We start from the raw sequence: 56,359 nt of genomic DNA, 5'->3' as shown, positions 1-56,359 counted from the left end.
CGGTGTCAAGGCGCATCTTGCCCCTTACCTGCCCGGCCATCCAGAAACCGATGGCGGCGAAGGTGCAGTATCGGCAGCGCCGTTCGGTTCGGCTTCCATTCTGCCGATCTCCTGGAGCTACTGCCTGATGATGGGCGGCGAAGGGCTAACGCAGGCAACCAAGGTGGCGATCCTCAACGCCAACTATATCGCGGCACGGCTGAAGGGCGCCTATGACGTGCTCTACAAATCGGCCAAGGGACGCGTGGCGCACGAATGCATCGTCGATACCCGTCCGCTGGTCGAAAGCGCCGGGGTGACCGTCGATGATGTGGCGAAACGCCTGATCGACTGCGGTTTCCACGCGCCGACCATGAGCTGGCCGGTTGCCGGCACGCTGATGATCGAGCCGACGGAATCGGAAACGAAGGCCGAACTCGACCGCTTCTGCGACGCCATGCTCGCCATCCGCGCCGAGGCGCAGGCGATCGAGGACGGCAAGATGGACCGGGTGAACAACCCGCTGAAGAATGCACCGCACACGGTCGAAGACCTGGTCGGCGAGTGGGATCGCCCCTATTCGCGCGAACAGGCCTGCTACCCGCCGGGCGCTTTCCGTGTCGACAAATACTGGTCCCCGGTCAACCGCGTCGACAACGTCTTCGGCGACCGCAACCTGGTCTGCACCTGCCCGCCCCTGGAAGACTATGCCGAAGCGGCAGAGTAAGGATTGAGAGGGGCGCCCCCGGGCGCCCCTTCTGTTGCACACACTGAATAAGATTATCTGGTGGGAGCGATACCCCACTCTCCGTCATCCTCGTCCCTGTGGCGCAGATCCAGCGACCCGACGTCTGGAGGGTAAAAAGACTCTTTCAGATCAAAGGCTTGAGATTTGTGGATTCCTGTGGCAAGCACAGGAACGACGGGGGATTGGGGTTCGCGTAGTGTCCCAAATGACATACAAAATGCCGGCAACTGATTTTGTCAGCCTCCTAATGGGCGCTCGACGCGCGCCAATCGGGCATGTGCCGTTCAAACGCCCTCAGACTGGTCCGGAAGCAGCAGAACGAAGCGCGCCCCTTGCGTGAATGACGTGTCGAGCGCGATGGAGCCGCCATGGCTCTCGGCGATCCGTTTGGCCAGCGCCAGTCCGATGCCTGTCCCCGGATAGACGGTTTCATCCCGGTGCAGGCGCTGGAAGACATCGAAAATTTTCGTTGCGAAGCGTGGATCGACGCCGATGCCGTTGTCCTCGAAGATCACCCGGATCGTGCCGCTTTCCGTTTCCGCATAAATCCGGATCACCGGTTTCACGTCCTTGCGGCGGTACTTGATGGCATTGCCGATCAGGTTCTGGCAAAGACGCTTCAGCAGTTCCGTATCGCCTTTCAGCTGCGGCAATGCCTGAACATCGATCGTGGCGTCGGCCTCGCGAATGAAACTGTCGAGATTGAGGATGGTCTCTGAAATCACCTCGGTCATCGAGACCACCTGCCAGCTGCCGATTTCGTCGGCGATCTGGGCGTAGTCGAGCAGGCTGTCAATCAACTGGTACATCCGCCGCGCACCCTGGCGCAGATGGCCGGCATAGACCGGAATTTCCTCCAGATTGCCGCTGGCCACATCCTCGCTGATCATCTCGGAAAACATCGACATATGCCGCAGCGGCGCCTTCAGGTCGTGCGACACCGTACCGGTGAAACGGTTGAGGGCCGCGTTCTTGCGCTCGAGTTCAGCGCTCTGCCGGGCGATTCGCTGCTGCTGCAATTTCAGTTCGGTGATGTCACGGCCGACAGTGACATATTCGATCAGCTCACCGCGCTCGTACAGCGCGATATTCGACCAGAACAGCCAGAGATCGGACCCATCGGGCAATTTCCGGTGCTGTTCGCGCGTGGACAGCGGCTCGTCTACCGAAAGGTTTTGAAGCAGCGCGGCCAGGTTTGCCCGGTCCTCTTCCGGAACGAAATCGAGCAGCTGCCGTCCAATCAGCGCATCGGCGGCCATGCCGGCGAGCTTGGCGTAGCGGTCGTTGACGAACGTATAGGTAAGATCGGGAGCGACACGGCTGATGACATCGGGAATATTCTGCACCAGCGAATAATATTCGAGCCTTTGCCGCTCCAGTGCGATTTCAGCCCGTTTCAGATCGGTGACGTCGATGCGAAGCGCAACGGTGTAGCCGTCTTCCGTCTTGAAGTCCTCCACCCGCAGCCAGCGGCCGTCGCCATAGGGAAAGATCTGGTGATCGCCGCCCGGGTTGCGAAAAGCCCGCATCCGGTTCTCAAGCCAGGCTTTTGCCTTTGGCGACCCGACGGGCGCGCTGGGATAATATCCCACCTCGTAGACGGCGAGCACGATCTCTTCGGCCGTCATGCCGATTTTGAGCCTTGGCCCCGCTGCGCCGCAAATCTGTCGATAGGCATCGTTATAGATGATGATCCGCTCATCCCGGTCGAAGATCGCAAACCCCTCCGGAATAGCCTGCAGCGCGGTCTCGAGAATATCGCCGGCGGTGCGGTGCGCGCGGTGAGGTTCCAGATTGGCTGGGAGATCGCGGATGTCGTGGATAATAGCGGCAGACCCACGCCTGACGCCATCCGCATCGATGATGGGTGCGACACGCAGCCGGGCTTCGAACACCGTGCCGTCGCGGCGGCTGAAGCGATGGACCGCTTCGGAAAACCGCGCCTTTTGAAGACCCTCCACGCTCTGGCAAAGGCTGGCTTCAACCTCATGTCCGCTCGCAAAGAGATGACGCACGGGACCACCGGTCAGTTCATGGGCGGCATAACCGAACTGCTCGATCGCCGCCGCATTGACCGACAGGATGGCACCATCGGCATCAACAAGGATGACGGGGGACGGAAAGATATCATAGATCGCTTGCAGGAAATCTGTCTGCGCCGCCGTCATCGGGTCATGCTCCGCCCAACACTGGGAGAAGCATAAAACAGAAAAAGAGACTGGCGCAAACCAGTCTCTTCCTGAATTCGAATCAAGCGCCACAGGAGCGCAGCGACAGGCCTCAGCTGGCGCGAACCACCGCGTCACCCTTGGCCGCCAGCGCAGCAAGATCGGCGGGCTTCAGTTCGACGGATTCGCCGCAACCGCAGGCCGATGTCTGGTTCGGGTTGTTGAAGGTGAAGCCGGAGCGCAGCGTCGTGACTTCGAAGTCCATCCGCGTTCCGAGCAGGTAAAGCACGGCTTCGGGGGCGACCCAGACCTTGGCGCCCTGATGTTCGACCAGATCGTCTTTCGGGTTCGCTGAGGTCACCATGTCGATGGCATATTCCATGCCGGCGCAGCCGCCCTTCTTGATCCCGACACGAATACCCTGGGCATCACCGCCGGCATTTTCGACGATCGCCTTGACGCGGCCTGCCGCCGCATCGGTCAAACTCATGATTGCAAAGCCCATCGGCCGTTCTCCTTGTAGCCACCAGGTTCAAGGCCTGATGCTTTCCGAGTCCAGAATGTAATGCGCACCGGTTAAGGGATCAATACGCGATCAGTACCAGCCGACCGCAACCTGCGCCTCTTCCGACATGCGGTCCGGCGTCCACGGCGGATCGAAGGTCATCGACACTTCGACGCCCGATACGCCTTCGACGGAACTGACTGCATTTTCCACCCATCCCGGCATTTCGCCGGCAACGGGGCAGCCGGGGGCCGTCAACGTCATGGCGATCTTGACCATGCGGTCATCTTCGATATCGATCTTGTAGATCAGCCCCAGTTCGAAAATATCGGCGGGGATTTCCGGGTCATAGACGGTCTTCAGCGCGGAAATCACGTCATCGCTCAGGCGCGCCAGTTCGTCTGCGGGAATAGCGGAGTGAACGAGGCCTTCACGGACATCGATCTTGTCTTCGGTCGTATCAAGGCTCATCGGCTTCATGTCCTTACGCAAAGAATTTGCGCGCTTGATCCAGCGCATCCACCAGAATGTCGACTTCGGCCCGCGTATTGTAGAGGCCAAAGGATGCACGGCATGTGGAGGTCACGCCGAAGCGTTTCAAGAGCGGCTGGGCACAATGCGTTCCCGCCCGCACCGCCACGCCGGCGCGGTCGATCACCATCGACACGTCATGGGCGTGGATGCCTTCGAGTTCGAAAGAGAAGATACCACCTTTGCCCGGTGCCGTCCCGATCACCCGCAGCGAATTGACCGACGACAGGCGCTGATGCGCATAGGCGGCAAGATCGGCTTCGTGGGCCGCGATTGCCGCCCGCCCGATCGTGTCCATGTAATCCAGCGCATAGCCAAGGCCGATCGCCTGGACGATCGGCGGCGTACCGGCCTCGAACCGGTGCGGTGGCTCGTTATACGTGACCGCGTCTTCGGTCACCTCGACGATCATCTCGCCGCCACCCATGAAGGGACGCATTTCCTTTAGCCGGTCCATCTTGCCGTAGAGCACGCCGATGCCCGAGGGACCATAGAGCTTGTGCCCGGTCATCACGTACCAGTCGCAATCGATATCCTGCACATCCACGGGCATATGAACGGCGGCCTGGCTGCCGTCCACCAGCACCGGAATGCCGCGCTCGCGCGCGATCCGGCAGATTTCCTTGACGGGAACGACGGTGCCGAGTGCGTTCGACATATGGGTGATGGCGATCAGCTTGGTCTTGTCGGTCAGGCATTTGACGAAGTCGTCGATATGAAACGCACCCTGATCATCGACCGGCGCCCAGACCAGCTTGGCGCCCTGGCGTTCCCGGATGAAATGCCAGGGAACGATGTTGGAATGATGCTCCATGATCGAAATGACGATCTCGTCACCATCACCGATCTTCGGCATGCCGTAACCGTAAGCGACCGTGTTGATCGCCTCGGTGGAGGATTTGGTGAAGATGATGTTGTCGACCGACGGCGCGTTCAGGAAGCGGCGCACCTTTTCGCGCGCACCCTCATAGGCGTCGGTTGCCGCGTTCGACAGGAAATGCAGGCCGCGATGGACATTGGCATATTCATTGGAATAGGCATTGGAGATGGCGTCGATGACCACCTGCGGCTTCTGTGCCGAGGCGCCGTTGTCGAGATAGACAAGCGGCTTGCCGTACACGGTCCGCGAGAGGATCGGAAAATCCCTGCGGATCGCTTCGACGTCATAGGCCGGCACCGGCACCGTGTGTTCCATGTCCATGATCCAATCAGGCGTGCTTTTCCAGCCAGGCGGCGATGATCGTTTCCAGTGTCTCGATCAGTCCCTCGTCCTCGAGCTCCTCGACGATCTCATCGACAAACGCATTGACCAGCATGGCGCGGGCCTTGTTTTCCGGGATGCCGCGCGCACGCAGGTAATAGAGATGCGTCGGGTTGATATCGATGACGGTGGCGCCATGGCCGCACTGAACGTCGTCAGCAAAGATTTCCAGCTCCGGCTTGGCCGAGAAATCGGCGTCGTCGGACAGGAGCAGCGTGTTGCACGCCATCTTCGCGTCGGTCTTCTGCGCATCCGGAGCAACCCGGATCTGGCCCTGGAAAACGCCCTTGGCACGATCAAACAGCACGTTGCGCAGGATTTCCGTTGATGTCGTGTTCGGCACGTCATGGCCGAGCGTGAACGTCACATCGGTATGGGTATCGCCGCCGAGCAGGTTGATGCCGCGCAGCTTGAAATCGGCCCCTTCGCCCGTGGTGACGCCATGCACTTCCTGACGCACCAGCTTGCCGCCGGCATTGATGATGAACAGGCGCAGTTTGGAATTGGTGCCGAGATCGAAGTTCACCTGAGCCAGATGGCTGTCGTTGGCGCCCTGCTGCTGCAGGATGATCCAGGTGATCTCGGCGCCTTCATCGAGGATCAGGTCGCTGACGACGGTCACCAGGCTTGCGGCATCATTGACCGAAAGATGGCGCTCGATGATCGTGGCCTTGGAATTGGCGCCGAACGTCACCGGAAAGCGGGAATGGCTCTGGCCGGAACTTTGAACCAGCTGGAACTCGATCGGCTGTTCAAGCTCGGTACCCTCAGGCACTTCGATCTCGAACCCGTCGCGCACGAAGCTGCCATTGATGCGCCCAACGGCGTCGTCCTCATCGCGTTCCACCAGATCGGCGGCGGCAACGCCATCGATCAGGCTTTCGGCATAGGAGCGCACGTTGATGCCGGCAGGCAGGTTCTTGGTATCCGCCTTGCCGTTCAAAACGGCAAGCACCGAAGAACCGGGAACCAGCGGATCGACCCTTTGCGCAAACGCCGTCGGATCGTAGGCCGGAACGGCGCGCAGGAGCGCGCGCAGGTCCGTATAATGCCAAGATTCGACCCGGCGCGTCGGCAGGCCCTGCTGGCGCAGATTGGCCAGGAGCGTATCGCGCGCAGACAGCACGGCGCCCTCGCCGGGCAGTTCACCGATCTGGGCAGTATAGGCATCGACGAGGGCCGTTTCGGCGGCTGTCATCGTGATGGCCGTTTGCATGTTCATGCCGTTACTCCTCAAGCCGCCGCATCGATGATGTCGGCATACCCATTGGCTTCGAGATCAAGCGCCAGCGACTTGTCGCCCGACTTGATGATCTGGCCCTTGTAGAGAACATGGACGCTATCGGGCACGATATATTCCAGGAGGCGCTGGTAATGGGTGATGACGATGACAGCGCGGTCCGGCGAACGCAGCGCGTTGACGCCGTCCGAAACGATCTTCAGCGCGTCGATGTCAAGGCCGCTGTCGGTCTCGTCGAGCACGCAAAGCTTCGGCTCCAGCAGCGCCATCTGCAGGATTTCCGCACGCTTCTTCTCGCCGCCGGAGAAACCGACATTGAGCGGGCGCTTCAGCATATCCGGGTTGATCTGCAGCTTGGCGGCGGCCTCCTTGACGCGGCGGATGAAATCCGGCGTCGAAAGCTCGTCTTCGCCGCGATACTTGCGCTGCTCGTTGAGCGCGACCTTGAGGAACTGCATGGTCGCAACACCCGGGATTTCGACCGGATACTGGAAGGCAAGGAAGATGCCCTTGGCGGCGCGCTCGGACGGATCGAGCTCAAGGATGCTCTCGCCATTATAGAGGATATCGCCTTCGGTGACTTCATAATCGCTGCGGCCCGACAGGATGTAGGACAGCGTCGACTTGCCGGAGCCGTTCGGCCCCATGATGGCAGCAACTTCACCGGCCTTCACGGTCAGGTTCAGACCACGAATGATCTCGGTACCGTCTTCGGCGATGCGGGCATGGAGGTTTCTGATTTCAAGCATTGCAGTCTCTCTCAATCTTGTCTTTTTCTTCCGGTCAGGAAGCGATCCAATGTCTTATTCTTGACCTCCGCGCTCAGCCAGAAAATGGCGGCGAGAGCAGCGGCCGATATGATCCCGATAGTCTTGGCAAGCTGCCAATCAAAACTTAAGCCAGCAAAACCGAGAAACAGACCGCAAATCGAAACGAAAATGGCCAGTGCCATGACTTTCATTCCCGCTGTCATTCCCCTTTGCCCGGTCAATCACGTCTCCAAAATCGGCTCCATCAGATCCTCGGGACAAGCCCGAGGATGACGGTCAGTTCGTCAACCCACGCTACCTTCCAGCGAAATCCCGATCAGCTTCTGCGCTTCAACCGCAAATTCCATCGGCAGTTCCTGGATGACTTCCTTGACGAAGCCGTTGACGATCAGTGCGATTGCCGCTTCCGTGGGAATGCCGCGCTGCAGGCAGTAGAACAGCTGGTCTTCGGAAATCTTCGAGGTCGTCGCCTCATGCTCGAACTGCGCCGAGGAATTGCGGGCCTCGATATAGGGCACCGTATGGGCGCCGCACTTGTCGCCGATCAGCAGGCTGTCGCACTGGGTGAAGTTGCGTGCGTTTTCTGCCTTGCGGTGGGTCGAGACCTGGCCGCGATAGGTGTTCTGGCTGACGCCTGCGGCAATGCCCTTGGAAACGATGCGGCTCGACGTGTTCTTGCCGAGATGGATCATCTTGGTGCCCGAGTCGATCTGCTGGTGACCGTTGGAAACGGCGATCGAGTAGAACTCGCCGCGCGAGCCATCGCCACGCAGGATGCAGGACGGGTATTTCCAGGTGATCGCCGAGCCGGTTTCGACCTGCGTCCACGAAATCTTGGAATTCTTGCCACGGCAATCGCCACGCTTGGTGACGAAATTGTAGATGCCGCCCTTGCCGTCCTTGTCGCCCGGATACCAGTTCTGGACGGTGGAATATTTGATTTCGGCATCGTCGAGCGCAACCAGTTCGACAACCGCCGCATGCAGCTGGTTTTCGTCGCGCTGGGGTGCGGTGCAGCCCTCCAGATAGGAAACGTAGGCGCCCTCTTCCGCAATGATCAGCGTGCGCTCGAACTGGCCGGTGCCCTTCTCGTTGATGCGGAAATAGGTCGACAGTTCCATCGGGCAGCGAACGCCCTTGGGGACATAGACGAAGGATCCATCCGTAAAGACGGCGCAGTTCAGCGTCGCATAATAATTGTCGGTCGTCGGAACGACGGTGCCGAGATATTTCTTCACCAGATCCGGATGTTCGCGGATGGCTTCCGAGATCGACATGAAGATCACGCCGGCCTTCTTCAGTTCTTCCTTGAACGTGGTCACGACCGAAACGGAATCGAACACGGCATCGACGGCGATGCGCGGCGTTTTCACGCCCGCCAGGATTTCCTGCTCGCGAAGCGGAATGCCGAGCTTTTCATAGACCCGCAAAAGCTCCGGATCGACGTCGTCGATCGAGGTCGGGCCGGGCGTGCTCTTTGGGGCTGCGTAGAAATAGATGTCGCTGAAATCGATCTTCGGATAGTTGACGCGCGCCCATGTCGGCTCTTCCAGCGTTAGCCAGCGCTGATACGCCTCCAGACGCCATTCGAGCATCCAGTCCGGTTCGTTCTTCTTTGCCGAAATGAAGCGGATGATGTCTTCGGACAGGCCCTTGGGCGCCTTGTCCATTTCGATCGTCGTCTCAAACCCGTATTTGTACTGGTCCACATCGATCAGGGCGACCTGATCGATTGTTTCCTGCACAGCAGCCATGTCGTTCTCCAATCTCGCCGGATACAAGGTCCGGCAGCTTGTCAGTACGATACAATGTTCGTGTATCGCCTATGTAGTGGGCTTAAGGGGCATTTTCACCCCGTTTGCCAAGCGGAAAATTCAATTTCCGCAATTTAATTCAGAGTCAAGCCGCAGCCCCCGCGAGCCTGCGGCGCGCCGCAACTTTGGCAAAGACCGCAGCGCATCTGTCAATTTCATCCTCAGTCGTCGCCGGCCCGATCGAAATCCGCAGCGCACCATGCCGAGGATCATGGCCCATGGCCGACAGAACATAGCTCTGGCCGACCTTGCCGGACGAGCAGGCGGAACCGGCCGAAAGCGCGACACCCTCCAGGTCGAAGGCGATCTGGCCGGTTTCCGATTTGAGCCCCGGCAGCGTGAAAAAGCATGTATTGCCAATGCGCGCGCCAGCAAGGCCATGAATGATGACATCCGGTGCAGCCTCGATCATCGCAACCTCCAGCCGGTCGCGCCGTGCAGACACGCCGCGCATGCGCCCTTCCAGGCCCTCGGCCGCACACCGCGCGGCCGCGCCAAATCCGGCAATAGCCGCCGGATTTTCAGTTCCGGAGCGATGCCCCTTCTCCTGGCCGCCGCCACGGATCAGCGCCGAAGGCATCAGGATTTCGCCACGCGCGATCAGCGCGCCAACACCCTTCGGACCGCCGATCTTGTGCGACGAGAGGATCAGGAAATCCGCTCCTAGCGCCTCGATCGACACAGGCAGCCGTCCGGCAGCCTGAACCGCATCGACAACCAGAATGCCGCCCACCGCCTTGATCAGGCGGGACACGTCCTCGATGGGCTGGACGATGCCTGTCTCGTTATTGACCAGCATCACCGCAACCATCGGCAGGCCGGATTGCCGGTCATGCGCGGCAAGCGCAGCTTCCAGTGCTGCAAGATCGATCGTGCCCTCAGGCGTCACGGCGATTTCGCTGATCGCATTGGCCGCAAACCGCCCGCCTTCGCGGACAGCCGGATGCTCGATGGCAGAAATATAGAGATGGCCGATGGTCAGCGGCGTCTTGCCCATGCGGAAATCGGGTGTCAGCACCCAATTGGCCGCCTCCGTCGCGCCGCTGGTAAAGGTAACATTGGCGGAGGCCGCATCGCAAAGGGCTGCGACCTCACGGCGGGCATTTTCGATCAGGGTGCGGATTTTGCGGCCCTCGCCATGCACCGAGGATGGGTTGCCGTTAAGATCAAGCGCGCAATGGCATGCCTCGCGCGCAGCCGGCAAGAGCGGCGCGGTGGCATTCCAGTCCATGTAGATGCGCTCTTGTCCCATATTCCCTTGCCAAAGATGGACCGGCTGCCATGTAAAGGCATGCGGCCAGTGCATTTTCCTTGAATTTTTTGCTTCGCTTGCCGTAAGAGACAGCACTCGCCACGGAAAGTCCGTGTCAAAGTTTTGAATGGTTCTAAACTGGTTTTAGAAAAGCTGACTGCTTTCGTCAAGACTGCATCGGCGCTGAAACGGTTTTTAGTCCCAGAATCAAGCCCGGAGAGCCAATGCCCGAAATCATCTTCAACGGACCGGCCGGTCGCCTCGAAGGCCGTTACCAGCCGTCCAAGCAGAAGAATGCCCCGATCGCCATCGTTTTGCACCCGCATCCGCAGTTTGGCGGCACGATGAACAACCAGATCGTCTACCAGCTGTTCTACATGTTCCAGAAGCGCGGCTTTACCACGCTCCGGTTCAATTTCCGCTCCATCGGCCGCAGCCAGGGCGAATTCGACCACGGCGCCGGCGAACTGTCGGATGCCGCTTCCGCGCTCGACTGGGTGCAGAGCATGCATCCTGATTCGAAGAGCTGCTGGGTCGCCGGCTATTCCTTCGGCGCCTGGATCGGCATGCAGCTCCTGATGCGCCGTCCGGAAATCGAAGGCTTCATGTCGATCGCGCCGCAGCCGAATACCTACGACTTCTCGTTCCTGGCGCCCTGCCCGTCCTCCGGCCTGATCATCAACGGCGATCTCGACAAGGTTGCGCCTGAAAAAGACGTCAACAACCTCGTCGACAAGCTGAAGGCCCAGAAGGGCATCCTGATCACCCACAAGACCGTGCCGGGAGCCAACCACTTCTTCAACGGCCAGGTCGATACGCTGATGGCCGAATGCGAGGATTATCTCGACCGGCGGCTGAACGGCGAACTGACGCCGGAACCGGCAGCAAAGCGCATCCGCTGACGATTGGGGCGGTCTTCCGCCCCGTCATCACGACACGGGCACTCCGGGCATTGCCTGGCTTTCCATAGGTCCAAATGGCACTCCGCGTCTCAATCGTCGCCGGGTGCCATTTTTTGTTGAGACCTGATCACTTGTCCCAGCAGCCGGGTCATCCAAGAACTGAAACGTGGATTTCAGGCCTGCGCCTGCCAGCCGTCCGGCTTTGCGGGTATCGTCTGACCCGCGCGGTTGACCCGGTTGCGGCCGCTCTTCTTGGCGTCATAGAGTGCTGCGTCGGCACCCTTGATCGTATCGGAGATCTTGTCGCCGGGTGCCGCCAGCGCGCACACGCCAAAACTGGCCGACAGGCGCACCGTGTCCGGCAGACCGGCGATGGTGAGGGACGAAAAGCTGTTTCGCAGTCCCTGCGCGAAGAGATAGCCGGTTGTTTCGCCGGTCGATGGCAGGAAGATCGCAAATTCCTCGCCGCCAAACCGCGCGCAGATTGCGTCAGGCGGCGCATGTCCGGCAATCATGCGGCCAAAGGCCAGGATCACCTGGTCGCCGGCGGCATGGCCATAGGTATCGTTCACGACCTTGAAATGATCGAGATCGCACACGATCACGCAGTGCGGATAGGCAGACAAAGGGCGTGACAGGATCTGGCTTACTCGGGCGTCAAAACCGCGCCGGTTGAAAAGCCCCGACAAGGGATCGATTTCCGAGTTTGCCTTCGCATCGTCCATGATCTCCACAACGATCACCGCCAGAAGCGTGAGCCCCGTGGAGACCACCAGCACCGCGCTAAGGCTTTGGGAAACCAGCGCATAGGTGCTGCCGAGATAGGATTGCGCGGTACCGCCACTGCCGAATTTCACGGCGAAATAGACCTTGCCGGCAAAATTCGCCGCCGTGACCAAAAACAGCGTCATGAGGAGGCGGTCGGCGATCTCGCGCCGCCCCGAGCGGTAGATCGCCAGCGCGCAGAGCAGCTCCGCGATCGCAAACGGCGTCTGATAGCCGAAGGAATGGGCAAATGTGCTGCGCGGCAGATCAAAGATCATCAGGTTGAGCGGCAGAGCCGCTGCCAGAAGCGCCGTGATGGTCCAGATATTGGCAGGCACCGAATAAAGCCGGCCGATCCCGACGCGGATCATCAAAAGCGCAGTCAGCACGGCGGTGAAAGCACCAAAGCTCGCAAGCCTGTCGAAATCGCCATAGCGGATCGCGACCTCGAATACCGCAGACAGGGACGCGACCGCAAAGGCAGCCGCAAACCAGCGTCCGGCAGAGGGAATGCGGCTGCGCCTGGAGATCACAAGGAAGAAGACGCAAAAAAGCTGCGCTATCAGGAAGTTGACCGTCAAAAGAAAAAGCGCGCCGTTCATCTCAGTGTCCGTTTCGAGAACCCACACGCCGTGTGCTCTCCTGCGCCCATGCCAAAGGCCGGCGCAGATTCGCGGGAATGGTAACGATGTCCGGCAAAAGAAACGTTAATCTGCGAATGGTGATTGCGCGGGAAATACCGGATTGAAGACGCCGCCGGTGACCGGTTTCGTGACGCCCGTGGTGCCCGGAAAAGTCAGCGGCAATCCTTCCATCGACCGGACGGCGAGATAAGCCCACGCCTCCGCCTCCATGGCATCGCCGTCAAGACCCGCCTCTTCCGCCACGATGACTGCGATATCCTCCTTTGCCCCAAGCCTGCGAAGATCGTCCATGATGACCGGATTGAGCCGCCCGCCCCCGCATATGACCAGGGTCTGCGGCCGCTCGGGCAGATGCCTGGCCGATTTGAGAATGGCGGCAGCGGTCACATAGGCAAGCGTGCGCGCCCCGTCCGCCAAGGCGGCATCGGCAATGGCTGGCGGTGAAAAGTCGTTGCGGTCAAGCGAGCGGCGCAGGTTGGATGAGAAAAACGCGTGATCGAGATACCGGTCCGCAAGCGTGGGAATGATGCGGCCAGCGCTGGCGATCGCGCCATCCTTATCGAATGTGCCGCCCGTATGGGTCTCCACCCATTGGTCGATCAGCGTATTTCCCGGCCCGCTGTCATAGGCGACGATATCACCCTGAGTGCCGATAAACGTCAGATTGGAAATGCCGCCGATATTGACGAATACCAGCGGGGCTGTTTGGCCGGCACTTTGGGCAAGCGCGGCATGATAGACCGGAATGAGCGGCGCGCCCTGCCCGCCAAATGTCATGTCATGAGCACGCATATCATGCACGACGGCAATGCCGGTCGATTGCGCCAGAAGCGCGCCATCGCCCAGTTGCACGGTCAGCGCCGCATCGGGGCGGTGAAGAACGGTCTGCCCGTGAAATCCGATCACGTCTATGTCTGTTGGCGACAGCCCGTTGCTGGCTAGAAAATCATTGACCGCAACGGCATGCCGTAACGTGAGGTTTCGTTCGATCGCCGAAAGGTCCCCCGGGCGCTGCGTTCTGTCCGTCAGCGCGCGCGCCTCATTCAATGCCGATTTCAGCCTGTTCCGGAAAGCCGGCTCATAGCCGACGCCCATGGACGGACCACGCTCGACACGGTCGCGGCCATCGGTTCGAATGAGCGCGATGTCGATGCCATCCATGCTGGTCCCGCTCATCAGCCCGATCGCCGTCTTCATCTGCGCCATTGAGCACTCACCCCCAAACAAACATTTGCGATGCAAACAGGTGCACTTTCTACCAAACAGTGCTAAACGCCGCGCAAATATCCAGCAAGCGCCTATTCCTTTAAAACAGCCTCCCGAAAGAGACAGGTCATGTCCGAATTCAAGTCCGATTTCCTTCACACCCTCCACGAACGCGGCTTCATCCACCAGACATCAGACAATGCCGGACTGGATGCGCTGTTCAACAAGGAAACCGTGACGGCCTATATCGGCTTTGATCCGACCGCGCCGAGCCTGCATGCCGGCGGCCTGATCCAGATCATGATGCTGCATTGGATGCAGGCGACCGGTCACCGGCCGATCTCGCTGATGGGCGGCGGCACCGGCATGGTCGGAGACCCGTCCTTCAAGGACGAGGCGCGCCAGTTGATGACGCCGGACACGATCGCGTCCAACATCGCCAGCATCAAATCGGTCTTCTCCAACTACCTGACCTATGGCGAGGGGCCGAAAGACGCCCTGATGATCAACAATGCCGATTGGCTGCTCGGCATCAACTACCTTGAATTCCTGCGCGATGTCGGCCGCCATTTCTCGGTCAATCGCATGCTCGCCTTCGACAGCGTCAAGACGCGGCTCGACCGCGAGCAGTCGCTGTCATTCCTCGAATTCAACTATATGATCCTTCAGGCCTACGATTTCGTCGAACTCTACAAGCGCACCGGCTGCCGCTTGCAGATGGGCGGCTCCGATCAATGGGGCAACATCATCAACGGCATCGATCTCGGTCACCGCATGGGAACGCCGCAGCTCTACGCGCTGACCTCTCCGCTCCTGACCACATCTTCGGGCGCCAAGATGGGCAAGTCCGTCAATGGTGCGATCTGGCTCAACCCCGACATGATGTCGGCCTACGATTTCTGGCAATATTGGCGCAACACGGAAGACGCCGACGTGTCGCGCTTCCTCAAGCTCTACACGACGCTGCCGATGGGCGAGATCGCCCGTCTCTCGCAGCTTGCCGGCACCGAGATCAACGAGGTCAAGAAGATCCTGGCGACCGAGATCACGGCAACCCTGCATGGCCGCGCCGCAGCCGAAGAAGCGGCCGAAACCGCCCGCAAGACCTTTGAAGAAGGCGCACTTGCCGCCAACCTGCCGTCCATCGACGTGCCCAAAGCAGAGCTTGAGGCTGGCGTCGGCGTTCTTGCGCTGTTCGTGCGCGCCGGTCTTGCCGAATCGAACGGCAAAGTACGGCAGTTTCTCAAAGATGGTGCCGTGCGCCTCAACGATGCCGTGGTCAACGACGATCGTCAGTTGATCGGCACCGGTGACGTCACAGGCGACGGCGTGATCAAGCTGTCGCTTGGCAAGAAGAAGCACATTCTCGTCCGCCCGTCCTGAGCGTCGGAGTCCATGGAATGACATGAAACCGGCGGCGATCCCGCCGGTTTTTTACTGGAATTCGAAGATGCTGCGGAATACGCCGGGCGCGATGATCGACAAGGGGTTGATCGTCAGGTTCGGCTTGGTGAATGGCCCAACCAGCTTGAAGGTGATCCCGAGCAGGCCACGGTCGCGGCCATTGCCGAGAATGGCGCCGATGATCGGCAGTTCGCCGAACAGCCGGTTGAGCCCATAGGCCGGCATGAAGGTTCCGGTCATGTCCATATTGCCGTTCTGGTCACGCACCGTTCCCTGGAACGTCGCGCCGATATCGACGCCCCGCACCACGCCGCCGTCAATGGCGATCGATCCATTGTCCAGCGCCACATTGGCCGATCCGCGCTCGAACCGGGCCGAGCTGACATCGATGTCCTTCTTCACGGCCTGGTTCAGGCTTCGGCCGTCAGCACCTGTCGGGGTCGAGACGATCGATTGCAGCCGTGTCTCGTTGACCAGCGAAAACTTGCGGATATCGATATTGCCGCGCCACGAACTGCCGCCGCGATCACGCAGCTTAAGGTTCAAAAGACCACCGCGCATGTTGTTGTAGATATTGGCAAACCGGACCAGCGAACCGGCATCGCCAGTCGTCAGTTCCAAAAAATTGTCGGCGCCGTTTTTCGTCAGTTTCGCGACAACGGCCTGGCCGCTGTCCGTCACCGCCGACAGATCGACGGCATCGATCTGCTTGCCTCTGGCGGCGTAGTCCAGATTGACGTTGGAAAGGGTCTCGGAATGGAACCCGGTGACCTGCTGGAGATTGGCATTGATGGCGATGCGTTTGCCATCACCACCGTCATCGCCGCTAGAAGGGTTGCGCAGGCTTTCGATGATCGGGCGTATATCGGCCGAACTGCCGTTGACGCTCACCCCGAAACCGCTCTTTTGACGCTTGATGCTGACGGCGTAATTGTCGCCCCGCGACAGCTGGACCGACGAAAATGCGCCCGAACTCAGGCCTGCCTTGTCGAGCACCAGTGCACCGCTCGCGCCAAAACCGTCACCGGTGAGCTTAAGATCGTCGATATGCGTCATGTCATCGACGTTGGAGACCGAAAACGCGGCTTTGGCGCCAATCCCGGCTCCTTTCGACCAGCCGATCCATGGAAGCGAGATCGCCGCCCGGCCGAGATCGGCCGAGACGGTCTGCCGGTCGGTATCGTCGATCAGGATATCCAGCGCCACCGGCCCATTGACGATACCGGCAAGGCCCGGAGCAAGCTTGGCAAGCGCCTTGTCATCCAGCGTTCCGGACACCTCACGCTTTCTCTTGACGGTGCTGTTGGCCCCGACCGGTTCGACAAGCGAGATATCCATCGGTCCGCCGTCGATATCGGCTTTCGCGTCAAGCACCGCCTGCTGCGGATCGATCCGAAGGCTTCCCTTGATGTCGGAAATCGCGCGCCCGGCAATCGGTTTGTTAAGCGTCACGCCGTTGAGCAGCATTTCGGCCTGCCATTGCGGTGGCGGCGGTTGCTGGGCAACGACCAGACCGAAACGGGCGCCGACGCGCGCCGTCATGTCGCCGGAAAAATCCTCCGGCTTGAAAGGGGTCCGCTGCAGGGCGAGAATGGGCCGGTAGGTGACAAGCTCGGCAATCGCGTCCGCCTGCCCCGCCACATCGAGCTTCATTTCGGCAATCAACGGCTTTTGGTAAGTGCTCGGAATGATAAAGTTACCGCCGGTCAACGTGGCGGACCGTCCGGAGGGGAAATACGCGGTTCCGCGCTCGATCTCCACGTCCATGCGCTCGCCCTTCAGCGTGAACGCGCCGGCCGCATCCCGCAGCGGCGGGATATCGCCGGCCAGATTGATCCGTGCGTCGGTGATGTTGAATTGAACATTCAATTCCTCGGCATTCAGGTCGATCGGCCCGACGGTGCGGGTAATACGTCCCATCGGCAGGAAGACCTCGATCTTGCCATCAGTGACCGTGCCGCCGAAAATATTGTTGACCACCCAGCGGCGTGCGTTCTTGCCGACCCACCAGGGCCAGAGCTGTTTGACGGCGGCCGACTGCAACCTGCTGGTCAACAGCGCGAAGCTGATCTGCGGCGAGGTTTCCCCAAACGTCATCGACAGCGAACCGGCAGCTGTGCCAAGGCCGCTGGCAACCGTCAGTTCGTCAAAGACCAGCTGGTGGCTTCCCGACAGATAGCGGCCTTGCGCCTTGGCGTCGAAGATCAGCGGCGCCTCGGAGACATCGATGGGCGAGGAGCTGGCAGCCTGCAGCAGAAGATCGATCGAAAAGCCCTTCTGTCCAGCAAACGCCGCCGGATCAAGATCGGCAATCGCACCGGTAAACGGAAAAATCGAGCGGCCGACGCGCGCCATCGACGGCAGGATTTCGATCCGGTTGCGCGCAAAGTCATAGCTGACATTCAGCTCGGAAGGTTTGAGTTCCGATGTGAACCCGCCGGCATCGAAAGCACCGTTATTGGAACGGCCGTTCAATTGCAGCGCCGGAGGCGCGTTTTCTGACGCCCGTGTCGCCTTGATCGTCAGATCCGCGCTGCTTGTGACCCCGAAGGCGAGCTCCGTCGGGGTTTCGTTGCGATGCAGGAAGGCAGACAGCGGTAACCCCACGGCTGAGCCATTGAGCGTGGTGATACGGCCGCTCTCACGATCGGCGCGCAGATGCAGTTGCGAGGATTGACCATCGATGGAAAACACACCGTCGATCTGCATGGAGCCGTCAGCCGTGCGCTGGAAATCCAGCGTCTCCACCACGACGGGAACGATGCGCTGGCGCAGACCGGAAAACGACAGGCGCAGGTCGGCAATGCGCACCGTCTGCGTATTGCTGCGGCCAATCAGTTGCGAGAGACGGTCGATCTGGTTGAAGACGACCTCCAGACCCGCGCCGACATCGGCGATTCGGATCGTCGTCAGATCGATCGGTTTTCCCTGTGGAAGCAGCGCCGGATCCAGCGTCGCTCCCTCGGCCTCAAGCCGCGAAACGGCGATCCGCCCGGTCATCAGGGCCAAGGGGTTGAGTTCGATGAACACGCTGTTGGTACCGACAAGCCGCTTGTTGGAGACGTTCTCCACCAGCGTCACGTTCTGGGCCTTCAGCGCCAGCGCCCCGTCAGACGTGACCCGCAGCACCGTGCTGCCCACTTCGGCATGATAGCCGCTGCCGAGCGCCGTATTCAGGGCCGCCTGTGCCCTTGCATTGAGCGGCCCGTCAAGCACCCCGCCTTCAATGGCCGCAATCAGTGCTGCGCCCAGCAAAAGCACGATCGAGGCAACGACGACCGTTGTGGTGAAGATCAGACGGGTGATGCCGCGCTTGTTCGGCGCGTGAACGATGCAGGGGTCATGGGCCTGCGCGGACGGCAGGGAATGCAGAGCGACAATGTCTTCCTTGCGAAACGATACTTTTTCACCGCGGATTTCATTCATCAGCGCCGGCAGCCTCCGGATGTGTGAAAAAGAATCATGCGGTCAGTTCCAATCTGCTGCGATGCCAATCGCGGCATCAACGGCTGCGTTCCGCAATGCCGAATCACGGATTACGTGGTTGATTCAAATCATTTTATCGCCCTGGCATATCAACGGCACACACACGCACCGCCTGACATTCGCATGCGTCACACAGTAGTTAAAGAACGACCCCGGAGCAAACGATGTCTGCCCTACAGCCCGTCTTCCTGTGCGCGAAAAAACCTCCACCATGACCGGCGGCGCTGGACGGGCCGGGTCACGATTGGATATGCCTGATGCGACAAACGTTTGGCGCACATGCCCCAAAATAAAGGAATAACCATGGCGAACCTGACCGAAGGCGCAATTGCACCGGATTTTACCCTGCCCCGCGACGGCGGCGGAACCGTTTCCCTCGGTGATTTCAACGGAAAATCGGTCGTTCTCTTCTTCTACCCCAAGGATGACACCAGCGGCTGCACCACCGAATCAATCGCGTTCAGCGGACTTCTGAGCGAATTTTCGCAAGCCGGCACCGTGGTCATCGGCATGTCGCCCGATTCGGTGAAGAAGCACGACAAGTTCGTCAAGAAGTATGATCTGTCGGTGATTCTTGCTTCGGACGAGGATTTGTCCGTCCTCAACAGCTATGGCGTCTGGATGGAAAAGAGCATGTATGGCCGCAAATATATGGGTGTTGAGCGTACGACCTTGCTGATCGGTCCCGATGGCGTCATCCGGCGTATCTGGCCGAAGGTGAAGGTCGCCGGTCATGCCGAAGAGGTGCTGGCAGCCGCCAAAAACCTTGCCGGGGGAACCCTTTGACGATGACGGACCTGCCGGAAATCCGCAGCCTTCGCGATGGCGCGGTCCGCGCTATCCGCGCTGATGATCTCGATATCAAGACGCTGCTGACCCAGGAGACGGCACGCCGCTGGAACGAGCGCACCCTGTCGCTGCGTTCGCCGCTGGATATGGCCGTGCCTGAGTGTCCCGGAAGGCCGCAAAAGCCGGACCTGATACCGCCCCGGCAGATGCCGAAGCGGGCGCTTACGACCGACAAAGGCCGGATCGCCCTCCTGCATGCCATCGCCCATATCGAGCTGAATGCCGTCGATCTGGCGCTCGATATCGTCGCTCGGTTCGCAACGGAGCCGGTGCCGAACTCGTTCTTCGACGGCTGGATGAAGGTGGCCTTCGAGGAGGCCAAGCATTTCCGCATGGTGCGCGACCGGCTGCGTGAGCTGGGTGCCGAGTATGGCGACCTGCCGGCCCATGACGGACTGTGGCAGGCAGCCCATGACACGCGCAACGACCTGACGGCCCGGTTGGCGGTGGTACCGCTGATTCTTGAAGCGCGCGGCCTCGACGTGACGCCTGCGCTGCAAGCAAAGATGCGCGAGGCCGGCGATCTGGAAAGTGCTGCGGTGCTCGACGTGATCTACGAGGACGAAAAGGGCCATGTGGCTGTAGGTGCCAAATGGTTCCGGTTTCTCTGCGCGCGCCAGAAGAAGGACCCGGCCGCCGCATTTCAGGCCCTGGTCCGGGCCAATTTTCGCGGTCCGCTCAAAGCCCCGTTCAACGATATCGCCCGCGCCGAAGCCGGGCTGACACCGTCGTTCTACCGCTCGATGACGGCCTCGGTAAACACCTGACAAACCGTCCAAAAGCCTGGGCTCAAGGCTTTATTAACCTTAACAGTGTCTAATCGATCCCATCATGACGGGCAGGTAAGCGCGCATTGGGGGTGAGTTGGTGTCTACGGAAAGCCAGGTTTTCGGCAAGCGCACACAAAAGCACATCATCATTCTGGCCAGCGGCGACAAGGTTCGCCACATGACCATCCGCCCCTGGATGGCCGCAGTTTCCGTCTGTTTCGTCTCCGTATTTTCGATCGGCTACCTCGCCGCCACCTCCTATCTTGTACTGCGCGACGACCTGATCGGCGGTACGATGGCCCGCCAGGCGCGTATGCAGCATGAATATGAAGACCGGATCGCCGCCTTGCGCGCGCAGGTCGATCGCGTCACCAGCCGCCAGCTTCTCGATCAGCAGGTGGTGGAAGACAAGGTCGAAAAACTGCTGCAGCAGCAGATGGCGCTCTCCTCCCGCCACGGCCGTCTTGGTACATTGCTCGACCGCGCCGAAGAATCAGGCATTGCCGAAAAGGATGTGCAGCCGCAGGCAGCGCCGGTTGAAAGCCAGAAGCGCGCCGATGCCAGCGGTGGCCTGAAGGCGATCGAGCGGTTGATGGGCATGAGCGGCAACACGCCGCAGCAGAAGATGGCGCTGGCCTATGCGCCCCAAGCCGCGTCAAACGGCCAGGAAGCGATGTCGGACCGCGCCGACCGGCTGTTTTCGAAAGTGACGTTGTCGCTGAAGGATATCGAACAGCAGCAGAAAACCCGTATCGACAACCTGACGGCCGGCGCCTCGGAAGCTACGGATGCCATCATGACCATCCTTGCCCGCACCGGCGTCAAGCTCGATGCAGACGAGGTGGCCGTCACGCCAGCCGTGACCGCAGACGACGATGCCATTGGCGGGCCGTTCGTGGAGCCAGAAACGACCGAGGCCTTCGACAACTCGCTGATCGGGCTCGATACAGCGCTTGGCCGCCTGGAGAGCGTCCGCAGCCAGGCGAAAAAGCTGCCGTTCAACAATCCATCGCCGGCCAGCGACATCACCTCCACCTTCGGAAACCGGCTCGACCCCTTTCTGGGACGGCTGGCGCTGCATGCCGGCATCGATTTCCGGGCACCGACGGGAACGCGGATTCTTGCGACCGCACCCGGCACGGTGATCACCGCCGGCAAGAATGGCGGTTACGGCAACATGGTCGAAATCGACCATGGCAATGGGATCACCACCCGCTACGCGCATCTCTCGACGATCCTGGTGAATGCCGGCGACAAGATCAGAACCGGCGAGCCCATCGCCCGCTCCGGCAGCACCGGCCGCTCCACGGGCCCGCACCTGCATTATGAAGTCCGTTTGAATGGCGAAGCGGTCGATCCCATGCGGTTCCTGACTGCTGGCATCAAGCTTAGCCACTACATCAACTGAGCTTGACGGCCTTGGCGCCGCTCTTGACGTAACAGCAGGCGTTTTTCAGCTATCCTGTTGTTGGCAGTCCATTCTTGGTTCTTTTCCCGATCAAACCACCGGTTTTCTTGACTTTGCTTGGCTATGGGACTAAGAGCCCCAGCGACGGCAGTTTACGCATGCGCCGATTGACCAGAGTTCGACCGAACCGGAACGGAAACAGATTTCCCTTTGACCACTTTTTCAGACCTTGGCCTGAGCCAAAAAGTTCTTACCGCAGTCACAGACGCGGGCTACACCATCCCCACACCGATCCAGGCAGGCGCCATTCCGCCAGCCCTGCAGCGGCGTGATATTCTGGGCATCGCCCAGACGGGCACGGGTAAGACGGCATCCTTCGTGCTGCCGATGCTGACGCTTCTGGAAAAGGGCCGCGCCCGCGCACGCATGCCGCGCACGCTCATTCTCGAGCCGACGCGCGAACTGGCGGCCCAGGTTGCTGAAAACTTTGAGAAATACGGCAAGAACCACAAGCTCAATGTCGCCCTCCTGATCGGCGGCGTGTCCTTCGATGAGCAGGACCGCAAGCTCGAACGTGGCGCCGACGTGCTGATCTGCACGCCCGGCCGCCTGCTTGACCATTGCGAACGCGGCAAGCTGTTGATGACCGGCGTCGAAATCCTCGTCATCGACGAAGCTGACCGCATGCTCGACATGGGCTTCATTCCCGATATCGAGCGAATCGCCAAGCTGATCCCGTTCACGCGCCAGACCCTGTTCTTCTCGGCTACGATGCCGCCGGAAATCCAGAAGCTGGCCGACCGGTTCCTGCAGAACCCGGAACGTGTCGAAGTGTCCACGCGGTCTTCGACGGCCACCACGGTGACGCAGCGTCTGGTCGCTTCCCACGGCAAGGATTATGAAAAACGCGCAGTTCTGCGCGATCTGATCCAGAAGCAGGAAGAACTGAAGAACGCCATCATCTTCTGCAATCGCAAGCTCGATGTTGCCGAACTCTACCGTTCGCTGTCGCGTCACGGTTTCTCGGTCGGCGCGCTGCATGGCGACATGGACCAGAGCTCGCGCACGAAAATGCTGGCGGGCTTCAAGGACAACGCGATTACATTGCTGGTTGCCTCCGACGTCGCCGCGCGCGGCCTGGATATTCCGGATGTCAGCCATGTCTTCAATTTCGACGTGCCGATCCATGCGGAAGACTATGTCCACCGCATCGGACGCACCGGCCGTGCCGGCCGTTCGGGTGCCGCGTTCACGCTGGTATCCAAGCGCGATACGAAATTCGTCGATGCCATCGAAAAGCTGATCGATAAGAAGATCGAATGGCTGAACGGTGACCTCTCTGCCCTGCCCGCTCCGATGGAAAGCCATGAGAGCAGCAAGCCCGAGCGCGGCGGCCGTGACGGCAAGCGCGGTGGCCGGCGCAACGACCGGGATCGCGAACACGCGCCCCGGCCCATCGCCAGTCACAAATCGGACATCAAATCAGACGAAAGTCCGGCAGTCATAGCAGCCCCTCTCGAACCGGTAGTAACAAAGGCAGAACCTGTGAGATCAGAACGCAAGGCAGAAACGAAACCGCAGAATGCCGGCCGTAACAGCAACCGTCCTGCTCCCCAGCCGTATCCTGCCAATGACGACAACCGTGATCGCCGCAACCGTTACCGCCGCGACCATGATGACGGCCCGACACCGGTCGGCTTCGGCGACGATATCCCGGCATTCATGCTGATTGCCGGCAAGGCCTGAGCCTTACCGTTTCGCATGGCAGTTCCAGGCATCGATTTTCCCGGCGTGGGATCAGGGCTTGCCGTCTTAAATGACGGCAAGCTTTTGCTTTGCAGGCGTTTGAAAGCACCGGAAGCCGGCCATTGGAGCATCGTCGGCGGCAAGGTCGATCATATGGAAGCCGTCGCTGACGCCGCGCGCCGCGAGGCCGAAGAAGAAAGCGGTCTGACGATCCACTCCGCCCGTTTTCTCTGCCTCAGCGAACAGCGGATCGAGGCCGACCGGCAGCACTGGATCTCGCTGATCTACGTGACCGATGATTTCTCCGGCGCGCCACAGCTGATGGAACCCGACAAACTCTCAGATATCGGCTGGTATGCGCTCGACGCCCTGCCGCAGCCGCTCTCCGTTTTCGCGCAGGATGCGGTGAAGGCCTTGCGGGAACAAGCTATTTCTTAGCCCGCAACGCCGCCTCGTAGGCAAGCCGCACCCAGCGCGCCATGTCGTCGGGATCATCGAAGGCCTCTTCCGGAACGGACCAGTAGGGCATCTTCACCAGCTTTCCCTTGCCGTCGTAGGTCCATTGCGAACTGCCGGCCTCTTCGAACGCCCCGGCACTTTCGGCATCTGCCTTCAACAGGATATCGCCGCCGACTTCCAGCGCCAGGATCCGGCCCTCGAAATAGATCCCCTTGCCACCAAACATGCGTTTGACCGTCACCGGGCCGAGCGCCGAAAACATCTCTTCGATTGCCACATTGTCCATGTCCCTCACCCTTTCAATGGGATGCCACCGCGACGCCGCATTCGGGCGTGTCAAAACCAAATGTCAGATAGCCGTCGCCGAGACATTGCGTGTCCGGAGCGAAAGGATGATATCGGCGAGAATGGAAACGGCAATTTCAGCGGGATTGGCCGCGCGGATATCAAGGCCGATCGGGCCATGAATGCGCGCAATCGCGGCATCGTCTACGCCAAGCCCGGCCAGCCGCTCGATCCGCTTGGCATGGCTCTTCTTGCCGCCGAGCGCGCCGACATAGAAACATTGCGCCGCAAGCGCCTTCGTCAAAGGCAGGTCGTCGAGGGACGGATCATGCGCGACCGCGGCCAGCGCCGTGAAGGCATCAAGAGGCCGCCGCTGGAACACGTCTTCGGGCTGTTCTGCAAAAAGTGCAGCCGTGCCGAATGTTGCGGGTGAGATCATGGAGCCGCGCGGATCGATGATCACCATGTCGAACCCTGCAATCGCGGCCATCCCGGCCAGAGCCTGCGCGATGTGACCTGCGCCTATGGCAACAATACGCGGCGGCGGCAAGTGGACATTGATGAAGACGGACCGGCCGCCAATCCCAGCAAGACCTGCTTTTCCCGTGCGCAACGCCGATTCGACTGCCGACGCAGAGACGGGATCGGACAACTCCTCCGCGCGCAACAGCCGGGTCTCCCCGGTGTCGAGGTCGGACACCACAACCATTGCCCGCCGTGCATCGCGCGCCGCATTGATCTCGTGCAAATGGGCTGGCAACATCGGCGCTATCTCAGTTTTTCGATAAGGACGCGAATATGCCCGCCGCAGAACAGGCCGGCATTTTGGGCGGTATTGTCGGTAACAGTGAATTCTGCAATCCGCGCTTTGCCGGAAGCGATCACATCAGACGCCTCAGCAACCAGAGCCTCCTCGATACAGCCGCCGGACACAGAACCTTGAAAATTACCCTGCGCATCGATCACCAGATGGCTTCCCGCCGGTCGTGGCGCGGAGCTCCAGGTCTCGATCACCGTTGCGATCGCGACATCACGTCCGTCGGCATGCCACTCTGCGGCAAACGTCAGCGGATCGGTATCTGGCATTGCCTATCTCCTGTTGCGAAACGGCGGCAGGACCGATGCAACATAATCTATAAGGTGCGGTAGTCCCGGTCGAGATAAACCAGCGCCGGTTTCTGCTGGCCGAGGGTGACAGCGACAACCTCGCCGAACAGAACGATATGTGTGGCAACCGTCTTGATATCGATCAACCGGCAATCGAAGGCCGCAACCGCCTCTTCAAGGATCGGCGCGCCGGTTTTCAAAGCATTCCAAGTTCCGTGGGAAAAGCGCTCCGAGGGATCGACGGGGTTCTTGCCGGAAAACACATGGGCAAGATCCATCTGGTCGGCGCCCAAAAGATTGAGGGCAAAGCTGCCGCTCTCGGCAAAGATGTCGTTGCGCGGGTTGGCGCCATTGAGGCAGACGAGCAGCGTCGCCGGATCGTCCGAGACCGAGCAGGCAGCCGTGATCGTCACGCCGCGCCGCACACCTGCATGCGCCGCCGTCACGATATGCACGTGACCGGCCAGCCGGCTCATGGCATCACGGTAGGTCAGCGGATCCAGTTGGGTCTTGTCCAACACGGCAGTCTCCAGATCGAGGTACGTTTTTAACACATAGAGATTGCAACGGAATATGAAACCCATGGTCTGGTTTTTCTTCGTCATTTGCGGCAATTGCCGCTCCCGCCGCGCATGTTCCGATCTTTTCCTTTGACCCTTGCCGCCACATCTTTAAAACATGGGCGTTCTCAACTGGATAAGCGCATGTTTCGTTGGATTTTTGCCAGCCTCGTGATTGCCGGGTCGGTGCAGGCCGCCCCGGCTTTGGCCGCCGGCCTGAAGATCGCCGTCGTTGCGCCGGCCGAGGGACCTTTTGCGTTGCTTGGCCAGCAGATGCTCGACGGCGCCCGCTTCCAGGCCGAGGATCGCGGCTCAGAAATCATCGCCATTCCCGAAACCTGCGAAGCCAACGATGCGGAAGCCCTGAAAAAGGCGCTGATCGCCAGCGGCGCCGAAGCGGCGATCGGTTTTCTGTGTACCGAAAGCCTGGAAGCCGCGCTCCCGGCGCTGGCCGAGGCCGGTATTCCCGCCCTGACGCTCAGCGTCCGCTCGGATATCCTGATGGAAGACGCGCTGAAAAAGAAATGGCCGTTCTTCCGGCTGGTGCCGAGCGCCAAGGCCGAAGCTGCCAAGGTGACGGAAATCATTCTGTCGCGCTGGAAGAACGAACCGCTGGGACTGATCGAGGACGGCACGATCCACGGGCGCGAACTGGTGGAAACGGTGCGCAGCGCTTTGGCTGACATCGGCCTCACCCCGACATTCTCCGATACGTATCGCCCCGCCCAGGAACAACAGGTCAGCCTTGTACGCCGCCTGGCAAAGAGCGGCGTGACGCACGTGTTCACCGGCGGCGACCGGGCCGATACCGCGATCATTGCGCGCGATGCGGCCTCCGAAAAACTTGCCCTGACGCTGATGGGCGGCGAGACGCTCGATGCGGCCAACGTTCCGGTTCCGCTGGCAAACGGGGTGCTGGCAGTCTCCCTGCCCGACTATGCCACGCTGCCCGGCGCCAAGGGCGCGGTCGATGCCATGACGGCGGCAAAACTGCTGCCCGAAGGCTATGTGCTTCCGGCCTTTGCAGCTGTCACGCTGCTGGAACAGGCCAAGGATCAGGCCGGCAAGGATGGCGGCCCACTGCTGGATGCGCTTGCCAAAGGCCCCTACCCGACCGTCCTCGGCCCTATCCGCTTCAACGCCAGCCACGAGTTGGCAGACAACCCCTACCGCCTGCTGCAATGGCAAAACAACCGGTTCATCGCCGCACCAGCGGTTCCGGGAAGCCCGTGATGCGGACCGGGCCGCGCAATGCAATCACCGATGTCGGCGGCCTGAAAGTCGGCAATGCGCAGGACCATCGGTTAAAGTCCGGCGTCTCAGTGGTTGTCTGCGACCAGCCTGCGGTTGCCGCCGTACAGGTGCTGGGCGGCGCCCCCGGTACGCGGGAAACCGATCTCTTGGAACCGCACAATACGGTCCAGACGGTCGATGCCATCGTTTTGTCGGGTGGTTCGGCCTTCGGGCTCGATGCAGCGTCGGGCGCGCAGGCCGCCCTTCGCCAGATGGGACGCGGCTTTCCCGTCGGAAATCTGCATATCCCCATCCTCCCCGCCGCCATCCTGTTCGACCTCATCAATGGCGGCGATAAGGACTGGGGCCTCTATCCGCCCTATCGCGAACTTGGATATGCGGCCGTGCAGGCGGCAGCGCTGGAATTTGCGACGGGCACGGCAGGTGCCGGCACCGGGGCTTTGACCGCCACCTACAAGGGCGGCCTCGGCACAGCCTCGACGGTGCTCGGCAACGGCATCACCATCGGCGCGCTGGTGGCGGTCAATGCGCTGGGATCGGCCACCATCGGTGACACCAGACATTTCTGGTCGGCACCGTTTGAGGAGAATGCGGAGTTCGGCGGTCTTGGCATGCCCCATCCTTTTCCAAAAGATGCCGGGGATCTGCGCATCAAGTTCCGCAGTCAGCAGAGCGAAACGAAAAACACCACGATCGCCGTCATCGCCACCGATGCGGTGCTGACAAAAGCCGAAGCGAAACGGCTGGCCATCGCAGCCCATGACGGATTTTCGCGCGCGCTCTGGCCCTCCCATACACCGCTCGACGGTGACCTCGTATTTGCACTGGCGACCGGAACGAGCGGCAAAACCATCGATCTGCAGGATTTCATTGATCTGAGCGCGGCTGCAGCTTCTACCATGGCCCGCGCCATCGCGCGCGGCGTTCATGATGCGGTGCCTGCCGAAAATGACATGCTTTTGGCCTGGAGCCAGCAGGCTTAGCCCGTGGAATGCGTGTGAAGCCGTAACATCGGTTGTTTGCCGTCAAAAGCGATGCTATTGCCCGCAAAACAGTTGGAGCCCCCGATCATGCCCCTGCCTATCCGCATCGCCCCCTCCATTCTCGCCGCCGACTATGCCAAACTCGGTCAGGAAGTGCGCGACGTCGTTGCCGCCGGTGCCGACTGGATCCATCTCGACATCATGGACGGCCATTTCGTCCCGAATATTTCCTTCGGTCCCGATGTGATCAAGGCGCTGAGGCCGCACACGCAAGCCTATTTCGATTGCCACCTGATGATCGCCCCGGCCGACCCCTATCTGGAGGCCTTTGCCAAGGCCGGCTGCGACAGTATCACCGTGCATGCCGAGGCAGGCCCGCATCTCGACCGTTCGGTCCAGGCCATCAAGGCACTCGGCAAGAAGGCCGGCGTCTCGATCAATCCAGCAACGCCGGAGAGCGTTCTCGACTACCTGCTCGACAAGATCGACCTGGTTCTGGTGATGACCGTCAATCCCGGTTTTGGCGGCCAGAAATTCATCCCCGCCATGGAAGAAAAGATCCGCCGCGTTAAAGCGATGATCGGCGACCGGCCGATCGACATCCAGGTGGACGGCGGTATCGCGCTCGATACGATCGCGCTGCCCGCATCGGCCGGCGCAAACGTGTTCGTCGCAGGCTCGGCCATCTTCAGCGGCGGCCATGTTGACGCCTACCGGAAAACCATCGACACTCTGCGCGGCAACGCCGAAGGAGGCCGCGGGTGACATTAACGGGCGGGATCGCTGCCGCATTGCTGTCACTGGCGCTCACCACAACGGCTGCACGTGCCGGCGATTTCGCCTCGTTTCAGCCGATCGGCTTCTCGGCAGATGGTAGCGTCTTCGCATTCGAGGAATATGGCGTCCAGGACGGCTCCGGTTTTCCCTATTCGAACATCTTCGTGCTCGATACCCGCAAGGACACGTTCCTGCCGGGAACGCCGATCCGCCTGCGCATCGACAAGGAAAACACCAGCCTTGCCGAGGTCCGTGCGCAAACCGCCACAAAAGCAGCACCCCTCGCCCGGAAATTCGATCTCGCCGCCAATCCCGGCCTGCTCGCGGCCTTCAATCCGATCACGGAAACCACAAGCGATCCCCATCGCCTGACATACCGGCAATATGCCGTCGATCCGCCGGTGGGTGGGGACTTCACGCTGACGCTCAACGAAATCCCGTTGTCCCCCTCTGCCCTCTGCAAGGATGTCACGCCGCAATCGGCCGGCTTTCGTCTCGCCTTCGAAATCGAGGACGGAAAGTCGTCGAAACGCGTTGTCCACACAGACACAGCCGTTCCCGACAGCCGCAAATGCCCGACGGGTTACCGTATCGGCGGTGTCATGACGTTTAACCCCATCGAGGGCGACCCCGTCCACATTGCCCTTGTTCCGATCTTGAGCGTCGGTTTTGAGGGAAGCGACGGCCGCTGGATCGCCGTTCCCGCATCGATGAAGCCATGAGCGCATCCGGACAGGCCATTGCCACTGCTCCACGCAGCCTGACACACAAAGCGGCGCAGCGCCTTCGCCTGGCCCTGCCGGGCCTGTGGGAGCTCGTGTTGGGTGCGCCTTTATGGGGCCTGATGATGGCGGTATCTGCACTGGCGGCCCTGTACCTGCGCAATGGCGCCGAAACGTTCCATCTGAAGAGCATTCTCATCCTGTTCTTCTGCGGTGGCGCCGTTTCCTGGCCGTTCGCGCTGCTGCTTGGCCGTTTCGCAGCGATCGGCAGGGGCCGGGAGACTCGCTTTGCGGCATTCTTCCTCTGCCTGACGCTCTGCACCATCGCCGTCACCGCTATTTTGTTTGCGCTCGATTACCGGAGTTTCTATGCCCGCTGGCACGCGCCGTTCGGCACCGGCACCTGGGCCTATCAATTCACCTTCACCTCGGCCAGCGCCATCTACCAGTTCATCGTCATGGGCATCCGGCTCTATCTGCCGCTCGGATTTGCGGCACTTGCGCTGACCAGCCTGTGGCTCACCGGCCGGATGCCGAAACAGCAGCGTTGAGATTGCCGTATATCTTTGCTAGAGGCACAGCCAACTCTCATCGTCACGAAAGCTGAAACCCATGATCCCCCGTTACTCCCGGCCGGAAATGGTGGCCATCTGGTCACCGGAAACCAAATTTCGCATCTGGTTCGAAATCGAAGCCTATGCCTGCGATGCGCTGGCCGATCTCGGCGTCATCCCGAAGGACGCTGCCAGAACGATCTGGGAAAAGGGTGGAGCCGCCACGTTCGACGTCGCGCGCATCGACGAGATCGAAGCCGTCACCAAGCATGACGTCATCGCCTTCCTGACGCATCTGGCCGAATTCATCGGCCCCGACAGCCGTTTCGTCCACCAGGGCATGACCTCGTCCGACGTGCTCGACACGACGTTCAACATCCAGTTGGTGCGCGCTGCCGATCTGCTGCTGGCCGATCTCGATCGCGTGCTGACAGCGCTGAAGACCCGTGCCTTCGAGCACAAGGACACGGTCCGCATTGGCCGCAGCCATGGCATCCATGCCGAGCCGACCACGATGGGCCTGACCTTTGCGCGGTTCTATGCCGAGATGGACCGCAACCGCGCCCGGCTGGTCGCTGCCCGCGCCGAAATCGCCACCGGCGTCATTTCCGGTGCTGTCGGCACTTTCGCCAATATCGATCCGCATGTGGAGGAATATGTCTGCGAAAAGCTTGGGCTGACCGCAGAACCGATCTCCACCCAGGTCATCCCGCGCGACCGGCATGCGATGTTCTTTGCCACGCTCGGCGTCATCGCCTCCTCGATCGAAAACGTCGCCACCGAAATCCGCCACATGCAGCGCACTGAGGTTCTGGAAGCGGAAGAATTCTTTTCGCCTGGCCAGAAGGGCTCGTCGGCCATGCCGCACAAGCGCAATCCGGTGCTGACTGAAAACCTCACCGGCCTTGCCCGCCTCGTGCGCATGTCGGTGGTTCCGGCCATGGAAAATGTGGCGCTCTGGCATGAGCGCGATATCAGCCATTCCAGTGTCGAGCGCGCCATCGGCCCGGATACGACGATCACCCTCGACTTCGCCCTCAACCGTCTGGCCGGCGTCGTCGAAAAGCTGGTGATCTATCCGGAAAACATGCTGAAGAACATGAACAAGTTCCGCGGCCTGGTCATGAGCCAGCGCGTCCTTCTGGCCCTCACCCAGGCCGGCGTGTCGCGCGAGGACAGCTACCGTCTCGTGCAGCGCAACGCCATGAAGGTCTGGGAAAAGGGCGCAGACTTCCTCGAAGAACTGCTGGGCGACGCGGAAGTGCGCGCGGCCCTGCCGGAAGCGGAAATCCGCGAAAAGTTCGACCTTGGCTACCACACCAAGCATGTCGATACGATCTTCCGCCGCGTCTTCGGCTGATCGAACCTGCGGAGGGCTTCACCGCTCTCCGCAGCCCATTTCTGTGCGATTTCGACCCAGTTCGTTCGATTGCGAGCGAATTTTTCAAGCCTTTCGTCAGTCTTGCATGGGAGACTGGCGCGGACATTGAGACGCAGATTTTGGGTGGACCATGCCGTATCAGCAGACAATCGAACGCAAGGCCGTACGCACGACGACGAAATTCACCGGCGAAGTGACCTGCAAGGGCGGATCAAGCCGGGGCATTGTCAAGGACCTGTCGCCCGCCGGCATTTGCTTCCAGCTTTATTTCGACATCAACGCCACCACGGGCCAGGAGATCTCGATCCAGAGTGACGAGTTCGGTCATCTGACCGGCATCGTGCAATGGTACCGCGGCGACAGGATCGGTATCCGCCTTGATGCGTCCTCCAACACATCAGCGCAAATCTCGTCCTATTACAAATACTTCCGCTGAATGAGCCAAATCTCAGCCGTGCCACCGTCCCGGCTGCACGGCTGAGATTATTGCGCTACTTTGCCTGCGGCGCCGCAACCATCTTGCGGTAGAGATGCCATGTCGCATGCCCAAGGATCGGCATCACGACGGCAAGCCCGACGAAAACCGGGATCGAGCCGATGACAAGGCCGGCCGCCACGATCAAGCCCCAGACGGCCACGGGAACCGGATTGGCAAGCGTTGCCCGCACCGACGTCTCGATGGCAGCGATAGCGCCGACATCCCGCTCCAACAGCAGAGGAAACGACACGACCACGGTCGAAAGCACAATCACGGCAAAGACGAAACCCACCGCATTGCCGACGAGAATCAATGTCCAGCCCTGATCGGTGCCAGTGACCTGCTGATAGAGCGCCGGAAGCGATGCCGCCGGTATCTCGCCGAACAGCTGGGCGTAGAGCGATTGCGCCACCAGTAGCCAGACGACGAACAGAACCAGAAGCATGAAGGCAAGCCCCAGGATCGACGCCAATGCCGGCGACCGCCGAACGTCCAAGGCATGCCGCCATGATGTGTCCATGCCGAGCTCGCGCCGTCTGCTGATCTCATAGAGACCGATGGCCGCAACCGGGCCTAAAAGAGCAAAACCTGATGCCAGCGGATAAAGCAGCGGCAGCATGTTCACGCCTGAACTCCAAGTGGCGAGCACGACGCCGGCGATCGGATAGATGAGGCACAGAAAAACATAGTGGGACGGCTTTGCATTGAAATCCTGCCAGCCCAAGCGCAGCGCGTCGAAAACGTCGGCAACACTGATCCTGCGAATATCCGGATGCGCGAGCCCGGCGCCGGATCCTGCCATTACATGAAATGCTGTCATGACCAATTCTCCTCCTGAAACACGCGGCGTCACGTCATTCGAGAACAATCAGCAGTGCAGATAGGAAAGGCAGTCCGGTGAAATAGACCGAAATGCGATGCTCCCGGTATTGGCGTCATTTTCCGCCACGGAGCGTCGTGACCAACCGCGCCGTGCAACGAGCATATACCAGATCTGCCGTTCTGACACTTGACTTCCACTCTCCTCGACCTCAAATCGGCGTTATCATGAAAGCATCCGAAGCAGATATCCTGATCGTACCCGGTTACACCAATTCCGGACCGGACCATTGGCAGAGCCGGTGGCAGAGCAAACTTGCCTCGGCGCGGCGCGTCGAACAGGCGGAATGGGCAAAGCCGGTCCGCGAGGACTGGGTCAAGCGTCTGATCGACGACGTCAATGCCTCGACCAAGCCCGTGGTCATCGTTGCCCACTCGCTGGGCGTCGCAACCGCTTTGCATGCCCTGCCCCATGTCGAAAAGAAGATCGCCGGCGCCTTTCTGGTGGCGCCACCGGAAGTGACCAATCCGAAGATCCGTCCCAAGCACCTGATGACGTTCGGCCCCTATCCGCGCGAACCGCTGCCGTTTCCAAGCCTGGTCGTCGCCAGCCGCAACGATCCGTTCGGCACCTATGAGCATGCCGGAGACGTGGCCAATGCCTGGGGATCGCTCCTCGTGGATGCCGGCGAATCCGGGCATATCAACGCCGAATCCGGGCATGGTCCCTGGCCGGAAGGCACGATGGTCTTTGCCCAGTTCCTCAACCGGCTTCAGCCCTGATCGCGCAGCAGCACAGAGGACGTGGTCGCGGGTCCCGCCATTAATGGGACTTTCATGGTCGTCGGTCATGATGCCGGAAATCATTCGGGAATGACCGGCACGTGACAAACGCCAGTGACAGCAGAAATCCGCAGCCAAAGCCGGCAGCGACCGGCACCGTGCCGGACGCTGCCGCCGTTCTTGATTGCGCGCCGCTCGGCTATTGCCTCCTTGAACCGGATGGCAGCATCCGCCACGTCAATGCAGCCTTCTCGAATGCGACCGGTTTGCCCCCCGCTGCGATCCTCGGTCAGCCTATCCTGCGCTTCGTTCATGATGGTGACGCAGGTCCGCTCGGCACCATCATCGCAGAACTGGCGGTAGACGCAGCCCTTCCACGCCAATGTGAACTTCGCCTTCTCCAACCCGACGGCTCGGCGGGATGGGTCATGGCCTCGTTGTCGAAGATGCTGGGGGGTTCGCCGTGGATCATCCTGCAGACACAATCGATCGACGCTCTGAAACAGGCTGCCGCCAGCCTGCAAAAGAGCGAGACCCGCTGGAAATATGCGCTGGAAAGCGCCCATCAAGGCGTCTGGGATCATGATTTCAGCACCAACGACCTGTTCTACTCCATCCCATGGAAACGCCTTCGCGGCATGGCAGCGGACGCACCTGTCGATGGCTCGCTGGACGTGTGGATCGAAAGCGTGCATCCGGCAGACAGAGAGCATGTGCTGGAATGTATCCGCCGCCAGGATGAGGGCGATGTCGAGTTCAATACATTCCAATATCGCGAACGCCATGCCGACGGTCACTGGATCTGGATCGAAAGCCGCGGCGCATCGATCGAGTGGACACCGGAGGGCAAGCCGAGCCGCATCATCGGCACGGATACCGATATATCCGAGCGCAAGAAGGCCGAGGCTCAGCTTGAGGAAATATCGCGCCGGCTGAGACTTGCTCTCGACGTCTCGAAAGTCGGCGTTTTTGAAGCCAATCTCGATACGGGCAGCATCATCCGCGATCCGCAATTGCTGTCCATCTATGGCCTGGATCAGCACGACCCCGGCGTTCCAGCCTTCGAGGAACGGCTGCATCCGCAAGACCGGGATGCGGCTCTTGCAAGGGTCGCAGCCGGGATCGCGTCGAATATTCCCTTCATGAACGCCTTTCGCATCATCCGCCCGGACGGTGAAATTCGCCATATCCGCTCGACGTCGGTAACCTTCACCGATAGCGAAGGCGCACATAAGCTGATCGGCGCCAATTGGGACGTAACCGAAGACGTCACCTTGCGCGAGGATCTGGAAAGAGCCCGGCAACTGGCCGAGACACGCAATATCGAACTGGAGGCTGCACGCTCGCGGATCGAATATAACGCGCTGCACGATCATCTGACCGGCCTGCCAAACCGCCGGTTCCTCGACCAGCGCCTCGATGAATGGATCGCCGACAAGGTCGATTATTGCGCCATCCTGCATATCGATCTCGACCGGTTCAAGCAGATCAACGACACGCTCGGCCATCAGGCGGGTGATGCCATGCTCGTCCATACGGCCAAGGTGCTTTCGGCGATCATAAAAGAGCACGATTTCGTGGCGCGAATCGGTGGCGATGAATTCCTGGTACTGTGCGATGCACGCCAGTCGCAGGCTGACGTCATCTCGCTTACCGACCGGATCATCGAGGCCCTGCGCCAGCCGGTGCCCTATGAAGCGCATCTGTGCCGTTTCGGGGCCAGCGTCGGTATTGCCTGGACCGCCGATGGCACGGCGGACGCCAAACAATCGCTGATGAACGCCGACATCGCCCTTTATCGGGCCAAGGGTCTTGGTCGCAACCGCTACGAATTCTTCACCCAGCAACTGCAGACCCAGATCCACCATGCCAAGCGCACCGCCGATGAAATCATCAAGGGGCTGGAAGACGGTGAATTTGTCCCCTTCTATCAGCCGCAGTTTGACGCCCGCACGCTCGATATTACCGGCGTCGAGACGCTGGCGCGCTGGAGACACCCCAAGCACGGACTTTTGGCACCGGATTATTTCTTAAAAATTGCCGAGGATATCAACGCGCTGACGGCAATCGACCGCTGCATCGCCGAGCAGGCATTGCACGATTTCAGCCGTTGGGAGACGCAGGATCTCGGCGTGCCGCGCATTTCCGTCAACGTCTCCTCGCCAAGGCTGCGCGAGCCCGGCCTGATCGACAGTCTGCGCCAGCTGAACATTCCGCGCGGAAAACTGTCGTTCGAACTGCTGGAATCGATCTTTCTTGACGATCTCGACGCGGATTCATCGCAAATTCTGAAAGACATCGGTGCCCTCGGCATCGACATCGAAATCGACGATTTCGGCACGGGCCATGCGTCGATCGTCGGCCTGATGAAGCTCAATCCAAGCCGGCTTAAAATCGATCGCGCTCTCGTCAAGCCGATCATCGAGGCGGCCGAGCAGCGGAAGCTGGTGGGTTCGATCATCGATATCGGTCATTCGCTCAATATCGAGGTTGTCGCTGAGGGCGTGGAAACGATCGATCACGCCCATATTCTGCGTGATCTCGGCTGCGATACGCTGCAGGGCTATGCCTTCGCCAGGCCAATGGCCAGCGCCGACCTTGAGACCTTCATCCACTCCGGCAGCTGGCGGCCGCCGGAAGCGACCGTTCAGCCGGCACGCCGCACGGTACTGTCAGACCTGAAGGCATAAAAAAACCGCCCGGACAGCCGGACGGTTTTAACCTGACGGCTATGCCGGTATCAGTTGTTCTGGATCTGCGTGACGGCTTCAGAAAGAAGCTCCAGCATCTTCAGGCGAATCTCGTCGTCGGTCAGGGTGATGCCGGCGGCATCGAAATCGGTGCGGATCTTGCGCACGACATCCTCATGACCAACCTCTTCGAAATCGGCGGCAACGACTTCCTTTGCGTAGGCAGCAGCGTCGCTCTTTCCCAGAAGCTCGGCAGCCCAAAGACCGAGAAGCTTGTTGCGGCGCGCTTCAGCCTTGAACTTCAACTCTTCATCGAGAGCAAATTTCGATTCGAACGCCTTTTCGCGATCCTGCATGTTGGTCATCTCTAGTCTCCCAAAAAACCGTTTTGCGTTGAGCTTTTCGCCCATAAACCAAAAGGCCGCCGAAAGTGCAATGCGAAGTTTTCCGGCACGATGACTTTCGTGTTACCCTGGATGGCAGCCGGGCGAGCTAATTCAGGGGATCGGATCAGTCGCCGATTGTGAAATGGTTTCATTTCAGTTATGGACCGCCTTAGAAAATACCGAGTGCGCAGCCCAAGAGCGCCTTTAAAGATAGAGACATCATTCATGAACCGTCGCCGCCGTATCTACGAGGGCAAGGCCAAGATCCTTTACGAAGGTCCTGAGCCGGGCACTCTGATCCAGTTCTTCAAAGATGATGCCACGGCCTTCAACGCCAAGAAGCACGAGATCATCGACGGCAAGGGCGTGCTCAACAACCGGATTTCGGAATATATCTTTACTCATCTGAACCGGATCGGTATCCCCACGCATTTCATCCGCCGCCTCAACATGCGCGAGCAGCTGATCAAGGAAGTGGAAATCATTCCGCTTGAGATCGTCGTGCGCAACGTGGCGGCCGGTTCGCTGGCAAAGCGTCTCGGCATCGAGGAAGGCGTGGTCCTGCCCCGCTCGATCATCGAGTTCTATTACAAGGCCGATGCGCTTGACGATCCGATGGTCTCCGAAGAGCACATCACCGCGTTCGGCTGGGCAAGCCCGCAGGAACTCGACGACATCATGGCGCTCGCCATCCGCATCAACGACTTCCTCACCGGCCTCTTCCTCGGCGTCGGCATTCAGCTGGTCGATTTCAAGATCGAATGCGGCCGCCTGTTCGAAGGTGATATGATGCGCATCATCCTGGCGGACGAAATTTCGCCGGACAGCTGCCGTCTGTGGGATGTCGAAACCAAGGAAAAGATGGACAAGGACCGGTTCCGCCGCGATATGGGAGGCCTTGTCGAGGCTTACCAGGAAGTGGCCCGCCGCCTTGGCATCATGAACGAGAACGAACCGCCCCGCGGCTCCGGCCCGGTATTGGTAAAATAAGCAGGAATAGACGACAGTGATCAACGCACGCGTAACAGTGACGCTGAAAAACGGCGTTCTCGACCCCCAGGGCAAGGCAATTGAGGGCGCGCTCGGCGCTCTCGGCTTCGACGGCATCGGCCAGATCCGCCAGGGCAAGGTCTTCGATCTGCAGATCGACACCGCCGACAAGGCAAAAGCCGAAACGGATGTCAGAGCCATGTGCGAAAAACTTCTCGCCAACACGGTGATTGAGAATTACACTATCTCATTCCCGTGAAGGTTGAATGAGGTCGGGCAGTGAACGATGTGTCCAGTGAGTTGATGTTTGAATTGCTGAAGCGCATCCAAAACGATCTTTCCAGCCTGAAAGACGGCCAGAAGGATATGCGGCAGGACATGCTGAGCTTGAGAAATCAGTTCCATCTGCTCCAGGGTGACGTCAACACCATGCGTGGTTCGATCGTCCACATTGACGACCGCCTCGAACGTATCGAAAACCGCCTCGAATTGCGCGAGCTTGCCGAGGCCCAATCCAGGTTTGAACCGCACCCATGAAATCCGCCGTCGTTCAGCTTCCAGGCCTCAACCGTGACCGCGACATGATCGCAGCCCTGACCAAGATATCCGGCAAGGCGCCGGTAACCATCTGGCAGACCGAAACGGACATTCCGGATGTCGATCTGATCGTCATTCCCGGTGGCTTTTCCTACGGCGACTATCTGCGCTGCGGTGCGATTGCCGCGCGCATGCCGGTAATGCAGGCGATCAAGGCCAAGGCCGAGGCCGGCGTCAAGGTGCTGGGCGTCTGCAACGGCTTCCAGATCCTAGTCGAGGCGGGCCTCCTGCCCGGCGCCCTGATGCGCAACGCTTCGCTGAAATTCGTCTGCCGGGAAATCAAGCTCGAAGTCGTCAACGCCAATACCGATTTCAGCCGTGCCTATGAACAGGGCCAGATCATCCGCTGCCCGGTTGCCCATCACGACGGCAATTATTTTGCAGATTCTGAAACGCTTGAGACCATCGAGGATAACGGCCAGGTGGTGTTCCGGTATGCCGCAGGCACCAATCCCAACGGCTCGGTCAACGATATCGCCGGGATCGTCAATGTCGGAGGCAATGTTCTCGGCATGATGCCGCATCCGGAAAACCTGATCGAGGCCGCCCATGGCGGTTCGGACGGACGCGGACTGTTCGCTTCTGCTCTCGACGTAATCGCTGCTTAACATTCGAGCTGATAGAAGGCACCCTAGAGACCGAATCAGAAGGGGCCTTCATGCGCGCTGCAGCTTTCATCCGTTCCGTGGCCATTGCCGGCTCTATCGCCGTTCTCGGGCTTGTTGCCGGCTGCCAGACAAAGGCGCCGCCAGCGCCGGCCCGCGATACCGCCGCCTTGGCGACCATGGAGCGGGTGGCGCTTGGCGCCAATGCCTGCTGGTTCAAGTCGGGTGATGCCGCCTTCAAATCCTATCGTCTTGCGCCGGAATTGAATTCCTTTTCCGGGCGCCCCCGCATCCTGATCGTCAAGCGAAACTCGCCGGAATCACGGCCTCTGGCGGTGGTTCAGGCGGAGGGACACCCTGCCCGGCTGCAGGCCTTCGGCCCGCTGTTCAGCGAGAGCGTGGGAACGCGGATGACCACGGATATCAAGCGCTGGGCCGCTGGCGGTGAAGGCTGCCGCTAAGCGGTCGCCTTTGCTGTTGCGAGGTTGGACCATCAGACCCTTGCACAGAAGGATGAATTCTCCAGCGCTGCGACTGTATTGCCGACGGGTTTGCGCCGGTAGCAGCAGCCAGCCGCTGCATCTCCATGTCCCCGCAATATCCTGTCAGTTCCAGAACGGCCGGGCTGCCTCCCGGCGCGCCTCCGCAGGCGTGACGCCGATATCGGCGAGTTGATCATCGGTCAGCTCGGAGAGAGCAATGCGGCTGAGCCGCTTGTCTTCCCTGTCGATAATCCAAGCAATCACCACGAAACACAGATCCTTCAATCGCGACACGAAGCTGCGTGACTGAATTGTACCCGCTTGTTGAGCACACTCAACACCAATACCCATACAAATTGTACCCATTGTCACCATCCCTATCGATTGCAACGGTTTCATTCCGGTATTGCATTGTCATAATTGACAGGAAAATCGATGCAATGTAGAAATTGTCACCATGACAACATGGATGCCAGACCCAACCCAAGGCCAAGGGCCGCTTTACGCGCGCATTGCCGATCAGATTGAGCAGGCCATTGCGGGCGGCGTCCTGGCTGTGGGCACGAAATTACCGCCGCAGCGCAACCTCGCCTTTGATATCGGCGTCACAATCGGCACAATCGGCCGCGCCTATCATCTGGTGCGCGAACGCGGGCTTGTCAGCGGCGAAGTGGGACGCGGCACCTATGTGCTCGATAATGCCGAATTGCGCCCGGCCGAACAGCCCGATCCGATGAGCGCGGCGCTCGCCGGCACGCGAGCGCAAAAAGCTCCACCGGGAAAACTCCGGTTTGACAGCACGGCCGCTCCCGATATCGGCCAGGGCACCTCGCTGGAAAAGGTGCTGGGCGAGATCAGCCGCGTCCATCACGCCGATATTGCCAGCTATGCCCGCGATTTCCCGGCACATTGGTTTACTGCGGGAAGCCAGTGGCTTGCCAAGGGCGCGTTCCGTCCGCAGCCCGATCGCATCGTTCCGACACTCGGCGCCCATGCCGGCGCTGTCGCCGTGATTGCCGCCGTCACGGCACCGGGCGACAAGATCGCCTTTGAGAACATCACCTACTCCCAGATCAGCCGCAGCGCCGGCCTGATCGGGCGCCGGACGATCCTCCTGCGCACGGATGATTACGGCCTCGATCCCGACGATTTCGAGCGGGTTTGCGCCCAGCAGCACCCCAAGCTTGCCTTCCTCATGCCGACCGCGCAAAACCCGACCGTGGTCACGCTGTCGCTGGAGCGGCGCCAGGCGATCGCCGACATCGCCCGCCGCTATGGCGTCTGGCTGCTCGAAGACGATCTCTATGGCGCCATGACCGGCGACGTGATGCCGCTTCTGGCGGAGCTGGCGCCGGAGCGGACGTTCCTGGTCGGCGGCCTGTCGAAATCGGTGGCGGCGGGCGTGCGCGGCGGCTGGGTCGCCTGCCCTCCGCATTTCAGCCAGCGCATCCGCATCGCCCATAAGATGGTGAGCGGCGGCATGCCATTTCTGTTGGCGGAACTCTGCGCCCGGCTGGTCATGAGTGGCGAGGCCGCAAGCCTGCGGACGCGCTGCATCGACGAAATCCGGGCCCGCGAACAGATGGCGCGCGAAATCTTTGCGGGCATCGATTTCAATTCGCACCCGCATGTGCCGTTCCTGTGGCTGAAACTGTCCGAACCCTGGTTTTCCGGCACGTTCAAACACGCGGCCTATGAGGAGGGCGTGCTGATCGATGACGAGGACGAGTTCAAGGCCGGCCGCACGGACAGCGTCTTCCACCGGGTGCGGATCGGCTTTTCCTCGCCTGCCGACCGTAGCGAAGTGCGCCGCGGCTTCCTGACCCTGCGCCGGCTTCTGGACAGCGGCCGCACCGGCTATGACAGCTTCGCCTGAGCGATCACCGGCATAATTCTCAAAAAGCGCGCGATCACCTGTGCTTTTCGGGCATTTTCCTATCGCATCCCGTGGGCGCTTCGGTTAAAGAAACCCCGACGTGATCTCTTTGTTTTGACGCATCCTAAACAGGCTGACGAACCGTCGCCGTGCAGGATGCTCCAACGGACCGAATGGACCCCGATGACCATTTCCAATACCCGCCCCATCACTCCCGAGTTGATTGCCTCGCACGGCCTGAAGCCGGATGAGTATCAGCGCATCCTGGGTCTGATCGGCCGCGAGCCGACCTTTACCGAGCTTGGCATCTTCTCGGCGATGTGGAACGAGCACTGCTCCTACAAGTCCTCCAAGAAATGGTTGCGCACCCTGCCGACCACCGGCCCGCGCGTCATCCAGGGCCCGGGCGAAAATGCCGGCGTGGTCGATATCGATGATGGCGATTGCGTCGTCTTCAAGATGGAGAGCCATAACCATCCGTCTTATATCGAGCCCTATCAGGGCGCTGCCACCGGTGTCGGCGGCATCCTGCGCGACGTTTTCACCATGGGTGCGCGGCCGATCGCGGCCATGAACGCGCTTCGTTTCGGCGCGCCGGATCATCCAAAGACCCGCCATCTCGTCTCCGGCGTCGTTGCCGGTGTCGGCGGCTACGGCAATTCCTTCGGCGTGCCGACGGTCGGCGGCGAGGTCGAATTCGACGCCCGTTACAACGGCAATATCCTCGTCAACGCTTTCGCTGCAGGGCTTGCCAAGTCCGACGCGATTTTCCTGTCGGAAGCCAAGGGTGTTGGCCTGCCGGTCGTCTATCTCGGCGCCAAGACCGGCCGTGACGGCGTCGGCGGCGCAACGATGGCATCGGCCGAGTTCGACGAATCGATAGAGGAAAAGCGTCCGACCGTGCAGGTTGGCGACCCCTTCACCGAAAAATGCCTGCTTGAAGCCTGCCTTGAGCTGATGAAGACCGGTGCTGTCATCGCCATCCAGGACATGGGTGCTGCCGGCCTCACCTGCTCGGCCGTCGAAATGGGCGCCAAGGGCGATCTCGGCATCGAATTGGAACTGGACAAGGTGCCGGTGCGCGAAGAGCGCATGACGGCCTATGAAATGATGCTTTCGGAAAGCCAGGAGCGCATGCTCATGGTTCTGGAGCCCGCCAAGGAAGAGGTAGCCAAGGCGATCTTCGTCAAATGGGGTCTCGATTTCGCCATCGTCGGCAAGACCACCGATGACCTGCGGTTCCGCGTTCTTCACCAGGGCGAGGAAGTGGCCAACCTGCCGATCAAGGAACTGGGCGACGAAGCTCCGGAATATGACCGTCCCTGGACCCCGGCCAAGGTCGCAGCACCACTTGCAGCAGGCGATGTTCCGCAGGCTGACATTGCCGATGCCGTGCTGTCGCTGGTGGGCTCCGCCAACAATTCCTCGCGCCGCTGGGTCTACGAGCAATATGACACGCTGATCCAGGGCAATTCGCTGCAGCTGCCCGGCGGCGACGCCGGTGTCGTGCGCGTTGAAGGTCATCCAACCAAGGCGCTGGCGTTTTCCTCTGACGTCACCCCGCGTTATGTCGAGGCCGATGCTTTCGAAGGCGGCAAGCAGGCCGTGGCCGAATGCTGGCGCAACATCACGGCAACCGGCGCCCTGCCGCTGGCTGCGACCGACAATCTCAACTTCGGCAATCCGGAACGTCCGGAAATCATGAGCCAGCTCGTCCATGCCATCAAGGGCATCGGCGAAGCCTGCCGCGCCCTCGATTTTCCGATCGTCTCCGGCAATGTCTCGCTCTACAACGAGACCAACGGCCAGGGCATTTTGCCCACCCCGACCATTGGCGGCGTCGGCCTGCTGGGTGACTGGTCGCAGATGGCCCGGATCCGCTTTGCCGCCGAAGGCGAAACCATCCTGCTCATTGGCGCGCCCGAAGGGCTTGGAACGCATCTCGGCCAGTCAGTTTATCTGCGCGATATCCATGGCCGTACGGACGGCCCTGCCCCGCATGTCGATCTCGCCCATGAGCGCAAGACCGGTGATTTCGTCCGCAGCCTGATCGCCGATGGCTTGACGACGGCCGTGCATGACTGCTCGTCCGGCGGCTTGGCGCTCGCCGTTACCGAAATGGCGATGGCATCCGGCATCGGCGCCAAGGTTTCGACCGTTTCCGGCCACGACCCGGTCGCCGTGTTCTTCGGTGAAGACCAGGGACGTTATGCCGTGACCGTCAAGCAGGAACATGCAGCTGTGGTTGCAGAGCGCGCAAAGGCTGCCGGCGTGGCAGCACCCGTCATCGGCAGCACCGGCGGCACGGAAGTTGTGCTGGGTTCGGCCAGGCCGCTTGCAATTCTGCAATTGCGCTCGGTGCATGAATCATGGTTCCCTGACTTCATGGACGGCGAAACACTGATAGCCGCCGAGTAATTCAGGGAGTACAGACCATGCCGATGGCACCTGGCGATATTGAAGACATGATCAAGTCGGGCATTCCCGGCGCAAAGGTGACCATTCGGGACCTCGCCGGCGACGGCGACCATTATGCAGCTGAAGTTGTCGCGGAAGCCTTCCGCGGCAAGAGCCGGGTGCAACAGCATCAAATGGTCTACAATGCGCTGAAGGGCAATATGGGTGGCGTGTTGCACGCCTTGGCGCTCCAGACATCCGCGCCGGAGTAACATTATCCCATGGCCAATCTTATGAAAGAGCTGGTCAGCGGCGTGGTCGAGAGCGTTCTGAAGGAAATCCTGAAGAAGGCCGGCGGCACCACGGCAACGAAACGGCAAAAGCGGCAGACGCGTTCGGCCACCACCGGCCGATTCAAGAAGGCGCCGGCTGCCAAGGCCAAACCGGCGAAGAAGCAGGTCAGCCGCCGCAAAACGGCGGCATCGCGCAGCAAGACCAGCTGAAACACGCGGGTCACCTGTTGCCGTCGTGCAAGCCATCAATTTTTGTTGTATTGGGGTGATGAAAATCACTAGCATGCATGTTATCTAACAGACATCGACACCCGGCCCTTGAAGCGGGATGAGGAAGGATTACGACATGAGCGGTATCAACGATTTCATCGCCAACGAAGTGAAAAGCAACGATGTCGTTCTTTTCATGAAGGGCACCCCGCAGTTCCCGCAATGTGGGTTCTCCGGTCAGGTTGTTCAGATGCTTGATTATATCGGCGTCGATTACAAGGGCATCAATGTGCTCGCCGACGCTGATCTTCGCCAGGGCATCAAGGACTATTCCAGCTGGCCGACCATTCCGCAGCTCTACATCAAGGGCGAATTCATCGGCGGTTGCGACATCGTGCGCGAGATGTTCCAGGCTGGCGAACTCCAGTCGCATTTCGAAGAACAGGGTATCGCGGTCAAGGGCGCAGCCTGACACCGGCTTGAAGCCATAGTGACACCTGAAAAAGGCGGGTCACCGCCTTTTTTGATTCCAGGTAGCCGTGACGACACTCTAATGTTGCGCGCACTTTTTTAGCTGAACCAAACATGGCCCGCTGTCACAAGCCGGTCGCGATCCTTGGTATAAGCACGCCCGGTGCAGATATCTGCGCTGTCGAACGAGGCCAGATCTGACCTCCCCGCCTGTCTTCGTGATTCGCCGGCTCGTTTTGCCGGCTTCGCCTCAACGCCGGTGATCCGGTAGCCGTTTTGAAAGCGCTTCGGAGTCGCGCTTTCGGTTCGATCTTTTCTGCTGGCTCCAGCATTTTCATCTGCGCCGGAAACGTTTCCGTTTCCGTTCAGGCGCCCGGCACCATCGCCAGGAATATCCCATGACCACACCATCCGAAGCGCCGGGCCTGCCGGCTCTGTCCAAACCACAATTCATTGCCCTGATGGCCATGCTGATGGCGATCAACGCCATTTCGATCGACATCATGCTGCCGGGTCTTCAGGAAATCGGCGCAAGCCTGGGCGTCGCCGATGAAAACACCCGCCAATATGTCATTACCGCCTATCTGCTCGGGATGGGCTGTGCGCAGCTCGTCTTCGGCCCGCTGTCGGACCGGTTTGGCCGCAAGCTGCCGCTTCTCGGCGGCCTTGGCCTCTATGCGCTCTGCGCGCTCGCCATTGTCTTCATTCCGTCCTTTACCGGGCTTTTGGCACTGCGCTTCATTCAGGGCATCGGGGCCGCCGCCACCCGCGTCATCACGATTTCCATCGTCCGCGACGTCTATGGCGGCCGGATGATGGCCGAAGTCATGTCGCTGGTGCTGATGGTTTTCATGATCGTCCCGGTGATCGCACCCAGCGTCGGCCAGCTGATCATGATCTTTGCCGAATGGCACATGATCTTCGTCGTCATCTGCCTGTTTGCGCTTCTGGTGGCCTCGCTGGTCATGCTGCGGCTTCCCGAAACGCTGTCTCCCGAACACCGCCGGCCGTTCACGGTCACCTCCATCCTGGCCGGTTTCCGTATCGTGCTGACCAACCGCGTCTCGCTCTGTTATTCGCTGGCAGCGTCCTTTCTCTTCGGCTCGCTGTTCGGCTTCATCAATTCGGCGCAACAGATCCTGGTCGGAATCTACGGGCTCGGACACTGGTTTCCGCTGGTCTTTGCCGGCTTTGCCAGCATGATGGCGCTCGCGTCCTTCACCAATTCGCGGCTGGTCAAGCGCTATGGCATGCGCCGCCTGTCGCATGGGGCGCTGATCGGCTTCGTGGTTTCCAGCCTGATCTGGGTTGTGGCCTCGGTCTCCGGCGTGCTGCCCTTCTGGCTGTTCGCCGTCCTCTATGCCAGCGCCATGTTCCAGTTCGGCCTGATCGGCTCGAACTTCAACGCCATGGCGATGGAGCCGCTCGGCCATGTCGCCGGAACGGCGTCTTCAGTTCTCGGCTTCACCCAGACGATCGGCGGCGCCACCATCGGAGCGCTGATCGGCCAGGAGTTCAACGGCACGGTGACGCCGCTGGCCATCGGCTTCCTGTCGGTCTCCGTCATCGGCCTTGGTTTTGTTCTGACCGCCGAAAAAGGCAAGCTTTTCAGCCCCCACAATCCCGCAGTTTAAACGTCCTGTCTCTTTCAAAAGACATTCATAGGTTCCCTTATGTCCGCCACCACCACTGAACATGTCGAAAATATCGGCTCGTCCCGGATTGGCCTCGGCTTTTTCGAATTCGTCATCACCATCGCCCTCATGACGGCGAGCGTGGCCATGGCGATCGACATCATGCTGCCGGCGCTGCCCAATATCGGCCAGTCGCTCGGCGTTGAGAATGCCAATGATAGCCAGTGGGTGATCGGCGTCTTCATGCTGGGCTTCGGCTGCTCGCAGATCATCTTCGGCAGTCTGTCGGATGCGTTCGGCCGCCGCCGGGTGCTGCTGTGCGGTCTCGCCTTCTATGCCATCTGCATGTTTGCGGCTGCGCTTTCCGGCAGCTTCGAAATGCTGCTCGTCATGCGCTTCATTCAGGGCATCGGTGCTGCCGCCGTGCGCATCACCACGATGGCAATCGTGCGCGACTGCTTCGGCGGCCGCGAAATGGCGCGCGTGATGTCCTATGTCATGATCGTCTTCATGATCATCCCGATCGTCGCGCCGTCCGTCGGCCAGGCAATCATCATCTATGCCAACTGGCACTGGATCTTCATCCTGCTCGGCATCGCCGGAGCGGTGCTGTTCGTCTGGGCCTTGGCCCGCATGCGCGAATCGCTGCCGGTTACAGAGCGCCTGCCGCTGTCGGTATCGGCCGTTCTCTCCGGCTTCGGCACGGTGCTGACCAACCGCATTACCTGCGGCTACATGATCGGCATGACGCTGTTTACCGCCGTCATCTGCGCCTACATCATGAGCGTGCAGCAGATGTTCGGCGAGGTCTATGGCCTCGGAGACTGGTTGCCGCTGGCCTTTGCCGCCACGGCCGGCGGCATCGCTGTCGCGAACTTCGCCAATGGCTTCTTCGTGCGCCGCTTCGGCATGCGGCGGATCTCGCATACCTCGATGATCCTGTTCACGCTGCTATCGCTTGCCGGTCTTGCCGTCGCACTGACAGGCACGCCGAGCTTCCTGTTCAGCTATGTGCTCTTTTCGGTGCTCCTGATGTTCTTCGCCGTCATCGCCACCAACTTCACCGCCATCAGCCTCGAGCCGATGGGGCACCTTGCCGGCACCGCAACCGCCATTACCGGCTTCGTCTCGACAACCGGCGGCGCGCTGCTCGGCGGCCTCGTCGGCCAGATGTTCAATGGCACCGTGCAGCCGCTCTTTGCCGGCTTCGCCGTCTTTGGCGCGCTGACGATCGCCGCCACGTTCTGGGCGGAAAACGGCAAGCTCTTCACCCATCCGGGCGACGATCACGCGACGCTGGAAGGCGCTGGCGGGCATATGTGAACCGCTGAAATCGGAAAGAAAAAGGCCCGCCCGGACAACGCCTGGCGGGCCTTTTCATTTCGGCGATGTCTGGCCTCAGACCGTGAACACCTCACGGCGCAGCATCTCCCAGCAATCCTTGTCGGACGCGAGAAGCAGGCCGCCATCGACATGATGCGGCAGGTAGGGCGACCCATCGAACCGGGCGGCGTAGGCACCGGCTTCCTGCGCAATCAAGGTCCCGGCAAGATGATCCCAGGGCATCAGCTTCTGGTACATCAGGAAATGAAAGTGGCCGCCGGCAAAACCGCGATATTCATGGGCGGCACAGCGATAGCTGGTGGCGATACGCACCTTGGCCATATTACCCATGACGATGCGCCGGTTTTCCGGTGCGTAGAAACCGGTCGAGGCGCAGCCGACCAGGCTTTCCAGCGGCACGGCCGGAACCGTCGAAAGCTGCTCCTGCGAACCGTCAGCCTTGCACAGCCAGGCACCCGACCCCTTTTCGGCGATCACCCAGTCATTGCCCATCGGATCATAGATCAGACCGGCGACCGTCTCGCCCTTGGAGACGACGGCGGCCATGACGCCGAACAATGGCAAACCCGCCGCATAATTGAACGTGCCGTCGATGGGATCGACGACAACGGCGAGATCGGCCCCCGCCAGGCTTTCCAAAAGCGCCGGGTTGGCCGCGACCGATTCCTCGCCGATGAACAGGGCGTCCGGCGCGATCTCCGCCATCCGTGCCTTGATCAAGCGCTCGGCCGCCTCATCCGCCTCGGTCACCAAGTCGATCGCCTCCGACTTCATGCGCACGTCGCCCGCGCCGAGATTGCGGAATTTTGGCAGGATTTCCTTGAAAGCCGCTTCCTGCAGAATATTGGCGATGGCGGCGATATCGATGGCAGACGTCATGCTTTGGGCTCCGCAAAGAGAGATTGGAAATCGAACAGTTTGGGATCGAGCAGGTGTGACGGGTTCACATGGCCAAGTGCGCGCAGCATCGTGTCCTTGCGGCCGGGCATGCGGCGCTCGATATCCGACAGCATCGCCTTCATGGCGTTGCGCTCCAGACCGTCCTGCGAGCCGCAGAGATCGCAAGGGATGATCGGAAATTCCATGGCTGCGGCAAATTTGGCGAGATCGTCCTCGGCCGCATAGGCCAGCGGACGCATGACCATCAGGTCGCCATCGTCGTTCAACAGCTTGGCCGGCATCGTCGCCAGCCTGCCGCCATGAAAGAAGTTCATGAAGAACGTCTCGAGAATATCCTCGCGGTGATGGCCCAGCACCAGCGCATCGCACCCTTCCTCGCGCGCGATCCGGTAAAGATTGCCACGGCGCAGGCGCGAACAGAGCGCGCAATAGGTGCCGCCGGCCGGGACCTTTTCCTTCACGATCGAATAGGTATCGCGATATTCGATCCGGTGCTTGACCCCGATCGACGACAGATAGTCCGGCAGGATATGCTTTGGAAAATTCGGCTGGCCCTGGTCGAGATTGCAGGCGACGAGTTCGACCGGCAACAGGCCGCGCCACTGCAGGTCCATCAACAGCGCCAAAAGGCTGTAACTGTCCTTGCCGCCGGAGACGCCGATCAGCCAGCGCTTCTGGCCGTTCAGCATGCCGAAATCGTCGATCGCCTGGCGCACCTGGCGCAGCAACCGCTTGCGCAGCTTGTTGAACGACACCGAATCCGGCATCTTTGCAAAGATCGGATGCATCGCCTCGCTGCCGGAATGATCCGGGCTGGACGAAAAATCCTCAAGGTCGATCGCCGGCGGCTGAACGGCAATATCCATGACAAAGTCCCGGATGCAAGGGCGCGCAAACAAAAAAACGGCGCGCGAAAACGATGTCCTGCACTTGCCCGTCTAAAGCAGCAAGATCAAGGAAAATGCACAGGTTTCGATATGAAACTTCCGTAACGATGGCTTAGGCGCCGAAAACAGACCATCCGGTGCGGCTTGCCAGCATTTCCAGCGCCAGCGACCCAAGCAGCGAATTGCCGTTGTGATTGAGCCCCGGCGACCAGACAGCGACCGACGCCTTGCCCGGCGCGACGCAGAGAATGCCGCCGCCGACGCCGCTCTTGCCCGGCAGACCGACGCGATAGGCAAAATCACCCGAACCATCATAGTGGCCGCAGGTCAGCATCAACGCGTTGATCCGCCGCGCCCGCTGTTTGGAAACAACGGAATGCTTGGTCAGCGGATTGGTGCCGGAGGCTGCGAGAAACAAACCGGCTTTGGCCAGCTGCACGCAGCTCATCGCCAGCGCGCATTGATGGAAATAGACCCCGAGCACATGATCGACGGGATGATCGAGCTTGCCAAAGGAGCGCATGAAATTGGCGAGCGCAAAATTGCGGTAACCGGTCGCAGCCTCCGAGCGGGCAACCTCGGGATCGATGACGATATCGTCCTCGTCGGCGAGATAGCGCACGAACCGGACGACCTCGCCGATCGCTTCCTTCGGCGTATGTCCAGCAAGCACCAGGTCCGTGATCGCGATCGCACCCGCATTGATGAACGGATTGCGTGGGATGCCATGCTCTTGCTCGAGCTGGACGATCGAATTGAAGGCCGAACCGGAGGGTTCGCGGCCGACGCGCTTCCAGATATTTTCACCGTGTTTGCCAAGTGCCAAAGTCAGCGTAAAAACCTTGGAAATACTCTGGATGGAGAATGGCAGCTCCGCATCCCCGGCTTTATGCACATCCCCATCGACGGTGACGATGGCCATACCGAAACGCTTCGGATCAACGCGGGCAAGCTGTGGGATATAATCGGCCACCTTGCCTTCGCCGAGCCGTGGGGTGAGCTCTCGGTGGATATCATCGACGATCGACTGCAGGTCCAACGGGCCGGGCATCCATCATTCTCCGCAATGAGATTGGCTAAAAAATCGGGCAACAAAAAAGCCACCCATCTCTGAGTGGCTTTTCCAAATTTCACAAGGCCGGGGCCCGAAGAAATTATCGCGAATAGAATTCGACGACGAGGTTTGGTTCCATGATGACCGGGTACGGAACGTCGGTCAGGGCAGGAACGCGGGCGAAGGTCGCAACCATCTTGTTGTGATCGACTTCGATGTAATCCGGAACGTCGCGTTCAGCGAGCGAAACGGCTTCGAGAACCGAAACGAGCTGCTTGGACTTTTCGCGAACTTCGATCACGTCGCCAGCCTTGCAGCGGTACGAGCCGATGTTGACGCGGATGCCGTTGACCTTGACGTGGCCATGGTTGACGAACTGACGGGCAGCAAAGACCGTCGGAACGAACTTGGCGCGGTACACGATCGCGTCGAGGCGCGATTCGAGCAGGCCGATCAGGTTTTCAGAGGTGTCACCCTTGCGGCGGTCAGCTTCGGCGAAGATCGCACGGAACTGCTTTTCGCGGATGTCGCCGTAATAGCCCTTGAGCTTCTGCTTGGCGCGCAGCTGCACGCCGAAGTCGGAAAGCTTGGACTTGCGGCGCTGGCCGTGCTGGCCAGGACCGTATTCGCGGCGGTTTACCGGGGACTTCGGACGGCCCCAGATATTTTCGCCCATACGGCGGTCAATTTTGTACTTGGACGATTCGCGCTTGCTCATCGTATTTCCCTTCAACAGGTTACACCGGTCTGTTTCCAAACCGGATCAAGGAAACACGCCCTCCTCTGAACTTCTTTTGAAAGCTCTGACAGGTTTCTCACGATCACGCTGACGGAGAATCCACGGGACATGTCGGTTCGCGCATTTCCCTTTCCGGCGAACCGGAAAGATGAGGCTTATGCGCACTAAAAGTAACACCGGGCATTTCGGCCCGGCGCTGAGCGGGTCTTTAGGGGCAAGCGGCGGAAATGTCAACACCGGCATGCATTGAGACTGACAGCAGCGTCAGCTATATACAGAGTGCGGAAGTTTGGAGATCACCATGCGGATGACAATCGAAGTTGACGAGGCTTTGGTAGCGACGGCGACCAAAATTGCAAAGCTGCAAAACAGCACCGTTGAGGAAGTTCTGTCGGAATCGGCAAGACGCTCGATTACATCCTTCCGCCCTTACGAAATGCGTAACGGTATCCCATTATTGCCGGCACGCGCCGACGGCAAAACCGTCACAGTGGAAATGGTCAACGCTCTTCGCGATGAAGAATAATGCGCTATCTTCTCGATGTGAACGTCCTGATCGCCTTGATAGACAGATACCATATTTATCATGATCTGGCCCATACATGGCTCGCCAAAAACGGCCCGGACGGATGGGCAACATGCGCCATAACGGAAAACGGCCTCGTCCGAATCGTTTCGAACAAGAACTATCCGCAGAGCCCCGGCTCCGCCTCGACCTTGGTCGATATGCTGAGTACGCTGAAATATGCACCGGAACACGAATTCTGGAGCGAATCCCTTAGCCTTTCAGATGATCGTATCTTCCGGATCGAGAGCATATCGTCTCCGGATCAGATTACTGATACGTACCTGTTGGGCCTGGCAGTGTACCATGATGGAGGTTTTGCGACCTTTGATCGCCGCCTTGCCACGCGAACTGTTATTGGCGGGCAAAACGCCCTTCACATTATACAGAACTAACGGTTTTATTCCGCAGCGTTCCGGCTTCCCGCCTCATCGTAAACAGCATCGGCGGCCCCAGGCGCTGTCTCCACCTGCAAATCCGGAAAGGCCACGATCCGTTTGCCGGAGAGGTCGCTGTGAACCACGATCAGCCCCTGCTCTTCAAAATAGCCGAGCAGACGGCGGGCGCGGCGGGCTGAATGCGTGCCATAAGCGCGCGCGATCATCGCATCGGACGGGCATGGCAGATTGCGGACGGCCGATTGCGCCACCAGCAGGAAGACGCCCTGCAGATCGTCGGTGACATTGCGCGACAGAGTGAGCGCCGAAGCCCAGATTTCGCCTGCAGCCGTCTCTGCATCGACACCGGAGCGGGCAACCGCCATCTTGCGCCGGAAGGCGCTGAGCGACAAAGGAGCGCCCGGCACGCGGCGGATACGGCAGCGCACCAGGAAGTCCTGGAACAACTCGGCATCGGCGCGAAACGCCGCATCGGGGTTTTCAAGAATTTCGGACAGCAATCCGTCCAGCAGCGCCTCGCGCTCCAGAACCGGCATTTCCGGCACTGGCGCCTTTAGCTCCGCAAGACTGGCCGGTTCCGGGCGCGGCCGGGACAGTTCGGCCAGAATATCCGTGGCGGGCCGAGGCTGGGCGCTTGCACGCCGAATGATCGGCCGGATCAGTTCGTCCGGGTCCGGCGTAAAGATCAGGTCTTCGACATCGGCAACCGCTTGCGGCAATGGCGTCAGTTTCGGGCTGGTGGAGCGGGCCGACGTCTCGACATTGCCGATCGTCACCGGCAGCGGACGCCGCGACAGAGCCGGGCCGAGCGCCACGAACGAGCCGCGCTTCAGATCCCGGAACATCTCGGCGGTGCGGCGGTCCATGCCGAGCAGATCGGCGGCGCGCGCCATGTCGATATCGAGAAAGGTGCGGCCCATCAGGAAATTGGAGGCTTCAGCGGCAACGTTCTTGGCAAGCTTGGCCAGACGCTGCGTGGCGATAACACCGGCCAGGCCGCGTTTACGGCCCCGGCACATCAGGTTGGTCATGGCTCCCAGGGAGATCTTGCGCGCCTCTTCCGAAACGTCGCCGGCAACCGACGGCGCAAACATCTGGGCTTCATCGACCACCACCAGCACCGGATACCAGTAATCGCGATCGGCATCGAACATGGCGTTGAGGAAGATGCCGGCGCTGCGCATCTGCTGTTCGATATCCAGCCCCTCCAGCGACAGGACGCAGGATACCCGGTGCTGACGGATACGGCTGGCAATGCCGATCAGCTCGGCCTCCGTGCGCTCACCCTCGATGACCACATGGCCGAACTTGTCGGCCAGTGTCACGAAATCGCCTTCCGGATCGATGATGCACTGCTGCACCCAGGGCGCGGACTGTTCCAGCAAACGGCGCAGCAGATGCGACTTTCCAGAGCCGGAATTGCCTTGCACCAGAAGACGCGTCGCCAGAAGCTCCTCGATATCGAGCGGAACGGATGCGCCATTAGACGCCGTCCCCATATCGATGCCGACTTTCATATCCACCTCGTTCAAACTGCCATGCCGGATGCGCCGCCACGAACCCGCAAGCCAAATGGCTTAGCACCATCTCCGCTGTTTTGCGCGCCAGCGCAACAGAAACCCACAGTTAAGACGGATGTCATTCACCTGAGTGTCAGTCCAAACCCCTGCAGCAACCGGCGCGTGGTGAAATCCGGACGCCCGGATGTGAAGATCGCCGGATCGATGCCGTTCAGTGGCTCAAACCCATCCGGCAGCGGCACGAGGCTGCGGGCGCGCCGGGCAATTGCCTCGGCCGGGTCAAGCCAGTCCACCGGCCAGGGTGCAAGGCGGCGAAAGACATTGGCCATGAACGGGTAATGGGTACAGGCCAAGACGACGATATCGGTCTTGCGGCCATCCTTTTCGACGAAACATTGCGCGATCTCCGAAAGCACCGCCGCATCGTCGATCGCTTCGCCGCGAATATAGGCTTCCGCCATGCGCGCCAGATTTTCCGAGCCGACGAGGCGGACATGGCATTGGGTGGCGAAGGACTGGATGAGGTCGCGCGTGTAGGCCCGCTTGACGGTGCCGGGTGTCGCCAGAACAGAAACGAGACCCGAGCGCGTGCGCTCCGCCGCCGGCTTGATCGCAGGCACAGTTCCAACGAAACGCATGTCCGGGAAAGCCGCGCGCAGATCGGCACCGACCAGCGTGAAGGCAGTGTTGCAGGCGATGATGCAGATTTCCGGATCATGCCGGGTCAGCAATGTCGCAAACAGCGAGATGACGCGCGCCTTCAGCGCCTCCTCTTCCCAGCCGCCATAGGGAAACCCTGCGTCATCGGCGACATAGATGAAATGCCGCTCCGGCATCAGCACGCGCGCTTCGCGCAGCACGGTCAGCCCGCCGATGCCGCTGTCGAAAACGAGGATGGGCTTCAGCTCAGCTGTCGTCACCGGTATCGTCAACCTTGTTTGCGCGCGAGTTTTCCGGCGCTCCGGCACCCCGCGGCGCCTCGCGGGTGAAACGATCGAGCGATGAGATGATGCCGCGCACCAGCCGGATTTCGGATTCGGTAAAGCCGGGGCGGGTCAGGACTGCGCGCAAATTGTCGATCAATTTCGGCTTTTTGGCGACCGGCCGGAAGTAGCCGCGCGCATCCAGCGCCTCCTCCACATGGTCGAACAGTCCCTGCAGCTGGTCTTTGGTCGCCGGGTTCTGCGGCAAGGCCTGGAAGGAGGTCTGCTCGCGTGATTCCATCGATGTCTTCAGCCATTCATAGGACATCAACAGCACCGCCTGCGCTAGATTCAGCGAGGCAAAAGCCGGGTTGACCGGAAAGGTGACGATCTCGTCGGCCAGCGCCACCTCTTCGTTGGTCAGCCCCGTTCGCTCGCGCCCGAACAGGATGCCGGTCGCCTCCCCCAACGTGAAGCGCTGGCGCAACGTTTCGGCGGCCACCAGCGGCGAACGCACCGGCTTGTAGCCATAGCGGTCGCGCGCCGTCGTCGCATAGACGAAATTAAGATCGGCAATCGCTTCCGGCACCGTTTCGTAAACCTTGGCGGCATCGATGACGTGATCGGCGCGGCTTGCGGCAGAGCGGGCCTTTTCGCTCGGCCAGCCATCGCGCGGGCTGACCAGCCGCAGCTCGGACAGGCCGAAATTGGCCATGGCCCGCGCCACCATGCCGATATTCTCGCCAAGCTGCGGATGCACCAGAATAATGGCCGGGCCTTCGGTGAGAAGCACGCGCTCGCTATTGGTTCCTGCCATGCCGGTACTTTCGTCTCTGTTCTCTATGTCTCGGTTTCGCCGCTTCCTCGCACAGATGCGCTTATTTTGAAAGCCGCAGACCGCAATGCACTATTGTGGATCGCCGGCACCCTGGCTGGCAATCGCCTGCAACTCGCTTTTGAGCGAGCCCGCATCCCCCGCGCGCACGATATCGTCGATGACGGATTTGCCGCCTTCCTCGATCACGATGAAATGCAGTTCGCTCGGTTTCCAGTCCGCAGGGCGCTCACCAAAACAATGGGTATTGTCGAAGTTGACGGTCATATCGCTCTTGCCGTCGGCAGGCGCACCTGGTGTCACGGACAGATCCTTGATCGAGCAGCTGTCCTGACCGCTGACGATCACATCATAATCGAAGGGCGAATCGCCTTCCTCATAGGCTGGAAATTTGGCCGCCTCGCGGTAGGCCTTGGCGAAATCCTCGCTGTAAATGCGGCCAAGCCGTGCAGGTGAAAAATAATCCTCGCCCGCCTGCGCTTCCTCCGCCCAGCCCTTCACCGCCTCCTGCATGATCTCGTTGACGGGAGCTGCCGGATCGGCGGCCTGCGCGGTCGAAAAGGCCGCACAGGCAAGAACAACAAGCATGAACCGTTTCATCGACCATCTCCGGTTTCAAAGGCGCGGCCGGTCAGCCACCGCCAAACAATGCGGCTGCTCATAACCATTTTCAATGCGTGAAGCGAGGCCGGATCGCGTTTGTGTGTAAGGACAAACGCTCAGCATAGGCATCTGCTGCGGATTTCCCGCGCGTTGTGCAGGGTCATTGAACGCCGGTTCTGCAATCAGCGGGAAACACCTGCCAAATCGCGCGTGTATACCTTTGCCTGTGGTGAACTGGATGCTATAGGGGCGCAAACCCTTCTCCATCCACCCCCCAAGCAGAGGTTTGCAACATGACAAAGATCAAGGTCGCCAATCCGGTCGTCGAGCTCGACGGCGATGAGATGACC

59 protein-coding genes (1 of these 59 cut by a window edge) are annotated in these 56,359 nt (G+C 60.4%); 31 read left to right on the top strand and 28 right to left on the bottom strand.

Translation table 11 applies throughout. The annotated features are described in order from the left end of the window. Positions 1–706, top strand: partial view of an aminomethyl-transferring glycine dehydrogenase gene (gcvP, locus tag ASD32_RS25995; RefSeq protein ID WP_060640912.1) — the final stretch only. It extends 2,159 nt beyond the left edge of the window; the window shows 706 of its 2,865 coding nt (coding positions 2,160–2,865); its start codon lies beyond the left edge, outside the window; it ends in the stop codon at positions 704–706. Positions 707–1,011: 305 nt separating this feature from the next. On the opposite strand, the gene ASD32_RS25990 is transcribed toward gcvP, so the two are convergent. The 9 genes from ASD32_RS25990 to ASD32_RS25950 form a co-directional block, all read right to left on the bottom strand. Beyond that, positions 1,012–2,895 (bottom strand): PAS domain S-box protein, encoded by a 1,884-nt coding sequence (locus ASD32_RS25990; protein ID WP_060640911.1) that lies wholly within the window; start codon positions 2,893–2,895, stop codon positions 1,012–1,014. 112 nt (positions 2,896–3,007) lie between these two features. Further along, the gene (gene sufA, locus ASD32_RS25985; RefSeq protein ID WP_060640910.1) at positions 3,008–3,400 is read right to left on the bottom strand and encodes a Fe-S cluster assembly scaffold SufA; all 393 of its coding nucleotides are present in this window, start codon (positions 3,398–3,400) and stop codon (positions 3,008–3,010) included. A 90-nt stretch (positions 3,401–3,490) separates the two neighbouring features. Further along, the gene (locus ASD32_RS25980; protein ID WP_060641017.1) at positions 3,491–3,871 is read right to left on the bottom strand and encodes an SUF system Fe-S cluster assembly protein; all 381 of its coding nucleotides are present in this window, start codon (positions 3,869–3,871) and stop codon (positions 3,491–3,493) included. Between the two features lie 13 nt (positions 3,872–3,884). Then, positions 3,885–5,126 carry a cysteine desulfurase gene (locus tag ASD32_RS25975; RefSeq protein WP_060641016.1) on the bottom strand — a complete coding sequence of 414 codons (1,242 nt, stop codon included), beginning with the start codon at positions 5,124–5,126 and terminating at the stop codon, positions 3,885–3,887. Positions 5,127–5,139: 13 nt separating this feature from the next. Beyond that, the gene (gene sufD / locus ASD32_RS25970) at positions 5,140–6,414 is read right to left on the bottom strand and encodes a Fe-S cluster assembly protein SufD (protein ID WP_060640909.1); all 1,275 of its coding nucleotides are present in this window, start codon (positions 6,412–6,414) and stop codon (positions 5,140–5,142) included. A gap of 11 nt (positions 6,415–6,425) precedes the next feature. Beyond that, positions 6,426–7,181: a Fe-S cluster assembly ATPase SufC gene (gene sufC / locus ASD32_RS25965; RefSeq protein ID WP_060640908.1), complete on the bottom strand. Its 756-nt coding sequence runs from the start codon at positions 7,179–7,181 to the stop codon at positions 6,426–6,428. 11 nt (positions 7,182–7,192) lie between these two features. Continuing rightward, positions 7,193–7,384: a hypothetical protein gene (locus ASD32_RS25960; protein WP_156383359.1), complete on the bottom strand. Its 192-nt coding sequence runs from the start codon at positions 7,382–7,384 to the stop codon at positions 7,193–7,195. 102 nt (positions 7,385–7,486) lie between these two features. Continuing rightward, positions 7,487–8,956, bottom strand: a complete 1,470-nt coding sequence (sufB, locus tag ASD32_RS25955; RefSeq protein WP_060640906.1) for a Fe-S cluster assembly protein SufB — start codon at positions 8,954–8,956, stop codon at positions 7,487–7,489. Between the two features lie 145 nt (positions 8,957–9,101). Beyond that, positions 9,102–10,268, bottom strand: coding sequence for a cysteine desulfurase family protein (locus tag ASD32_RS25950; RefSeq protein ID WP_060641015.1), 1,167 nt, complete (start codon positions 10,266–10,268; stop codon positions 9,102–9,104). 206 nt (positions 10,269–10,474) lie between these two features. Here ASD32_RS25950 and ASD32_RS25945 point away from each other — a divergent pair, with 206 nt between their 5' ends. Then, positions 10,475–11,170 (top strand): alpha/beta hydrolase, encoded by a 696-nt coding sequence (locus ASD32_RS25945; protein WP_348270753.1) that lies wholly within the window; start codon positions 10,475–10,477, stop codon positions 11,168–11,170. Positions 11,171–11,343: 173 nt separating this feature from the next. Here the strand turns inward: ASD32_RS25945 and ASD32_RS25940 are convergent, their stop codons facing one another. After that, positions 11,344–12,537: a GGDEF domain-containing protein gene (locus tag ASD32_RS25940; protein WP_082546946.1), complete on the bottom strand. Its 1,194-nt coding sequence runs from the start codon at positions 12,535–12,537 to the stop codon at positions 11,344–11,346. Positions 12,538–12,642: 105 nt separating this feature from the next. Continuing rightward, positions 12,643–13,785: an anhydro-N-acetylmuramic acid kinase gene (locus ASD32_RS25935; protein ID WP_060640904.1), complete on the bottom strand. Its 1,143-nt coding sequence runs from the start codon at positions 13,783–13,785 to the stop codon at positions 12,643–12,645. A gap of 129 nt (positions 13,786–13,914) precedes the next feature. Here ASD32_RS25935 and tyrS point away from each other — a divergent pair, with 129 nt between their 5' ends. Then, the gene (gene tyrS, locus ASD32_RS25930) at positions 13,915–15,168 is read left to right on the top strand and encodes a tyrosine--tRNA ligase (RefSeq protein WP_060640903.1); all 1,254 of its coding nucleotides are present in this window, start codon (positions 13,915–13,917) and stop codon (positions 15,166–15,168) included. A gap of 51 nt (positions 15,169–15,219) precedes the next feature. Here tyrS and ASD32_RS25925 read toward each other — a convergent pair whose 3' ends face one another. Next, entirely contained in the window at positions 15,220–18,615 is a 3,396-nt protein-coding gene (locus tag ASD32_RS25925) for a DUF3971 domain-containing protein (RefSeq protein ID WP_060640902.1), read from the bottom strand. Between the two features lie 363 nt (positions 18,616–18,978). Here ASD32_RS25925 and ASD32_RS25920 point away from each other — a divergent pair, with 363 nt between their 5' ends. From ASD32_RS25920 to ASD32_RS25900, 5 genes are all read left to right on the top strand, one after another. Then, entirely contained in the window at positions 18,979–19,461 is a 483-nt protein-coding gene (locus ASD32_RS25920) for a peroxiredoxin (protein ID WP_060640901.1), read from the top strand. 2 nt (positions 19,462–19,463) lie between these two features. Continuing rightward, positions 19,464–20,291, top strand: a complete 828-nt coding sequence (locus ASD32_RS25915) for a ferritin-like domain-containing protein (RefSeq protein ID WP_060640900.1) — start codon at positions 19,464–19,466, stop codon at positions 20,289–20,291. Positions 20,292–20,388: 97 nt separating this feature from the next. Next, positions 20,389–21,702 (top strand): M23 family metallopeptidase, encoded by a 1,314-nt coding sequence (locus tag ASD32_RS25910; protein WP_060640899.1) that lies wholly within the window; start codon positions 20,389–20,391, stop codon positions 21,700–21,702. A gap of 210 nt (positions 21,703–21,912) precedes the next feature. Further along, positions 21,913–23,448: a DEAD/DEAH box helicase gene (locus ASD32_RS25905; RefSeq protein ID WP_060640898.1), complete on the top strand. Its 1,536-nt coding sequence runs from the start codon at positions 21,913–21,915 to the stop codon at positions 23,446–23,448. A 15-nt stretch (positions 23,449–23,463) separates the two neighbouring features. Beyond that, a complete protein-coding gene (locus ASD32_RS25900) occupies positions 23,464–23,886 on the top strand; it encodes an NUDIX domain-containing protein (protein WP_060640897.1) in 423 nt (140 codons plus the stop codon). Here ASD32_RS25900 and ASD32_RS25895 read toward each other — a convergent pair. The 4 genes from ASD32_RS25895 to ASD32_RS25880 form a co-directional block, all read right to left on the bottom strand. Then, entirely contained in the window at positions 23,876–24,193 is a 318-nt protein-coding gene (locus ASD32_RS25895) for a TfoX/Sxy family protein (protein ID WP_060640896.1), read from the bottom strand. The genes ASD32_RS25900 and ASD32_RS25895 overlap by 11 nt on opposite strands. Positions 24,194–24,256: 63 nt before the next feature. Next, on the bottom strand, positions 24,257–24,955 hold the full coding sequence (locus tag ASD32_RS25890) for an XdhC family protein (RefSeq protein ID WP_060640895.1): 699 nt from the start codon (positions 24,953–24,955) through the stop codon (positions 24,257–24,259). Positions 24,956–24,960: 5 nt separating this feature from the next. Then, positions 24,961–25,278 carry an XdhC family protein gene (locus ASD32_RS25885; protein ID WP_060640894.1) on the bottom strand — a complete coding sequence of 106 codons (318 nt, stop codon included), beginning with the start codon at positions 25,276–25,278 and terminating at the stop codon, positions 24,961–24,963. Positions 25,279–25,325: 47 nt separating this feature from the next. Further along, complete coding sequence (locus ASD32_RS25880; RefSeq protein ID WP_244490286.1) at positions 25,326–25,775, bottom strand: flavin reductase family protein; 450 nt, start codon at positions 25,773–25,775, stop codon at positions 25,326–25,328. Positions 25,776–26,003: 228 nt separating this feature from the next. Here ASD32_RS25880 and ASD32_RS25875 point away from each other — a divergent pair, with 228 nt between their 5' ends. The 7 genes from ASD32_RS25875 to ASD32_RS25845 all read left to right on the top strand — a co-directional run bounded on the left by ASD32_RS25875 (position 26,004) and on the right by ASD32_RS25845 (position 31,966). After that, positions 26,004–27,092, top strand: coding sequence for a branched-chain amino acid ABC transporter substrate-binding protein (locus ASD32_RS25875; RefSeq protein WP_060640893.1), 1,089 nt, complete (start codon positions 26,004–26,006; stop codon positions 27,090–27,092). Beyond that, positions 27,089–28,096: a P1 family peptidase gene (locus tag ASD32_RS25870; protein WP_060640892.1), complete on the top strand. Its 1,008-nt coding sequence runs from the start codon at positions 27,089–27,091 to the stop codon at positions 28,094–28,096. Before ASD32_RS25875 ends, ASD32_RS25870 begins: the two co-directional genes overlap by 4 nt. An 87-nt stretch (positions 28,097–28,183) precedes the next feature. Next, positions 28,184–28,861, top strand: a complete 678-nt coding sequence (gene rpe / locus ASD32_RS25865) for a ribulose-phosphate 3-epimerase (RefSeq protein ID WP_060640891.1) — start codon at positions 28,184–28,186, stop codon at positions 28,859–28,861. Beyond that, positions 28,858–29,595, top strand: a complete 738-nt coding sequence (locus tag ASD32_RS25860; RefSeq protein WP_060640890.1) for a DUF2259 domain-containing protein — start codon at positions 28,858–28,860, stop codon at positions 29,593–29,595. Before rpe ends, ASD32_RS25860 begins: the two co-directional genes overlap by 4 nt. Next, positions 29,592–30,146, top strand: coding sequence for a hypothetical protein (locus ASD32_RS25855; RefSeq protein WP_060640889.1), 555 nt, complete (start codon positions 29,592–29,594; stop codon positions 30,144–30,146). The genes ASD32_RS25860 and ASD32_RS25855 overlap by 4 nt, the downstream gene beginning before the upstream one ends. Before the next feature lie 61 nt (positions 30,147–30,207). Beyond that, a complete protein-coding gene (gene purB / locus ASD32_RS25850) occupies positions 30,208–31,509 on the top strand; it encodes an adenylosuccinate lyase (protein ID WP_060640888.1) in 1,302 nt (433 codons plus the stop codon). Between the two features lie 151 nt (positions 31,510–31,660). Next, positions 31,661–31,966, top strand: coding sequence for a PilZ domain-containing protein (locus ASD32_RS25845; RefSeq protein WP_060640887.1), 306 nt, complete (start codon positions 31,661–31,663; stop codon positions 31,964–31,966). 55 nt (positions 31,967–32,021) lie between these two features. On the opposite strand, the gene ASD32_RS25840 is transcribed toward ASD32_RS25845, so the two are convergent. Then, complete coding sequence (locus ASD32_RS25840; protein WP_060640886.1) at positions 32,022–32,828, bottom strand: DUF2189 domain-containing protein; 807 nt, start codon at positions 32,826–32,828, stop codon at positions 32,022–32,024. 227 nt (positions 32,829–33,055) lie between these two features. On the opposite strand from ASD32_RS25840, the gene ASD32_RS25835 reads away from it, so the two are divergent. Further along, complete coding sequence (locus ASD32_RS25835; RefSeq protein ID WP_060640885.1) at positions 33,056–33,610, top strand: alpha/beta hydrolase; 555 nt, start codon at positions 33,056–33,058, stop codon at positions 33,608–33,610. Positions 33,611–33,711: 101 nt separating this feature from the next. Then, positions 33,712–36,300, top strand: coding sequence for a bifunctional diguanylate cyclase/phosphodiesterase (locus ASD32_RS25830; protein ID WP_082546938.1), 2,589 nt, complete (start codon positions 33,712–33,714; stop codon positions 36,298–36,300). A 50-nt stretch (positions 36,301–36,350) separates the two neighbouring features. Here ASD32_RS25830 and ASD32_RS25825 read toward each other — a convergent pair whose 3' ends face one another. Next, positions 36,351–36,665 (bottom strand): DUF1476 domain-containing protein, encoded by a 315-nt coding sequence (locus ASD32_RS25825; protein ID WP_060641012.1) that lies wholly within the window; start codon positions 36,663–36,665, stop codon positions 36,351–36,353. Between the two features lie 246 nt (positions 36,666–36,911). Between ASD32_RS25825 and purC the strand changes: the two genes are divergently transcribed. From purC to ASD32_RS25800, 5 genes are read left to right on the top strand one after another with little or no spacing between them, the layout of a single operon-like run. Continuing rightward, complete coding sequence (purC, locus tag ASD32_RS25820) at positions 36,912–37,676, top strand: phosphoribosylaminoimidazolesuccinocarboxamide synthase (RefSeq protein ID WP_060640884.1); 765 nt, start codon at positions 36,912–36,914, stop codon at positions 37,674–37,676. A gap of 16 nt (positions 37,677–37,692) precedes the next feature. Then, on the top strand, positions 37,693–37,935 hold the full coding sequence (purS, locus tag ASD32_RS25815; protein ID WP_060640883.1) for a phosphoribosylformylglycinamidine synthase subunit PurS: 243 nt from the start codon (positions 37,693–37,695) through the stop codon (positions 37,933–37,935). 20 nt (positions 37,936–37,955) lie between these two features. Beyond that, positions 37,956–38,213 carry a hypothetical protein gene (locus ASD32_RS25810; protein WP_060640882.1) on the top strand — a complete coding sequence of 86 codons (258 nt, stop codon included), beginning with the start codon at positions 37,956–37,958 and terminating at the stop codon, positions 38,211–38,213. Next, on the top strand, positions 38,210–38,881 hold the full coding sequence (gene purQ, locus ASD32_RS25805; protein WP_060640881.1) for a phosphoribosylformylglycinamidine synthase subunit PurQ: 672 nt from the start codon (positions 38,210–38,212) through the stop codon (positions 38,879–38,881). Before ASD32_RS25810 ends, purQ begins: the two co-directional genes overlap by 4 nt. A 50-nt stretch (positions 38,882–38,931) precedes the next feature. Next, positions 38,932–39,339, top strand: a complete 408-nt coding sequence (locus tag ASD32_RS25800) for a hypothetical protein (protein ID WP_060640880.1) — start codon at positions 38,932–38,934, stop codon at positions 39,337–39,339. Between the two features lie 144 nt (positions 39,340–39,483). Here the strand turns inward: ASD32_RS25800 and ASD32_RS30875 are convergent, their stop codons facing one another. Then, the gene (locus ASD32_RS30875) at positions 39,484–39,627 is read right to left on the bottom strand and encodes a DUF1127 domain-containing protein (protein ID WP_244490272.1); all 144 of its coding nucleotides are present in this window, start codon (positions 39,625–39,627) and stop codon (positions 39,484–39,486) included. A 190-nt stretch (positions 39,628–39,817) separates the two neighbouring features. Here ASD32_RS30875 and ASD32_RS25790 point away from each other — a divergent pair, with 190 nt between their 5' ends. The 5 genes from ASD32_RS25790 (at position 39,818) to grxD (ending at position 44,608) form a co-directional block, all read left to right on the top strand. After that, positions 39,818–41,236, top strand: a complete 1,419-nt coding sequence (locus tag ASD32_RS25790) for a PLP-dependent aminotransferase family protein (protein ID WP_060640878.1) — start codon at positions 39,818–39,820, stop codon at positions 41,234–41,236. Positions 41,237–41,419: 183 nt separating this feature from the next. Then, positions 41,420–43,654, top strand: a complete 2,235-nt coding sequence (gene purL / locus ASD32_RS25785; protein ID WP_060640877.1) for a phosphoribosylformylglycinamidine synthase subunit PurL — start codon at positions 41,420–41,422, stop codon at positions 43,652–43,654. A gap of 17 nt (positions 43,655–43,671) precedes the next feature. After that, positions 43,672–43,905, top strand: coding sequence for a BolA family transcriptional regulator (locus ASD32_RS25780; RefSeq protein ID WP_037095612.1), 234 nt, complete (start codon positions 43,672–43,674; stop codon positions 43,903–43,905). 9 nt (positions 43,906–43,914) lie between these two features. Then, on the top strand, positions 43,915–44,136 hold the full coding sequence (locus ASD32_RS25775) for a hypothetical protein (RefSeq protein ID WP_060640876.1): 222 nt from the start codon (positions 43,915–43,917) through the stop codon (positions 44,134–44,136). 136 nt (positions 44,137–44,272) lie between these two features. After that, positions 44,273–44,608: a Grx4 family monothiol glutaredoxin gene (gene grxD, locus ASD32_RS25770; protein WP_060640875.1), complete on the top strand. Its 336-nt coding sequence runs from the start codon at positions 44,273–44,275 to the stop codon at positions 44,606–44,608. Between the two features lie 98 nt (positions 44,609–44,706). Here grxD and ASD32_RS29835 read toward each other — a convergent pair whose 3' ends face one another. Then, positions 44,707–45,018, bottom strand: a complete 312-nt coding sequence (locus ASD32_RS29835) for a hypothetical protein (RefSeq protein ID WP_156383357.1) — start codon at positions 45,016–45,018, stop codon at positions 44,707–44,709. Here ASD32_RS29835 and ASD32_RS25765 point away from each other — a divergent pair. Further along, positions 45,006–46,241 (top strand): multidrug effflux MFS transporter, encoded by a 1,236-nt coding sequence (locus tag ASD32_RS25765; protein ID WP_156383356.1) that lies wholly within the window; start codon positions 45,006–45,008, stop codon positions 46,239–46,241. The genes ASD32_RS29835 and ASD32_RS25765 overlap by 13 nt on opposite strands. Before the next feature lie 39 nt (positions 46,242–46,280). Then, entirely contained in the window at positions 46,281–47,564 is a 1,284-nt protein-coding gene (locus tag ASD32_RS25760) for a multidrug effflux MFS transporter (protein WP_060640874.1), read from the top strand. Between the two features lie 75 nt (positions 47,565–47,639). On the opposite strand, the gene ASD32_RS25755 is transcribed toward ASD32_RS25760, so the two are convergent. The 4 genes from ASD32_RS25755 to rpsD all read right to left on the bottom strand — a co-directional run bounded on the left by ASD32_RS25755 (position 47,640) and on the right by rpsD (position 51,144). Next, on the bottom strand, positions 47,640–48,464 hold the full coding sequence (locus ASD32_RS25755; RefSeq protein ID WP_060640873.1) for an inositol monophosphatase: 825 nt from the start codon (positions 48,462–48,464) through the stop codon (positions 47,640–47,642). Further along, positions 48,461–49,273: a tRNA 2-thiocytidine(32) synthetase TtcA gene (gene ttcA, locus ASD32_RS25750; protein WP_244490285.1), complete on the bottom strand. Its 813-nt coding sequence runs from the start codon at positions 49,271–49,273 to the stop codon at positions 48,461–48,463. Before ttcA ends, ASD32_RS25755 begins: the two co-directional genes overlap by 4 nt. A gap of 211 nt (positions 49,274–49,484) precedes the next feature. Next, the gene (locus ASD32_RS25745) at positions 49,485–50,423 is read right to left on the bottom strand and encodes a glutaminase (RefSeq protein WP_060640872.1); all 939 of its coding nucleotides are present in this window, start codon (positions 50,421–50,423) and stop codon (positions 49,485–49,487) included. A 103-nt stretch (positions 50,424–50,526) separates the two neighbouring features. Then, on the bottom strand, positions 50,527–51,144 hold the full coding sequence (gene rpsD / locus ASD32_RS25740; RefSeq protein WP_060640871.1) for a 30S ribosomal protein S4: 618 nt from the start codon (positions 51,142–51,144) through the stop codon (positions 50,527–50,529). 322 nt (positions 51,145–51,466) lie between these two features. Between rpsD and ASD32_RS25735 the strand changes: the two genes are divergently transcribed. Together ASD32_RS25735 and ASD32_RS25730 are read left to right on the top strand one after the other, a co-directional pair. Further along, positions 51,467–51,691 carry a hypothetical protein gene (locus ASD32_RS25735; protein ID WP_060640870.1) on the top strand — a complete coding sequence of 75 codons (225 nt, stop codon included), beginning with the start codon at positions 51,467–51,469 and terminating at the stop codon, positions 51,689–51,691. Continuing rightward, complete coding sequence (locus ASD32_RS25730) at positions 51,691–52,125, top strand: TA system VapC family ribonuclease toxin (RefSeq protein ID WP_060640869.1); 435 nt, start codon at positions 51,691–51,693, stop codon at positions 52,123–52,125. The genes ASD32_RS25735 and ASD32_RS25730 overlap by 1 nt, the downstream gene beginning before the upstream one ends. A 5-nt stretch (positions 52,126–52,130) precedes the next feature. Here the strand turns inward: ASD32_RS25730 and ASD32_RS25725 are convergent, their stop codons facing one another. The 4 genes from ASD32_RS25725 to ASD32_RS25710 all read right to left on the bottom strand — a co-directional run bounded on the left by ASD32_RS25725 (position 52,131) and on the right by ASD32_RS25710 (position 56,006). Continuing rightward, the gene (locus ASD32_RS25725; protein WP_060640868.1) at positions 52,131–53,645 is read right to left on the bottom strand and encodes an ATP-binding protein; all 1,515 of its coding nucleotides are present in this window, start codon (positions 53,643–53,645) and stop codon (positions 52,131–52,133) included. Between the two features lie 125 nt (positions 53,646–53,770). Next, positions 53,771–54,568: a glutamate racemase gene (murI, locus tag ASD32_RS25720; RefSeq protein ID WP_060640867.1), complete on the bottom strand. Its 798-nt coding sequence runs from the start codon at positions 54,566–54,568 to the stop codon at positions 53,771–53,773. Further along, positions 54,555–55,388, bottom strand: a complete 834-nt coding sequence (locus tag ASD32_RS25715) for an RNA methyltransferase (RefSeq protein ID WP_060640866.1) — start codon at positions 55,386–55,388, stop codon at positions 54,555–54,557. Before ASD32_RS25715 ends, murI begins: the two co-directional genes overlap by 14 nt. A 90-nt stretch (positions 55,389–55,478) precedes the next feature. After that, a complete protein-coding gene (locus ASD32_RS25710; protein ID WP_060640865.1) occupies positions 55,479–56,006 on the bottom strand; it encodes a hypothetical protein in 528 nt (175 codons plus the stop codon). Positions 56,007–56,359: the final 353 nt, after the last annotated feature.

Source organism: Rhizobium sp. Root483D2 (assembly GCF_001426685.1).
GTDB classification, from domain to species: Bacteria; Pseudomonadota; Alphaproteobacteria; order Rhizobiales; family Rhizobiaceae; genus Pararhizobium; species Pararhizobium qamdonense.
This window is presented reverse-complemented; position numbering and strand designations above follow the sequence as displayed.

Coding starts and splice junctions, on each gene's coding strand:
- ASD32_RS25890 (WP_060640895.1), bottom strand. CDS start 24,955: ATGTTGCCAGCCCATTTGCACGAGATCAATGCGGCGCGCGATGCACGG.
- purC (WP_060640884.1), top strand. CDS start 36,912: ATGAACCGTCGCCGCCGTATCTACGAGGGCAAGGCCAAGATCCTTTAC.
- ASD32_RS25800 (WP_060640880.1), top strand. CDS start 38,932: ATGCGCGCTGCAGCTTTCATCCGTTCCGTGGCCATTGCCGGCTCTATC.
- ASD32_RS25935 (WP_060640904.1), bottom strand. CDS start 13,785: ATGGCGCAGATGAAGACGGCGATCGGGCTGATGAGCGGGACCAGCATG.
- purQ (WP_060640881.1), top strand. CDS start 38,210: ATGAAATCCGCCGTCGTTCAGCTTCCAGGCCTCAACCGTGACCGCGAC.
- ASD32_RS25950 (WP_060641015.1), bottom strand. CDS start 10,268: ATGGGACAAGAGCGCATCTACATGGACTGGAATGCCACCGCGCCGCTC.
- sufD (WP_060640909.1), bottom strand. CDS start 6,414: ATGAACATGCAAACGGCCATCACGATGACAGCCGCCGAAACGGCCCTC.
- ASD32_RS25845 (WP_060640887.1), top strand. CDS start 31,661: ATGCCGTATCAGCAGACAATCGAACGCAAGGCCGTACGCACGACGACG.
- sufB (WP_060640906.1), bottom strand. CDS start 8,956: ATGGCTGCTGTGCAGGAAACAATCGATCAGGTCGCCCTGATCGATGTG.
- rpe (WP_060640891.1), top strand. CDS start 28,184: ATGCCCCTGCCTATCCGCATCGCCCCCTCCATTCTCGCCGCCGACTAT.
- ASD32_RS25895 (WP_060640896.1), bottom strand. CDS start 24,193: ATGGACAATGTGGCAATCGAAGAGATGTTTTCGGCGCTCGGCCCGGTG.
- ASD32_RS25775 (WP_060640876.1), top strand. CDS start 43,915: ATGGCCAATCTTATGAAAGAGCTGGTCAGCGGCGTGGTCGAGAGCGTT.
- sufA (WP_060640910.1), bottom strand. CDS start 3,400: ATGGGCTTTGCAATCATGAGTTTGACCGATGCGGCGGCAGGCCGCGTC.
- ASD32_RS25960 (WP_156383359.1), bottom strand. CDS start 7,384: ATGGCACTGGCCATTTTCGTTTCGATTTGCGGTCTGTTTCTCGGTTTT.
- ASD32_RS25780 (WP_037095612.1), top strand. CDS start 43,672: ATGCCGATGGCACCTGGCGATATTGAAGACATGATCAAGTCGGGCATT.
- ASD32_RS29835 (WP_156383357.1), bottom strand. CDS start 45,018: ATGGTGTGGTCATGGGATATTCCTGGCGATGGTGCCGGGCGCCTGAAC.
- ASD32_RS25840 (WP_060640886.1), bottom strand. CDS start 32,828: ATGACAGCATTTCATGTAATGGCAGGATCCGGCGCCGGGCTCGCGCAT.
- ASD32_RS25885 (WP_060640894.1), bottom strand. CDS start 25,278: ATGCCAGATACCGATCCGCTGACGTTTGCCGCAGAGTGGCATGCCGAC.
- ASD32_RS25855 (WP_060640889.1), top strand. CDS start 29,592: ATGAGCGCATCCGGACAGGCCATTGCCACTGCTCCACGCAGCCTGACA.
- ASD32_RS25765 (WP_156383356.1), top strand. CDS start 45,006: ATGACCACACCATCCGAAGCGCCGGGCCTGCCGGCTCTGTCCAAACCA.
- ASD32_RS25915 (WP_060640900.1), top strand. CDS start 19,464: ATGACGGACCTGCCGGAAATCCGCAGCCTTCGCGATGGCGCGGTCCGC.
- purL (WP_060640877.1), top strand. CDS start 41,420: ATGACCATTTCCAATACCCGCCCCATCACTCCCGAGTTGATTGCCTCG.
- ASD32_RS25790 (WP_060640878.1), top strand. CDS start 39,818: ATGACAACATGGATGCCAGACCCAACCCAAGGCCAAGGGCCGCTTTAC.
- ASD32_RS25925 (WP_060640902.1), bottom strand. CDS start 18,615: ATGAATGAAATCCGCGGTGAAAAAGTATCGTTTCGCAAGGAAGACATT.
- ASD32_RS25710 (WP_060640865.1), bottom strand. CDS start 56,006: ATGAAACGGTTCATGCTTGTTGTTCTTGCCTGTGCGGCCTTTTCGACC.
- purB (WP_060640888.1), top strand. CDS start 30,208: ATGATCCCCCGTTACTCCCGGCCGGAAATGGTGGCCATCTGGTCACCG.
- ASD32_RS25975 (WP_060641016.1), bottom strand. CDS start 5,126: ATGGAACACACGGTGCCGGTGCCGGCCTATGACGTCGAAGCGATCCGC.
- ASD32_RS25835 (WP_060640885.1), top strand. CDS start 33,056: ATGAAAGCATCCGAAGCAGATATCCTGATCGTACCCGGTTACACCAAT.
- ASD32_RS25755 (WP_060640873.1), bottom strand. CDS start 48,464: ATGACGTCTGCCATCGATATCGCCGCCATCGCCAATATTCTGCAGGAA.
- ttcA (WP_244490285.1), bottom strand. CDS start 49,273: ATGCATCCGATCTTTGCAAAGATGCCGGATTCGGTGTCGTTCAACAAG.
- rpsD (WP_060640871.1), bottom strand. CDS start 51,144: ATGAGCAAGCGCGAATCGTCCAAGTACAAAATTGACCGCCGTATGGGC.
- ASD32_RS25730 (WP_060640869.1), top strand. CDS start 51,691: ATGCGCTATCTTCTCGATGTGAACGTCCTGATCGCCTTGATAGACAGA.
- sufC (WP_060640908.1), bottom strand. CDS start 7,181: ATGCTTGAAATCAGAAACCTCCATGCCCGCATCGCCGAAGACGGTACC.
- ASD32_RS25745 (WP_060640872.1), bottom strand. CDS start 50,423: ATGCCCGGCCCGTTGGACCTGCAGTCGATCGTCGATGATATCCACCGA.
- ASD32_RS25875 (WP_060640893.1), top strand. CDS start 26,004: ATGTTTCGTTGGATTTTTGCCAGCCTCGTGATTGCCGGGTCGGTGCAG.
- ASD32_RS25715 (WP_060640866.1), bottom strand. CDS start 55,388: ATGGCAGGAACCAATAGCGAGCGCGTGCTTCTCACCGAAGGCCCGGCC.
- ASD32_RS25725 (WP_060640868.1), bottom strand. CDS start 53,645: ATGAAAGTCGGCATCGATATGGGGACGGCGTCTAATGGCGCATCCGTT.
- ASD32_RS25940 (WP_082546946.1), bottom strand. CDS start 12,537: ATGAACGGCGCGCTTTTTCTTTTGACGGTCAACTTCCTGATAGCGCAG.
- ASD32_RS25920 (WP_060640901.1), top strand. CDS start 18,979: ATGGCGAACCTGACCGAAGGCGCAATTGCACCGGATTTTACCCTGCCC.
- ASD32_RS25735 (WP_060640870.1), top strand. CDS start 51,467: ATGCGGATGACAATCGAAGTTGACGAGGCTTTGGTAGCGACGGCGACC.
- ASD32_RS25900 (WP_060640897.1), top strand. CDS start 23,464: ATGGCAGTTCCAGGCATCGATTTTCCCGGCGTGGGATCAGGGCTTGCC.
- ASD32_RS25825 (WP_060641012.1), bottom strand. CDS start 36,665: ATGACCAACATGCAGGATCGCGAAAAGGCGTTCGAATCGAAATTTGCT.
- ASD32_RS25990 (WP_060640911.1), bottom strand. CDS start 2,895: ATGACGGCGGCGCAGACAGATTTCCTGCAAGCGATCTATGATATCTTT.
- ASD32_RS25760 (WP_060640874.1), top strand. CDS start 46,281: ATGTCCGCCACCACCACTGAACATGTCGAAAATATCGGCTCGTCCCGG.
- grxD (WP_060640875.1), top strand. CDS start 44,273: ATGAGCGGTATCAACGATTTCATCGCCAACGAAGTGAAAAGCAACGAT.
- tyrS (WP_060640903.1), top strand. CDS start 13,915: ATGTCCGAATTCAAGTCCGATTTCCTTCACACCCTCCACGAACGCGGC.
- ASD32_RS25880 (WP_244490286.1), bottom strand. CDS start 25,775: ATGAGCCGGCTGGCCGGTCACGTGCATATCGTGACGGCGGCGCATGCA.
- ASD32_RS25980 (WP_060641017.1), bottom strand. CDS start 3,871: ATGAGCCTTGATACGACCGAAGACAAGATCGATGTCCGTGAAGGCCTC.